General features: G+C 67.0%; 50 protein-coding genes (1 of these 50 running past the window's edge). 34 read left to right on the top strand and 16 right to left on the bottom strand.

Going from position 1 to position 57,671, the window contains the following annotated elements; genetic code table 11:
* Positions 1-1,345 carry the 3' end of an FG-GAP-like repeat-containing protein gene (locus AAF481_00250; GenBank protein MEM7479574.1) on the top strand. The gene continues 1,763 nt to the left of window position 1, outside the view, so the window shows 1,345 of its 3,108 coding nt (coding positions 1,764-3,108); its start codon lies off the left edge, out of view; it ends in the stop codon at positions 1,343-1,345.
* A 179-nt stretch (positions 1,346-1,524) separates the two neighbouring features.
* The gene (locus tag AAF481_00245) at positions 1,525-1,902 is read left to right on the top strand and encodes a hypothetical protein (GenBank protein MEM7479573.1); all 378 of its coding nucleotides are present in this window, start codon (positions 1,525-1,527) and stop codon (positions 1,900-1,902) included.
* 22 nt (positions 1,903-1,924) lie between these two features.
* On the opposite strand, the gene AAF481_00240 is transcribed toward AAF481_00245, so the two are convergent.
* From AAF481_00240 to AAF481_00230, 3 genes are all read right to left on the bottom strand, one after another.
* Positions 1,925-3,238, bottom strand: a complete 1,314-nt coding sequence (locus tag AAF481_00240) for a hypothetical protein (protein ID MEM7479572.1) — start codon at positions 3,236-3,238, stop codon at positions 1,925-1,927.
* 124 nt (positions 3,239-3,362) lie between these two features.
* Positions 3,363-4,259 (bottom strand): nitrilase-related carbon-nitrogen hydrolase, encoded by an 897-nt coding sequence (locus tag AAF481_00235; protein ID MEM7479571.1) that lies wholly within the window; start codon positions 4,257-4,259, stop codon positions 3,363-3,365.
* A gap of 22 nt (positions 4,260-4,281) precedes the next feature.
* A complete protein-coding gene (locus tag AAF481_00230; protein ID MEM7479570.1) occupies positions 4,282-5,214 on the bottom strand; it encodes a DNA cytosine methyltransferase in 933 nt (310 codons plus the stop codon).
* A 140-nt stretch (positions 5,215-5,354) separates the two neighbouring features.
* On the opposite strand from AAF481_00230, the gene dacB reads away from it, so the two are divergent.
* Positions 5,355-6,818 (top strand): D-alanyl-D-alanine carboxypeptidase/D-alanyl-D-alanine-endopeptidase, encoded by a 1,464-nt coding sequence (gene dacB, locus AAF481_00225; protein ID MEM7479569.1) that lies wholly within the window; start codon positions 5,355-5,357, stop codon positions 6,816-6,818.
* 38 nt (positions 6,819-6,856) lie between these two features.
* Positions 6,857-8,098, top strand: coding sequence for a PP2C family protein-serine/threonine phosphatase (locus AAF481_00220; protein ID MEM7479568.1), 1,242 nt, complete (start codon positions 6,857-6,859; stop codon positions 8,096-8,098).
* Positions 8,099-8,107: 9 nt separating this feature from the next.
* Here the strand turns inward: AAF481_00220 and AAF481_00215 are convergent, their stop codons facing one another.
* Positions 8,108-8,803: a hypothetical protein gene (locus AAF481_00215; protein ID MEM7479567.1), complete on the bottom strand. Its 696-nt coding sequence runs from the start codon at positions 8,801-8,803 to the stop codon at positions 8,108-8,110.
* Positions 8,804-8,858: 55 nt separating this feature from the next.
* Between AAF481_00215 and AAF481_00210 the strand changes: the two genes are divergently transcribed.
* A complete protein-coding gene (locus AAF481_00210) occupies positions 8,859-9,485 on the top strand; it encodes a DNA-3-methyladenine glycosylase (protein MEM7479566.1) in 627 nt (208 codons plus the stop codon).
* 139 nt (positions 9,486-9,624) lie between these two features.
* Here the strand turns inward: AAF481_00210 and AAF481_00205 are convergent, their stop codons facing one another.
* Complete coding sequence (locus AAF481_00205; protein MEM7479565.1) at positions 9,625-10,812, bottom strand: hypothetical protein; 1,188 nt, start codon at positions 10,810-10,812, stop codon at positions 9,625-9,627.
* Between the two features lie 434 nt (positions 10,813-11,246).
* Here AAF481_00205 and AAF481_00200 point away from each other — a divergent pair, with 434 nt between their 5' ends.
* On the top strand, positions 11,247-11,684 hold the full coding sequence (locus AAF481_00200) for an NfeD family protein (protein MEM7479564.1): 438 nt from the start codon (positions 11,247-11,249) through the stop codon (positions 11,682-11,684).
* A 1-nt stretch (position 11,685) separates the two neighbouring features.
* Positions 11,686-12,633 (top strand): stomatin-like protein, encoded by a 948-nt coding sequence (locus tag AAF481_00195; protein ID MEM7479563.1) that lies wholly within the window; start codon positions 11,686-11,688, stop codon positions 12,631-12,633.
* A gap of 111 nt (positions 12,634-12,744) precedes the next feature.
* On the opposite strand, the gene AAF481_00190 is transcribed toward AAF481_00195, so the two are convergent.
* The 4 genes from AAF481_00190 to AAF481_00175 all read right to left on the bottom strand — a co-directional run bounded on the left by AAF481_00190 (position 12,745) and on the right by AAF481_00175 (position 16,877).
* On the bottom strand, positions 12,745-13,863 hold the full coding sequence (locus tag AAF481_00190) for a DUF4388 domain-containing protein (GenBank protein ID MEM7479562.1): 1,119 nt from the start codon (positions 13,861-13,863) through the stop codon (positions 12,745-12,747).
* A 262-nt stretch (positions 13,864-14,125) separates the two neighbouring features.
* On the bottom strand, positions 14,126-14,614 hold the full coding sequence (gene dcd / locus AAF481_00185; protein ID MEM7479561.1) for a dCTP deaminase: 489 nt from the start codon (positions 14,612-14,614) through the stop codon (positions 14,126-14,128).
* Between the two features lie 59 nt (positions 14,615-14,673).
* Positions 14,674-15,657, bottom strand: coding sequence for a class II fructose-bisphosphatase (gene glpX / locus AAF481_00180; GenBank protein ID MEM7479560.1), 984 nt, complete (start codon positions 15,655-15,657; stop codon positions 14,674-14,676).
* Positions 15,657-16,877, bottom strand: coding sequence for an acyl-CoA dehydrogenase family protein (locus AAF481_00175; protein MEM7479559.1), 1,221 nt, complete (start codon positions 16,875-16,877; stop codon positions 15,657-15,659). Before AAF481_00175 ends, glpX begins: the two co-directional genes overlap by 1 nt.
* Positions 16,878-17,035: 158 nt before the next feature.
* Here AAF481_00175 and AAF481_00170 point away from each other — a divergent pair, with 158 nt between their 5' ends.
* The 11 genes from AAF481_00170 (at position 17,036) to AAF481_00120 (ending at position 29,974) form a co-directional block, all read left to right on the top strand.
* Positions 17,036-17,305, top strand: coding sequence for a hypothetical protein (locus AAF481_00170; protein MEM7479558.1), 270 nt, complete (start codon positions 17,036-17,038; stop codon positions 17,303-17,305).
* Positions 17,306-17,518: 213 nt separating this feature from the next.
* Entirely contained in the window at positions 17,519-18,343 is an 825-nt protein-coding gene (locus tag AAF481_00165; protein MEM7479557.1) for a type II CAAX endopeptidase family protein, read from the top strand.
* Between the two features lie 46 nt (positions 18,344-18,389).
* The gene (locus tag AAF481_00160; protein ID MEM7479556.1) at positions 18,390-18,884 is read left to right on the top strand and encodes an ATP-binding protein; all 495 of its coding nucleotides are present in this window, start codon (positions 18,390-18,392) and stop codon (positions 18,882-18,884) included.
* Positions 18,881-19,216, top strand: coding sequence for an STAS domain-containing protein (locus tag AAF481_00155; protein MEM7479555.1), 336 nt, complete (start codon positions 18,881-18,883; stop codon positions 19,214-19,216). Before AAF481_00160 ends, AAF481_00155 begins: the two co-directional genes overlap by 4 nt.
* A 254-nt stretch (positions 19,217-19,470) precedes the next feature.
* Positions 19,471-20,388, top strand: a complete 918-nt coding sequence (locus AAF481_00150) for a polyprenyl synthetase family protein (GenBank protein ID MEM7479554.1) — start codon at positions 19,471-19,473, stop codon at positions 20,386-20,388.
* A complete protein-coding gene (locus AAF481_00145) occupies positions 20,388-22,301 on the top strand; it encodes a hypothetical protein (protein MEM7479553.1) in 1,914 nt (637 codons plus the stop codon). The genes AAF481_00150 and AAF481_00145 overlap by 1 nt, the downstream gene beginning before the upstream one ends.
* Positions 22,302-22,659: 358 nt before the next feature.
* On the top strand, positions 22,660-24,813 hold the full coding sequence (locus tag AAF481_00140) for an alkaline phosphatase family protein (GenBank protein MEM7479552.1): 2,154 nt from the start codon (positions 22,660-22,662) through the stop codon (positions 24,811-24,813).
* A 119-nt stretch (positions 24,814-24,932) separates the two neighbouring features.
* On the top strand, positions 24,933-26,234 hold the full coding sequence (locus AAF481_00135) for an amidohydrolase (protein ID MEM7479551.1): 1,302 nt from the start codon (positions 24,933-24,935) through the stop codon (positions 26,232-26,234).
* Between the two features lie 60 nt (positions 26,235-26,294).
* Positions 26,295-27,443, top strand: a complete 1,149-nt coding sequence (locus tag AAF481_00130; GenBank protein MEM7479550.1) for a peptidoglycan DD-metalloendopeptidase family protein — start codon at positions 26,295-26,297, stop codon at positions 27,441-27,443.
* A 49-nt stretch (positions 27,444-27,492) separates the two neighbouring features.
* Complete coding sequence (locus tag AAF481_00125; protein ID MEM7479549.1) at positions 27,493-28,674, top strand: S41 family peptidase; 1,182 nt, start codon at positions 27,493-27,495, stop codon at positions 28,672-28,674.
* Positions 28,675-28,966: 292 nt separating this feature from the next.
* Positions 28,967-29,974 carry a divergent polysaccharide deacetylase family protein gene (locus AAF481_00120; protein MEM7479548.1) on the top strand — a complete coding sequence of 336 codons (1,008 nt, stop codon included), beginning with the start codon at positions 28,967-28,969 and terminating at the stop codon, positions 29,972-29,974.
* On the opposite strand, the gene AAF481_00115 is transcribed toward AAF481_00120, so the two are convergent.
* Together AAF481_00115 and AAF481_00110 are read right to left on the bottom strand one after the other, a co-directional pair.
* A complete protein-coding gene (locus tag AAF481_00115; GenBank protein ID MEM7479547.1) occupies positions 29,975-32,521 on the bottom strand; it encodes an FtsX-like permease family protein in 2,547 nt (848 codons plus the stop codon).
* Positions 32,511-33,287 carry an ABC transporter ATP-binding protein gene (locus tag AAF481_00110; GenBank protein ID MEM7479546.1) on the bottom strand — a complete coding sequence of 259 codons (777 nt, stop codon included), beginning with the start codon at positions 33,285-33,287 and terminating at the stop codon, positions 32,511-32,513. The genes AAF481_00115 and AAF481_00110 overlap by 11 nt, the downstream gene beginning before the upstream one ends.
* Positions 33,288-33,521: 234 nt before the next feature.
* Between AAF481_00110 and AAF481_00105 the strand changes: the two genes are divergently transcribed.
* Positions 33,522-34,121: an arylesterase gene (locus AAF481_00105; protein ID MEM7479545.1), complete on the top strand. Its 600-nt coding sequence runs from the start codon at positions 33,522-33,524 to the stop codon at positions 34,119-34,121.
* Here AAF481_00105 and mazG read toward each other — a convergent pair.
* Positions 34,118-34,915 (bottom strand): nucleoside triphosphate pyrophosphohydrolase, encoded by a 798-nt coding sequence (mazG, locus tag AAF481_00100; protein ID MEM7479544.1) that lies wholly within the window; start codon positions 34,913-34,915, stop codon positions 34,118-34,120. The two genes, AAF481_00105 and mazG, sit on opposite strands and share 4 nt — an antisense overlap.
* Before the next feature lie 216 nt (positions 34,916-35,131).
* Here mazG and AAF481_00095 point away from each other — a divergent pair, with 216 nt between their 5' ends.
* The 12 genes from AAF481_00095 to AAF481_00040 all read left to right on the top strand — a co-directional run bounded on the left by AAF481_00095 (position 35,132) and on the right by AAF481_00040 (position 49,000).
* Positions 35,132-35,563 carry a DUF1844 domain-containing protein gene (locus AAF481_00095; GenBank protein ID MEM7479543.1) on the top strand — a complete coding sequence of 144 codons (432 nt, stop codon included), beginning with the start codon at positions 35,132-35,134 and terminating at the stop codon, positions 35,561-35,563.
* Positions 35,564-35,748: 185 nt separating this feature from the next.
* Positions 35,749-37,500, top strand: coding sequence for a tetratricopeptide repeat protein (locus AAF481_00090; protein ID MEM7479542.1), 1,752 nt, complete (start codon positions 35,749-35,751; stop codon positions 37,498-37,500).
* 17 nt (positions 37,501-37,517) lie between these two features.
* Positions 37,518-39,086: a DUF4388 domain-containing protein gene (locus AAF481_00085; GenBank protein ID MEM7479541.1), complete on the top strand. Its 1,569-nt coding sequence runs from the start codon at positions 37,518-37,520 to the stop codon at positions 39,084-39,086.
* 400 nt (positions 39,087-39,486) lie between these two features.
* Complete coding sequence (dnaK, locus tag AAF481_00080) at positions 39,487-41,406, top strand: molecular chaperone DnaK (GenBank protein ID MEM7479540.1); 1,920 nt, start codon at positions 39,487-39,489, stop codon at positions 41,404-41,406.
* A gap of 116 nt (positions 41,407-41,522) precedes the next feature.
* A complete protein-coding gene (locus AAF481_00075; GenBank protein MEM7479539.1) occupies positions 41,523-41,927 on the top strand; it encodes a helix-turn-helix transcriptional regulator in 405 nt (134 codons plus the stop codon).
* Positions 41,928-41,965: 38 nt separating this feature from the next.
* Complete coding sequence (locus AAF481_00070; GenBank protein ID MEM7479538.1) at positions 41,966-42,748, top strand: ATP-binding protein; 783 nt, start codon at positions 41,966-41,968, stop codon at positions 42,746-42,748.
* 10 nt (positions 42,749-42,758) lie between these two features.
* Positions 42,759-43,730: a hypothetical protein gene (locus tag AAF481_00065; GenBank protein MEM7479537.1), complete on the top strand. Its 972-nt coding sequence runs from the start codon at positions 42,759-42,761 to the stop codon at positions 43,728-43,730.
* Positions 43,727-46,006, top strand: coding sequence for a SpoIID/LytB domain-containing protein (locus AAF481_00060; protein ID MEM7479536.1), 2,280 nt, complete (start codon positions 43,727-43,729; stop codon positions 46,004-46,006). The genes AAF481_00065 and AAF481_00060 overlap by 4 nt, the downstream gene beginning before the upstream one ends.
* A 69-nt stretch (positions 46,007-46,075) precedes the next feature.
* A complete protein-coding gene (locus AAF481_00055) occupies positions 46,076-47,254 on the top strand; it encodes an acyl-CoA dehydrogenase family protein (GenBank protein MEM7479535.1) in 1,179 nt (392 codons plus the stop codon).
* On the top strand, positions 47,254-48,261 hold the full coding sequence (meaB, locus tag AAF481_00050; GenBank protein MEM7479534.1) for a methylmalonyl Co-A mutase-associated GTPase MeaB: 1,008 nt from the start codon (positions 47,254-47,256) through the stop codon (positions 48,259-48,261). Before AAF481_00055 ends, meaB begins: the two co-directional genes overlap by 1 nt.
* The gene (gene mce / locus AAF481_00045) at positions 48,258-48,662 is read left to right on the top strand and encodes a methylmalonyl-CoA epimerase (GenBank protein MEM7479533.1); all 405 of its coding nucleotides are present in this window, start codon (positions 48,258-48,260) and stop codon (positions 48,660-48,662) included. Before meaB ends, mce begins: the two co-directional genes overlap by 4 nt.
* Positions 48,659-49,000, top strand: coding sequence for a hypothetical protein (locus tag AAF481_00040; protein MEM7479532.1), 342 nt, complete (start codon positions 48,659-48,661; stop codon positions 48,998-49,000). The genes mce and AAF481_00040 overlap by 4 nt, the downstream gene beginning before the upstream one ends.
* Before the next feature lie 71 nt (positions 49,001-49,071).
* Here AAF481_00040 and AAF481_00035 read toward each other — a convergent pair whose 3' ends face one another.
* Positions 49,072-49,410 (bottom strand): STAS domain-containing protein, encoded by a 339-nt coding sequence (locus AAF481_00035; GenBank protein ID MEM7479531.1) that lies wholly within the window; start codon positions 49,408-49,410, stop codon positions 49,072-49,074.
* A 301-nt stretch (positions 49,411-49,711) separates the two neighbouring features.
* Positions 49,712-50,860 carry a pyridoxal phosphate-dependent aminotransferase gene (locus AAF481_00030; GenBank protein MEM7479530.1) on the bottom strand — a complete coding sequence of 383 codons (1,149 nt, stop codon included), beginning with the start codon at positions 50,858-50,860 and terminating at the stop codon, positions 49,712-49,714.
* A gap of 161 nt (positions 50,861-51,021) precedes the next feature.
* Here AAF481_00030 and AAF481_00025 point away from each other — a divergent pair, with 161 nt between their 5' ends.
* On the top strand, positions 51,022-51,306 hold the full coding sequence (locus AAF481_00025) for a hypothetical protein (protein ID MEM7479529.1): 285 nt from the start codon (positions 51,022-51,024) through the stop codon (positions 51,304-51,306).
* A 204-nt stretch (positions 51,307-51,510) separates the two neighbouring features.
* Here AAF481_00025 and AAF481_00020 read toward each other — a convergent pair whose 3' ends face one another.
* Together AAF481_00020 and AAF481_00015 are read right to left on the bottom strand one after the other, a co-directional pair.
* Positions 51,511-52,833, bottom strand: a complete 1,323-nt coding sequence (locus tag AAF481_00020) for a hypothetical protein (protein MEM7479528.1) — start codon at positions 52,831-52,833, stop codon at positions 51,511-51,513.
* Between the two features lie 110 nt (positions 52,834-52,943).
* The gene (locus AAF481_00015; GenBank protein ID MEM7479527.1) at positions 52,944-53,327 is read right to left on the bottom strand and encodes a hypothetical protein; all 384 of its coding nucleotides are present in this window, start codon (positions 53,325-53,327) and stop codon (positions 52,944-52,946) included.
* Between the two features lie 143 nt (positions 53,328-53,470).
* Between AAF481_00015 and AAF481_00010 the strand changes: the two genes are divergently transcribed.
* Positions 53,471-54,442 carry a pyridoxal-phosphate dependent enzyme gene (locus AAF481_00010; GenBank protein ID MEM7479526.1) on the top strand — a complete coding sequence of 324 codons (972 nt, stop codon included), beginning with the start codon at positions 53,471-53,473 and terminating at the stop codon, positions 54,440-54,442.
* A gap of 105 nt (positions 54,443-54,547) precedes the next feature.
* The gene (locus AAF481_00005) at positions 54,548-57,502 is read left to right on the top strand and encodes a VWA domain-containing protein (GenBank protein ID MEM7479525.1); all 2,955 of its coding nucleotides are present in this window, start codon (positions 54,548-54,550) and stop codon (positions 57,500-57,502) included.
* Positions 57,503-57,671: the final 169 nt, after the last annotated feature.

Raw genomic sequence — 57,671 nt, 5'->3', positions numbered from 1 at the left:
CGAGGGCCGGGCCGACCTGGTGTTCATCGGCGATCCGGGGGTTCGGGAGGGCGACGGCCCGGCCCTCTGGCTGATGGCCGGGGACGGCGTGGGGGGGTTCGGGTGGAATCGCGTGGCACTCGGAGCCATCGCCGAGAAGCTCGGCCGAGGCCTCGCCGCCGCCGACTTCGATCAAGACGGCCGTCTCGACTTGGCGGTCATCAGCCTAGCGGCGCCCGGCGCGCCGCCGAACTTCACTCGCAGTTGGATTGAACTGCTGCGCGGTTCCGGCGACGGATCCTTCGAGCCGATGGCTCGCTACTGGGTGCCGGAAAGCTCCCAGGATGCCTTGGTCAGCGGCGACTTCGACGGCGACGGTCATGCCGACGTGGCGAGTGCCGGCGCCTTCTACGGTCCCGGCAGGCCCGGCGCGCGGCTTACCGTGGCCTACGGCGACGGTGCCGGGGGAATCCGCGGGCGGGAGGTGGTCAGCGGGCTGGCGGAATTCCCCGGGGCCACCCCTTCGGCGCTGGCGGCGGCGGATCTGGACGCCGACGGCCGCTTGGACCTGCTGTCGAGCTCCGGCGCCCTGCCCGGCCAGGCGGAGGACCACCGGCCGCGCTGGACCTCAGTGCTGCGCCGGCCGACCGGCTGTGAACCTTCGCCCCGTCATCTTTGCCTGAGCGACCGCTTTCGGGCGGAAGTGGTGTGGCAGGACTTCGAGGGTCGGCGGGGAGGGGGACGGGCGGTGCCGATCACCGCCGATACCGGTTCCTTCTGGTTTTTCGGCCAGAACCATCACGAACTGGCCGTCAAGGTGGTGGACGGTCGCTCGGACAACGGTTTCTACTGGGTGTTCTTCGGCTCCCTATCGAACGTCGCCTTCACCCTGACAGTGACCGATACCTTCACCGGAGCGGTTCGCAGCTATCACAATCCCGGCCGCACCTTTGCCAGCCGCGGCGACACCCGAGCCTTCAGGGGCGGCGGCGAAGTCGTCTCGCCGGCGACACCGGAACCCTCGACGGTGGCTCCCACCCCCTCCCTCGCCCTGTCCGGTGGGCGGTTCGACGTGCGGGTGGAGTGGACGGACTTCAGCGGGCGCCAGGGCCTTGGCCAGGCGGTACCGATGACCGACAAAACCGGCTACTTCTGGTTTTTCGACGACTCCAACGTCGAACTCCTGGTCAAGATTCTCGACGGCCGTTCCGACAATGGCCACTTCTGGGTGTTCTACGGTTCCCTCTCGAACGTCGCCTTCACCCTGCGCGTGCTCGACACCGAAACCGGCGTCGAGCGGGTGTACGAGAATCCTTCTCGCACCTTTGCCAGCCGCGGCGACACCGCGGCCCTTCCCGCACCCTAGTCAGTCCACACCGGAAGCTCCCGCAGGGCTCCGTTCCTCCGGGCGGCTGGGGAGCGGTGGGTTGATGCCGGTGAATCCGCACTGAAAGGAGGTTCCGCTGTACCTTTTGGGGTGCAAAGTTCGGCCACGCGTCCATAGGGGACGCCGGGGACCGTACTTTTTCCACTCTGGAGGATGAGATGAAGAAGTTGGCTTGCTGGATGATCGTTGCGTTGTTCTTTCTACCCGCCGGCGTCACCCTGGCCGAGAAACCGCGGCCTTCGATCGAAAACGCGACCGAGCGGCAGGGTGCCGTTTCGGTGGGCGAGCTTTGGGCCGATTGGCTGCGGCGGGGGTTGGCTCTGTTGGGACCGATGATCGGCCGCGGGCAACACGGCCCGTTGATCGATCCCAACGGGCGGGCGCTCACCGCGAGGGACAGAGGGTCCGATAGCGCCTCGCGAGATCGGCCGATTCGTCGCGGCGAGGTGGTCCCCGACTCCATCGGCGAGGCTGGTCAACACGGACCATTGATCGATCCGAACGGTGTGGTGCCCCGGAATCGTAGAGCTCTCTAGGAAAGGGCAGCCTGCGACCCGACTAGGTGCGGGAATGTTGGATCCGCAGAGCCTCGATCGCCGCCGCGATCTGGGAGGCGGCGCTGTAGATCTCCTCCGCCTCGGTGCGAGCGAGCAACTGTACGGCGGCGAGGCTTTCCGGCTCGAGGCCCAGGTTTGCCAGCAGCGCCGCCGTCTCCCGCACTAGCCGACGGAGCCGCTGGCGGCGGCCGAGGTGAGCCCAACTCACGGCGAGATCGAGGGAAACGAGGGCGACCTCGAAGGGTAGATCCTGCTCCAAGAAGATCTCACGCACCGCAAGAAGGGTCTCCGCGGCGGCGCGGTGGTCATCGACTTCCGCCTGGAGCCGACCGGCCAACCAGCGCAACCGGAGGCGGTGCCGAAGAGGGGCGCCCAGCTCGAATACCGGTGTCGCCCGGTCGAGAAGTCGCAAGGCTTCTTGCGGCCGGCCGGCCGCCGCGAGGAAGTGGATCAGGTGCTGCAGGGCGATCAGCTTGAGGCCGCGGTCCCCGGCCTCTTCGCTCAATTCCAGGGCCGCGACGGCGCTCCTCATGCCGCGGTCCGTATCGTCCAGTTGGTTGCCGTAGATCTGGCTGAGCTGAAGCAGGGTGTGAGCGGTGCCGGCAAGATCGGAAAACCGCGACTGGAGGCGAGCCGCCCGTTCGAGCAGGGCGGCGGCTCGGTCGGGACGTTGGTCCATCCCTTCGAGGGTCGCCTTGAGCGAGGCCACCTCGGCTTCCACCAGCGGGTCGGCGCATTCCTCGCGCAGGATGCGTTCCGCCTGCCCGAAGGCGCGTCGGGACTCGCGATGATCGCCGCGCAGGCGCAGGGCATTGCCGAACTCCGCCCACGCTCGGGCGCGGGTCTCGCCGCAGGTCTCCGGATCCAGCCGCTCCGCCACCACGGTGGCGAGGCGAGCGAAGCGCAGCGATTCCGCAGCGCTTTCGTGGCGCTCGCTCCGGGCGTGGTCGATCAGGGCCTCGCACACCCCTTGACGATGGGCCCGCCGCAGGTTGGTGACCTTGAGGGCCTGGTGGGCCGCCGGTAGCTCGAGCAGGGCGGCGACCGAGGCTTCGGCCTCTTCCCGTTCGCGCTGCACGTCGACGATCCACCGCGCCGCGTGGCCGAGGGCATGGTCGACGGACCGATCGATCGCCGTCGAGAGGGTCCGCCGCGAGGGCCTCGCCGGGAATAGATGCTCCTTGAGCTGGGCAGCACAGGTGGAACAGCCGGCCACCAGATGGCGCACGGCGTGCCGCTGCTGGTTACGGCTGGCCGAACCGTCGATCAAGTCCCGCAGGAAACGCGGATGGTCTGTCGTCGAAGGTGCGGTCATCCGAGACTCTGCGATGCGGATCGCGGCTGACCGTCCCGGCCATGGGCAGATTTGGGCGCTTGCTTGATCTCGATGGGTCGGAACACGCTGAAACTATATCGAAAGGGCGATCCCGGTTCAGGGCTCAACGGTCTGCCTCGGGATCGGCGGTTGCCGCCGCCGCTCGATCGGTCCCGCCGAACCACCGTCGATACAGCTCCGGCCGCCGGTCGCCCCAGAACAGCCGCCGGCCGGCGGAGCGGTGGCGGGAGGCGAGGTCCATCTCCACCAGCACGAGGTCTTCGGCGCCGGCGGCGCCGCGGGCGAGGACGGCGCCGTCCGCCGACACGGCGAAGGACTCGCCGGAGAAGGTCAACGTGTCCTCGGCGCCCACCCGGTTGGCGAGGGCGGCGAAGTAACCGTTCTGGAAAGCGGCGGTCCGCACCTCCGCTTCGTACAGACCGTCCGGCCATTCGCCGACGGTACCGGCTTGCGGAATGACCACCAGCTCGGCCCCGGCCAGGGCGAGGGCCCGCATGTACTCCGGAAAATGACGGTCGTAGCAAATGGCGACGCCGATGCGGCCGGCGCGGGTGTCGTAGACCGGCACGCTCGGGTCGCCGCCCTGGTCGCCCGGCGCGTAGTAGTCCTTTTCGTGGAAGCCCTCATAGTCGGTGATGTGGATCATGCGGGTGACCCCCAACAGGCTGCCGTCCGCATCGAACACCGGTGAGCTGTCGAAGGTGCGTCCGTCGTCGGCGATCTCGTAGAGGTTGAACACGGTCACCAGGGAGAGTTGCCGCGCCTGGGCGGCGATCGTCTCGCTGGTCGGACCTGGAATCGGTTCGGCCAGCTTGCGCGCCGCCGATCGCCGATCGCTGGTGTCGCCCGGCAAGGCGGGGAAGAAGCGGTCGAGCACCACCTCCGGAAAGACGATGGCGTCGGCGCCGCCTTGCCGGGCGCGTTCCATGGCGGTGAGGACCTTGGCGAGATTCTCGGCGCGGTCCGGAGTGGACGAGAGCTGGGCGAGGGCGAGGCGCATGGTGGACTCCGAAATGGGCGGTTCAGCGGGATGATCGTTTTCTACCACGATCCGCGAGATCGAAGATCGGCCGGAGGACGGCCTGTACCGCCGGCACCGACAGGCTGTTGCCCACCAGTCGCCACGCCTTGTCGCGGGGAAGATCCGGCGGCAGGCGGAAGGAAGCCGGAAAGCCGAGGAGGCGAAGGATCTCGCCGGGCGAGAACCGCCGCAGGCCGTCGCCTTGTTCGAGATATGAGCCAGAGCGAACCGGAGAGCGCCCGTAGGCGGAGGTGAAGCAGGCGGTGACGGCGCCGACATCGTCGGCGGAAACCCGGTCGAGGGCGTGGCGGTAGCGGTGCGCCGTGTCCGGTGCCAGGGAGAGCGCCGGATCCGGACGCGGATCGAGGCACGAGGCGAGGGGGGTGGAGACCGGTTCGTCCCGCCAGGGGCCGAATGGGGTGTGCCGGGCGGCGATCATGTAGTACCGCGGCCGCCGGCTCGGCATCCCCAGCTCCGAAGGGCAAAGCAACCGCTCCCGGAGGTGGTAGCCGGTTTCGCCCAGTACGCCGCGCAGTCGTTTTGCGGCGCGTGAGGTTTCGAAGCCGCCGACGTTCTCGAGGGCCAGGTACCGCGGGCGCAGGGCATCGAAGCGGTCGTCCGCCAGCAGGTCCAGGATCCGCAGGAGGCCGGCGCTCCGAGGGTCGTCGAGATCGCGCCCGAGTCCCCGGCGGGTGAAGGGTTGGCAGGGCGGCGACAGCCACCAGAGGTCGGCCTCGTAGGCCGCAAGATCGTCCCCCTGCAGGCTCTCGATGGTCCGGGTAAGGGTGCGGTGCGTCGGGAAGTTGTAGCGATAGGCGCGGAGCGCCGGCTCGCTGATGTCGACCGCCGCCGCCACCTCCGCTCGTTCTCCGAGGGCCACGGCACCGCCGCCGATGCCGCAGAACAGTTCGAGGACACGCAGGGGATGGGGCATTCGTGGGTCGGCCGGAGAGAGCTAATTTCGATGAGAAAAGGGATTTTCGAGTATAGCGGGGCTTCCTTCCGCCTCGCCGACGGGATAGCCTTCGGTGAACTTTGGAGCCGTTCCGCCATCGCGCGAAGAAAGACCCGATCATGCCGCCAGCGCCCCATCCCCTCCGTCCATTCGTCGCGCCAGTCGTCGTACTGCTGGCCGCTCTCCTGGCGCCGAGCGGGATGGATGCCGCTGAGGTATCCGACGCCGTCGAGCGGGCGGTGCGCGCCGGCCGCAAGGTGGCGCCACAGATCGGCGTGCATGTGGTGGAGATCGAGTCCGGCCGGGAGGTCTTCGGCCGCCGTCCCGACGATCTCCACATCGTCGCTTCGAACACCAAGCTGGTAACCACCGCCGTCGCCCTGGATCGCCTCGGCCCCGGCTACCTGTTCGAGACCCGCTTTCTGCTGCGGGGACGGATCGAGGGTTCTTCGCTCGACGGCGATCTGGCGGTGGTGGGTGGCGGCGACCCGAACATCTCGGGCCGCCACTACGACGGCGACTCCTTCGCCGTGTTTCGCCGCTGGGCGGCGGCCCTGCGAGAGCGCGGAGTCCGGCGGGTGGAAGGGGATTTGTTCCTTGACCACGGCCTGTTCGTCGGCGACGAAGTCCACCCGGACTGGCCCGCCCGCGGACAGGATCGCTGGTACCAGGCGCCGGTGTCGGCCCTTTCCTTCAGCGACAACTGCGTTTTGGTGCGGGTTAAGCCCGGCGAGCGCGCCGGTTCCCCGGCGGCGGTGGAGCTGGTGCCGGATCTCGACCTCTTCGAAGTGACCAATCGAGCGAAGACGGTGGCCGGGCGGTCCCGCCATGGCGCCCAGATCGGCCGCCGGGCGGGCGGCGACGAGCTGACCGTGCAGGGCACTTTGACGCCCCGCGGCGGCAAGGTCGAGCGCTGGGTTTCGGTGCCCAATCCGGTGCGCTACTTCGGCGCCGGTGTGCGCACCGCCCTGGCCCTGGAAGGCATTGAGCTGAGCGGTGACCTGCGCCCCGTGAGCCACCTGCCGGGACTGCAGTGGGAAGGCGTTGCGACCCACCGCACGGACCTGCTGACGGCCATTCACGTCACCAATAAGCGCAGCCAGAATTTCTACGCCGAGAGCCTGATCAAGCTAGTCGGCGCCGTCGGCTGCGGCCAGGGCTCGTGGCATGCCGGCATCCGAGCGGCGCGCGAACTGCTGGCGGATTTCGGCATTGCTCCGGGTACTTATGTCATGGCCGATGGCTCCGGTATGTCCCGGGGCAATCGCTTCACCCCGCGGCAGCTCACCACGCTTCTGCGCTCCATGTACTTTCATCGCTGGGGGCGGGAGTTCCTGCGGTCGTTGCCCTACTCCGGTGAGCAGGAACTCTCCTGGAACGAGCGCCTGGCGGAGCCGCCGTACCTGAACAATGTGTTTGCCAAGACCGGCACCCTCTCCGGCGTGTCCACCCTGTCGGGCTACGCCAAGGGGCGCTCCGGCCGCCTCTACGCCTTCTCGATCTTGTTGAACGGCAACTCCGGCCGGCGCGCCGCCCACGACCTCCAGGACCGCATCGTGCGGGCCTTGATCGACGCCGGCTGACCCGGCCCGAGCGTGCCGCAGCCCGAAAGGACCGAATCGTGACCTCCACCCTCGCCGAGTCCCCGAAGCCCGCCAGCACCATGGACTATCGGCGGCTGATGAAGAAAGTCGAGCAGGTGGTCGCCGTCATCGAGCAGGCGGAGGATGACTGCGTCACGGTGCAGTCGTTGATGGATACCCTGCTCGAAGGCTTCCACGACGAGCTGGGCCTCACCGGCGGCCGGCTCTATCACCGCACCGGTACCTCCTATCGGCTGGAGGCGGTGTTTGGAGAGGCGTTGCCGGTGGAGGAGGATCTGAAGGTTCCGCGCGACTATCCGCCGCTGGAGAGGGTGCTGATCGACGGCACCGTGGCGATGACGTCGGACGAACCGGGCCTCGACCCGGAACTGGAAAGGCGCCTCGGGGCGCAGGACTTTGTCGCCCTCGAAGTGCGCGACGGCGAATACGTCTTGGCCTTCGACATCGATCCATCCTTCGACTCCCGGGACGTTCTTTTCTCCCTCGGCATCCTGCGCCACGTGGTCAACCAGAAGCTGCGTCAGGAGCGCATCGCCGGCATCATGCGCGAGGCGAGCAAGATCCAGCGTTCGATCCGGCCGAAAAAGGACCCGGTCTACGATCCTTTTGACATCAGCGGTGCTTCGGAAGCCCTCGAAACGGTGGGTGGCGACTATTTCGACTACATTCCCATCTCCGACAAGATCCTCGGCCTGGCGATCGCCGACGTTTCCGGCCACGGCCTGCCGGCGGCCCTGCAGGTACGCGACATCTACATGGGACTGCGCATGGGGTTGGCGCGCGACTACAAGATCGTGCGCACCGTGGAGCGCCTGAACGGCATCATCCACCAGAGCACCCTGACCAGCCGGTTTGTCTCGATGTTCTACGGCGAGCTGGAGCTGAACGGCCTGTTCATCTACGTCAATGCCGGCCATCCGCGTCCCTTCCATCTATCGGCGAAAGGAGCGGTGCGCTTCCTTTCCGAGGGCGGGCCGGTGCTCGGGCCCCTGCCGAAACCGACCTACGAGCGCGGCTACGTGGCCATGGAGCCCGGCGATCTGCTGGTGTTCTTCACCGACGGCATCACCGAAACGGTGGGGAAGGCCGGCGGCGGAGCCGAGGAATTCGGTTCCGACCGGCTGGTGGAACTCTGCCGCGGCATTCAGCATCAGCCGGCAAAGGAGATCGCCCGCGCCATCCTCGATGAAGTCAAGTCCTTCAGCGGCGCCCGGCCGGTCAACGACGACCGGACGGTGATGGTGGTGCGTCGGACCTAGTTCTAGGCGTCAAGCGCCCGGCGACCGCTGCTCCGTCGGTACGATGTCGAGTTCTTGCCGCAGCTTGATGCGGTGATCCGCCGGATAGATCCCCGAGCGGAGCTGAACACCCGGGTAGATCTGGGTGCTTCGGCCCACCACCACCCCCGGGTGGAGCACGCTGTTGCAGCCGGTCAAAACGCCGTCGCCGAGGATCGCGCCGAGCTTGCGGCGGCCGGTAGCGAGGCGTTCGCCGTCTGCCGGTAGCGAGATCTCATCGCCGTCGTGGCGAAAGTTCGAGAGCACCGTGCCGGCGCCCAGGTTGACGCCGGCGCCGAGCACCGAATCGCCGACGTAGTTGAGGTGCGGCGCCCGGGCTCCCGAAAAGAAAATGCCGCGCTTGACCTCGGTGTTGGCGCCGACGATGGCGCCGTTGCCGATCCAGCAGCCGCCGCGCAGCAACGCGCCGGGGCGGAGCAGGACATCGCGGCCGATGTAGGCGGGTCCCTCGACCACCACCCCCGGATGGATGCGGGTGCCGCGCTCGATCACCACGCGGTCGCCGTACAGATGGGCGCCGGGCGCGGGGCGCACTTCCAGCCGTTCGGAGGGCAGAGCGGCGAGGATGCGGTCGAGTGCCTCTCCGAGCAGTGCCCAGGGCTCGTCCGGCCGGTAGTGGTCGCGGAAGGGCTCCGGTACGTCGTCGAAGAGCGGTGGTAGCGTCACGCATTCCAGCCTACTACGCCGCCGCCGTGCGCTACGCAGCTCAGAGACTCCGAAAATGCCCCGCTCGTCCGCCTTCCGTGCCCTGCCGGTGGCCTTCTACCGGCGGCCGGTGGAGCAGGTGGCGCGGGAACTCCTCGGGCGCTACCTGGTGCGGCGACTCCCGGACGGCCGCCGGCTGGTGGTGCGGCTGGTCGAGGTGGAGGCCTACCTCGGCGCGCTGGACCGGGCGAGCCACGCCTGGGGTGGCCGCCGGACGGCGCGGGTCGAAAGCCTGTACCTGCCGGGAGGCTATGCTTACGTCTACTTCATCTACGGCATGCACTTTTGCCTGAACGCGGTGGCCGGCGCGGCGAACGAAGGAGGCGCGGTGCTGCTGCGCGCCGGCGAGCCGTTGGCAGGAGACGAGACCATGGCCGATCTGCGTGCCTTGCGGCGACCGCCGCGGCCCGGCGACCTCGCCGGCGGACCGGGCAAGTTGTGCAAGGCCCTCGCGGTGGACCGCGCCTTCGACGGGGCGCCCCTCTATCGGGGAGATCTGCGGATCACCGCCGGGGAGCCGGCGGAGCCGGCGGCCGTGGCGAGCGGACCGCGGGTGGGCATCGACTACGCCGAGGAGGCGGTCGACTGGCCGTTGCGATTCGCCGTGCGGGGGAATCGCCATGTGTCCCGACCGAGGCTGTAGCCTAGCTCGTTTAGGGGCGGCACCGCCGACCTACCAAACGGCCAAAGGATTCGACGATGCTCGCCCACAGCGCGTCACCAACAAAGTCCCTGGACAAGTGACTTCAGCAGCCGGTGGTGCCTGGATCCGCCGGTTCCTGTCATGGAACCGCAGCGATGATGTTCCGCAGGGCGAAGAGGCTCCCTCCGAGGAAACTCGCCAGAATCACCCCTTTGCTGCTCAATCGAACCCAGCGCTCCGCGGTGGCTTCGAGGCTGTACAGGAGGAGGAGCATCAGCAACGGCAGGAGGACCCGAGCATAGGCCCAGGGCTCGACCCAGACTTGCAGGCTAAGGAAGGTCCCTAGCAGAGCAAAGAGTCCGATCGAAGCCGCCAGTCCGTGGACGGGCCAGCCGCGCATGGCACGGGCCAGTTGGCTCAGGCCGAGGGTCAGCCCGAGGAGGATCGCCACGGCGTGGAGGCCCAGAAAGGCGCAGTCTTTCGTGAGCCGCAGGAGGTCCGTGGACCGTTCGAGCACGAGATCCATCGCCGCGAACCAGCCTTGGCCTGGGTAGGAAAAGGGAATCGCGAGAGAGAAGTGGCCGTCCGTGGCGACGGCGCGGTCCACATAACCCCACCATCCCGCCACGGTGACGACCGGCACGGCCAACCATTTTACGGCATGGCCTTTATGCCGCTCGATCAGGGCAAGGCCGATCTGCGGCAGGGCCAGGATGGCCGTTTCTTTTTGAAGAACAGCGAGGGTGAAGCAAACCGTTGCGCCTAGATCGCCGCCTCGGGAGCGGCGGGCAAGGCAGACCACCATCGCCGCCAGGAAGGAAGCCATCAGCACATCGGGGAGCATCCGCTGGAGGCAGACCAGGCCGCCGAGACCGAGTGCCCCGGCGATTCCCCACCAGGGCGACTCCCCGTGGTTCGACGAAAGGCGAGCTATCCAATAGCCCAAAGCCGCGACTCCCGCCACCAGTAGCGCGTAGAGCATTGCGATTCGCAAGGGGGCGGACCCCAGCCCAAAGCTCCAGGCGGCCAGGGACCAGGTAATACGGTGGGCGCGGTACTCGGCGTCGTCTAGGGCCTCGACCATGCCGGTGGTCAGAAAGGGATCGAACGCTAGCGCGAGGAAGAACTGACCATCGTAGCCAGAGGAGACCTGAACGGCGACGGGGAGGGGCCAAGCCACCTCCCCGCCACGTTCGCCCACCAGAAACGGCCCCGTCCAATCTCCGTCGTGGGTTCGGAACACCCCTGCGCCGATCACCGCCAGCGCGACGAGCGCGACCACTGCGGCAACCACCGCCGGCCTGCGAGCACCCGATCCCTCAGGCATTGCACGGCCGGATTCTGAACGGCTTACTGCTAGGGCTGATAGCAGGCATTGTGGGGAATCGGGCTGTTCGGGAACTCATTGGTCTGCTGCCCCCAGTTCAGGATCGCTCCGGTCGGACTGCGGTGTTCCTATCGAAGGATTCCGCGGTTTCTCCCGAACCAGTACCGCTCTACATGCCCGTTGTCGTGCTTGATGATGGAGTCGATGACCCCGAGGGAACCGCCGTAGTTCCAGTTCGGGGCGAACTCTACCAGCGATTTGTAGGTGGCACAGTGGGGCGGGCTGGAGCCGGTGACGGCGTCGTTCCCGCCTCGGATCTGAGATGATCGGATAAAGGAATGTGCTGCAATCTCAGTCCGTAGGATGGGTTCTGAGGGGTGACCTCCGAGCGACTGGCAAAACCACGCTAGGACTTCGAGAAGGAGAGAGACCGCATGGAATGGTGGATTTGGATGGTCATCGGTTTGGCACTGCTGGCCGGCGAGATCATGGTGCCCGGTGGGGTGGTGATGATGTTCTTCGGCATCGCGGCGCTCTTGGTCGGGCTGCTCCAGGCGGTCGGTCTCGCCGACGCCCTGTGGCTGCAGATGCTCCTCTTCTCGGTGTTTTCGGTGGTTTCGCTGCTGACCCTACGGGGGCCCATCGTGCGGCGCATGAAGGCGGCGGTGCCGGAAGCGAGCACGATGGACAACCTGGTCGGCGACCCGGCGACGGCGCTGTCGGAAATGCCCCCGGGGGCCGTCGGCAAGGCCGAACTGCGGGGCTCCGTGTGGCGCGCCAAGAACGCCGGCGGCGGAACCTTGCGGGCCGGCGAGACCTACTTTGTCGAGAGGGTCGACGGACTCACCTTAATGCTTCGGGAAGGGAGCTGACATGACCGCTACTGCCATAGCCTTCGGGGTGCTGGCCCTGCTCGCCATCATCGTCATCGCCAAGACGGCGACGGTGGTACCGCAGCAGAACGCCTACGTCGTGGAGCGCCTGGGACGCTACCAGCGCACCCTCGATGCGGGGTTCCACATTCTGTTGCCGTTTTTGGACGTGGTGCGCTACAAGCACTCGCTCAAAGAGCACGCCATCGACATCACCGAGCAGATTTGCATCACCCGCGACAACGTGCAGGTGGGGGTGGACGGGGTTCTGTATTTGAAGGTGATGGATGCGCGGCGCGCCTCCTACGGCGTCAACAACTATCTCTTTGCCATCTCGCAGCTCGCCCAGACGACGCTAAGGAGCGAGATCGGCAAGATCGACCTCGACCGTACCTTCGAGGAGCGCACGACGATCAATGTGGCGGTGGTCACGGAGCTGGACAAGGCGTCGGATCCATGGGGCATCAAGGTGCTGCGCTACGAGATCAAGAACATCACCCCGCCGCAGGACGTGCTGGCGGCGATGGAGAAGCAGATGCGCGCCGAGCGCGAGAAGCGCGCCGTGGTGCTGACCTCCGAGGGTGAGCGCGACGCCGCCATCAACCGCGCCGAGGGCGCCAAGCAGCAGACCATCAAAGAGTCCGAAGCGGATCAGCAGAAGCAGATCAACGAGGCCAACGGTGAAGCGGAGGCGATTCTGTCGATCGCCCGGGCCACCGCCGAAGGCATCCGGGAGGTGGCCGCGGCGACCCAGGAGCCGGGCGGCTACGAGGCGGTCCAGCTGCGGGTGGCGGAGGACTACATTCAGCAGTTCGGCGAGCTGGCGAAGACCAACAACACCCTGGTGCTGCCGGCCTCGGTGTCCGACGTGGGGTCGATGATCGCCCTGGCGATGAACGTCATCAAGCAAGGCTCGCCGGGAAGCGAGATCCCGGAACCGCCGAGATAACTCTTGCCCCTGCGACCGAGCCCGAAGGGCGAGGGGGGCGCCTAGCCCCCCTGCAAGAAACAAGTAGCAGGCCTGCTGAAAAGATCCGCGAAGCGGTCCTTCAGCAGCCTGCTACTCGTCCAAGGTGATGTGGCCCTCGCGCGCCAGCTTCCAGAACACCAGCAGCGCGTCGAGGGCCGGCATCGGGCTGATCTTGACGATCGCCTTGATGTCGTAGTTGCCGTCGATGCGGCTCAACATGAAGCCTTCCTGCGGGCTGATCTTCGACGAGGTGAGTTCTTCCAGGCTGACCGCCAGCCGCGGTACCGCGGTGTCGTGGAACCCCTGGTCCGCCAAGGCGTCGCGGATCTCCCGCTCACCGGCCTCCGCCGCCTGCCGCACGCTGCGGCTTTCCGGCTCCAAGCTGCTGGCGGCGCGCAGGTGGCGCATGGCGTCCTCGTAGCGCTTGTGGGAGAGGTGGCTCTTGCCGGCGTCGAGCAATGCTTGAGCGCCGATCTCCAGATTCGCGCCGCCGCCGGAGGCCGTCCCCTTCCAGCGCGGCGAGATGATCTTGAGGGTCTTTTTGCGTACCTGGTCGAGCAGGGTCTTGCAGGTGTGAAACTCACTGGAGTGGGTCTGCAGGCAGATCTCCGCCACCGTCCGCTGGTCGTCGATCAGGTCGAGGATCTTCTGCACCGCCGGCTGGTCGGACTTCTGCATTGTGCCCACCGACACGGGGATCGCGTCGAGGGACGGGATGAAGTCCCGAATCCGCCGCCACTCGTCCACCCGCCGCACCCCTTCGAGGATGATCACCGTGACATCGAGGTCGATGGCGATCATCGGGTTCTTGGCCTGCTCCCCTTCGATGAACCGAAACTCCCCTTCGGGCCAGGTGAAGATGTCGAAGATCGACTCCTGGGCCTTGAGGCGGAGGAGTTTGTGCAGCGCTTCCTCCTCGATGGCTCCGATGGTCACCAGGATCTTGCCGAGGAGCATGCCGGTGCGCTCCTGCATTTCGATCGCCTTCGCCAGTTCCGTCTCGTCGATCAGGCCGCGGCTGACCAGGAAATGCCCGAGGTGTTCCTTTTCGTCCGTCGAGGCGGACGAGATGACCCGGCCGGCGCGGAAGTAGATCTTCTTGGTGACCCGCTGGCTGTCGATCACCAGGGTTCCGGTCTTGTTGCTCTGGGAGAGCCATTGCAGCAGCTCGGCGAGCTGCATCGTCTTGAGATTGCCGGTGATGCTCATCGCTAGGTCGCAGGGGCCATCGGATTATAGCCCCCGCGGTGGAGAGGTGCCGGGGTGTTGCGGCGGAGCGACCCTAGCCTGCCTTTCTCACCAGCGACCGTAGCGAGAGGCCGTAGGCCGTTGAAGCTGCAAGGCATCCGTGGGTTCTGCGAGGAAGGCGTACCTGCAGTACGTTGAGGAGCAGGTTCCGCGGATAACGCAGCAGATTCAGTGGCATACGGCCTCGCAGTAGGTTGCTGGTCAGAAAGGTAGGCGAGTGCTCTCAGCGGCGGGCCGGCGTAGTGCCCTGCTGCCCCTGGTAGTGGCTGGAAGAGCCGGGCTCTCCGTAGGCCACGTCGGGTTCGCTTTCCATGGTGATGAAGATGAGCTGGGCAATGCGGCGGCCGGCGTCGAGCACGAAGGGCTCCGGTCCAAGGTTCTGGAGCTCGAGGGTGATGTTGCCCTCGAAGCCGGGGTCACACCAGCCGGCCAGGGAATGGTTGATCCACAGCCGGCCGAGGGTGGACTTGAGCTTCAGGTCGCAGGCGACGAAGCGCGGAATGCGCACGTATTCGAGGGTCGACGCCAACACCACTTCGCCTGGGAACAGCTTGACGTGGGGCGACTGGAACTCCTCCGGATCGCGCGTCGGGCAGATCCAGTGGTCGCACAGCCGCACGTCGAAGCTGGCAGAGTTGACCTGCGCCGGCTCGTAGGGGTTCACGCCCCCTTCTTCGGCCCAGCGGCGGATCCAATGGTCCGGTTTGATCATCGAAGGTCCCTCGGCAGATCAGCAGTACGTCAGTTCAGGAAAACAGTCCGACCGATCCCTCAGTTCAGGCGGATCGGGGTGGCGCCGTCCGCACGATGGATGGTGTCCACGAAGCGGATCATGTGACGGGTTAGGGACATGAAGAGCGTCGAAGTGCGCGAGCCGCCGCCGAAAAATCGCACCCCGTCGAGCAGCTCACCGTCTGTCACGCCGGTGCAGGAGAACAGGATCTGTTGCCCCGGAGCGAGGTCTTCGGTTTGGTAGATGCGGTCTAGATCGGTAATGCCGTGGGCGTCCAGGCGTTCGTTCTGGTCCGGCGACAGGGCCCGCAGGCGGGCCTGGATCTCACCGCCGAGGCAGCGCAGGGCGGCCGCCGCCAGCACCCCTTCCGGCGCGCCGCCGATGCCCATCGCGGCGTGGACTCCGGTACCGCGCACCGCCGCCGCGATGCCGCCGGAGAGATCGCCGTCGCCGATCAGCCGGATGCGGGCGCCGGCGGAGCGGATGTCCTCGATCAACTGCTCGTGGCGGTCGCGGTCCAGCACCACGATGGTCAGGTCGCTCACCTCGCGCTCGAAGGCGCGGGCGATGTTGCGCAGATTCTCGGCCACCGGTGCGTCCAGATGGATCTGGCCGCGGGCCGTCGGGCCGACGACGATCTTGTCCATGTAGACATCCGGCGCGTTCAGCAGGCCGCCGGGCTCCGAGGCCGCCAGCACCGCCGTCGCGTCGTTGGTGCCGGTGGCGCATAGGTTGGTGCCCTCCAGCGGATCCACCGCGATGTCCACATGGACCGCCCCCTCGGTGCCGTGACCGCGCCCCAGCTCCTCACCGATGAAAAGCATCGGCGCTTCGTCCCGCTCGCCCTCGCCGATGACGATGCGGCTGGCGATCTCCAGAGCGTCGAGTTCCCGCCGCATGGCCTCCACGGCCACCTGGTCGGAGCGCTCCCGGTCGCCGAACCCCATGGTCTTGGCGGCTTCGATGGCCGCCTGTTCGGTCACCCGGACGAAGTCTTGCTCGAAGGCGCGGTCGAGGCTCATCAGCGAGCCTCGCCGGCCATCGCGGGCCGCCGCTTGACCGGCGCCTCGGGCGGATTGAAGGCGGGGATGCCGGTGATCGCCTCACCGAGAATCAGGCCGTGAATGTCGTGGGTACCCTCGTAGGTGAAGACCGACTCGATGTTGAGCATGTGGCGGATCACCGGGTAGTCGTCCACAATGCCGTTGGCGCCCAGGATGTCGCGCGCCAGGCGGGCCGACTCGCGCGCCACCCACACGTTGTTTCGCTTGCCCATGGAGATGTGGTGGTGCTTCACTCGGCCCTGGTCCTTCAAGCGGCCGATCTGGAGCGCCAGCAACTGTCCCTTGGTGATCTCCGACAGCATCCACACCAGTTTCTCCTGCACGAGCTGATGGCAGGCGATCGGCTGGCCGCCGAACTGGATACGCTCCTTCGAGTAGTCGAGGGCCGTGTGGTAGCAGTCCATGGCGGCGCCGAGGCCGCCCCAGGCGATGCCGTAGCGCGCCTGGTTCAGGCACATCAGGGCGTTCTTGACGCCTTCGGTCTTGGGCAGAATGGCGTCCCCCGGAATGCGGCAGTTGGTAAAACCCAGCTCCGAGGTGACCGAGGCGCGCAGCGAGAACTTGCCGTGCTGGTCCGTGGCGGTGAAGCCGGGAGTGCCCTTTTCCACCAGGAATCCGCGCACCCCGTCGTCCGTCTGCGCCCACACCACCGCGATGTCGGCCAAGGTGCCGCTGGTGATCCACTGCTTGGCGCCGTCCAAGATCCAGTCGCCGCCGTCGCGCCGGGCGCGGGTGCGCATGCCGCCGGGATTGGAACCGAAATCCGGTTCTGTCAGGCCGAAGCAGCCGATCGCTTCGCCGCTCGCCAGGGCCGGGATCCAGCGGTCTTTTTGCTCCTGGGATCCAAAGGTGTAGATCGGGTACATCACCAGGGCGCTCTGCACCGAGATGAAGCTGCGAAGCCCTGAGTCGCCGCGCTCCAGCTCCTGCATGATCAGGCCGTAGGCGACGTTGTTGAGGCCCGGCAGGCCGTACTCGTCGATGGTGGCGCCGAACAGGTTGAGGGCGGCCATTTCCGGCACCAGCTCGATGGGGAAGCGCGCGTCGCGATGGCACTCCTCGATGATCGGCATGATCTTGTCGTCGACGAAGGCCCGGACGGTGTCCCGGGCGAGACGCTCTTCTTCCGAGAGCAGGGCGTCGATCTCTATAAAATCCAGGCCGTTGAAACGACTCACAGGGGAACCTCCTTGAGGGTTCCGCGCGCCGGCATCGTAGGAGCGGCGGCGGATTTCGGAAAGCGGAATCTCTTTGAGTCCTCCGGCGCATGGGGGCGCAGAGGCGATGGATACGCTACCACGGGGCCGCTCACTCCGGTAGCGCTATCATCCGGCCTATGGGCAACTTTCCCGGAGGTAGCGCCTACGCCATGGTGCGGGAGATCGCTGAGGGCTATTTCTCGGTCACCGAGCGCACCTTCACCCGCATGACCCGGCCGGAATTGGACAAGCTGCGCTTCGAACTGGACCGGCTGCTGCGAGAGATCCGGGGCAACCAACCGGCCCTCGAAGATCTGGCGGAAGTGCAGAAGCGAAATCGCCGCATCCTGCGCATCAACACCGCCAACATGGTGCTCCGTAGCTACCGCATGAAACGGAAGATTTAGGGCTGAAAATTTTGTTTTTTCAGCCCTAAATCTTTCTGTCGTCGCTCGGGGGGCTAGAGGCGCCCCCCTTCGCGCCCTGACGGGCGCTCACCCCCGTCCTCGGCGGCTGACGCCGCCGACTTGCCCATTCGGGCTCGGGGCGTGCTCCCGTCGTTGTTGATGGGACGGCTCACTCGGATTCCCTTGCCGGGAAGTTTCTAGCATCGCCACTCGATGATTCTCTCCCTGTTTCGGATGCTGGCCCCCTTCGTCCTCACCGTCGGCGTGGTGGTTTTGGTGGAGGCGCATCTGCGCCGCTTGGCCTATGCGCTGCCGCCGGGCCTGGCGGTGCCCGGGCGGCGAGCGGTGGCCGTGGCGCTGCTGGCGATGTTTCTCTATGCCGTACAGTTTGCGCCGCTGGCGGTGCCGGCGGAGGAGATGGTGTTCGACGCGGAGCGGGTCGGCGCCGTCAGCCTTTTTCTGCTGCCGTCGTTGATCGGGGTATTTCTGATCGTCTGGGGCCTTCTTGCCTGGGCGGGGTTCGATGGCGGCTGGCGCGGGGCGCTCAGGGAATTGCGGCTCCTCGCCCGGCGGCCGCTGGCGGAGATCGGCTACGGTTTTCTTTGGGGGGTGGTGGGCTGGGGAGCGGTGCTGGCCAGTTCGCTCGCCCTCTATTCCATTCTGGGCGAATTCGGGGTGGAGCCCGGTGGCCCGCCGGATCTGGTGGTGATGTTGGCCGGCCAGTCGGTCGCGGTGCGCCTGGCCGTGAGCTTGTGTGCCGGGGTGTTCGAGGAAGCGTTCTTTCGGGGCTTTCTCCAGCCGCGGGTGGGGATCGTGCTGTCCACCGCTCTGTTCGTCGCCGCCCACGCCGCCTACGGCTCGCCGCCGCTGCTGCTGGGAGTGACCGTTCTTTCACTGATCTATGGATTTTTGGCTCGCCGCCGCCGGACGATCCTCGCCTCCATTACGGCCCACGCCCTGTTCGACGGCATCCAGCTCCTGGTGGTTCTGCCGGCGGCGCTAAAGGCGGCGGATCTGGTAGCATTCTCAGGTGGTTGAAGCAACACATTCGGTATCGGACGCGGGCAGTGCGTCGGCTGGGTCGATGGCTTTTCATCTCGCCATCGGTAGCCGCTTCGAGAATGTGGAGATCGTGCAGGTGGTGCTCAACGATGCCCTCGAGCGCCTGGGGGTCGGTGAAGATTCCCGGCACTGGATCGATCTCGCCGTTCGAGAGGCCGTCGCCAACGCCATCAAGCACGGCAACCAGTGCGATCCGGCCAAACGGGTCGAGGTGGAGGCGCGGCTCGAAGACCACACGGTGGTGGTGCGGGTCGAGGATGAAGGGCACGGCTTCGATCCGCGCTACGTGGAGGATCCGAGAGCACCGAAGAACCTTCTGCGGCCGAGTGGCCGGGGGATTTTCTACATCGAGAAATTCATGGATGGCGTCGACTGGGAAGTCGGGGCGAGCGGCGGAACGGTACTGGTCTTGCGCAAGCGGATCGAGCCGGACTCCGGCGACTCGGCTGCCGACGGACCGCTCGCCGCGACCATGCCACCGGCAGAGAACCGGCGGCCAAAGGGGAGAGAGCAATGAATATCACTGCACGGCATCGTGACCAGGTCACCATTCTCGACGTTCACGGCAAAGTCACCATCGGCGTGGGCGACGTGGCGATGCGCGAAGCGGTTCAAGAAGCGATCAACGCCGGCGCCAAGAACATCTTGATCAACCTGGGCGACGTTTCGACCATCGATTCGTCCGGCATCGGTGAGCTGGTGAGCATTTTCACCACCGTCACCAACCGTGGCGGCAAGCTCAAGCTGGAGAATCTGCCGCCGAAGATCGCCGATCTGATGCAGGTGACCCAGCTCATCACCGTCTTCGAGACTTTCGACAACGAAGACGAAGCCATTCGGTCCTTCTAGCAGGCCCGCTGAATAGGCTTCGCCCATGTTTTCAGCAGGCCTGCTAGATTCGTTTGCCAGGGGGGCTCGGCGCCCCCCTCGCCCTTCGGGCTCACCCCCATCCTCGGCGGCTCGCCGCCGCCTTGCCCTCCGGGCTCGGTCGCATGGTGCCAGCAACTCGCTCAACGCCCCGCCAGCAGAGTGCCGACGCACCGAACACCTTTCGTCAGAATCCCCTTAGAGTTCTTCGCATCTTGTCGAACGAGGTGCCGTAGGTGACGCAAGCCGCCGCGGCCCTCGGAGGTCGTCTCGCCGAACTCGGTGCGAAGGTCGAGGCGCGCCTGCCGGAACTGCTGCCGCCGCACCGAGAGGGGGCGCCGCCGGTGCGCGAGGCGATGCATTACGCCTTGACCGGCCGGGGCAAGCGCCTGCGACCGATCCTCACCCTGGTGGTGGCGGAGATCTGCGGTTCGCGGTTCTCGCAGGCGCCGCCGCCGGTGGTCGACCTCGGCTGCGCCGTGGAGATGGTCCACGCCTGCTCGCTGATCTTCGACGACCTGCCGGCCCAGGACGACGCGGAGATGCGCCGCGGCCGGCCGACGGTCCACAAGGTCTACGGCGAGGACATGGCGCAGCTCGCCGGCCTCGGCCTACTGAGCCGCGCCTACGCGGTGGTGGCGGAGTGCGGCCAGCGGTTGCCGTTGAAGCGCTACTCGAGCGAAGACATGGTCCACCACCTGGCGGCGGCCATCGGCACCGCGGGGCTGATCGCGGGGCAGGCCCTCGACCTGCGGAGCGATCCGGCGGAGCTCGATCTCGAGCGCCTGGAAACGATCCACAGCCAGAAGACCGGTGCCCTGTTCATCGCCGCCGGTGAACTGGGAGCGATGGCCGCCGATGCCCGCCGGCGGGATCTCGACGCGATCACCCGCTACGCCAAGAATCTCGGCTTGGCCTTCCAGATCACCGACGATCTGCTCGATGTCACCGCGACTTCGGATCAAATCGGCAAGGACGCCGACCAGGATCGCGACAAGGTGACCTTCGTCAAGCTGCTCGGTGTCGAAGGCGCTCGCACCCTGGCGGAGGAACTGCTCGACTTCGCCATCGTCTCCCTCGATCGAGCCTCCTTTGCCCGCCGCGCCGAACCGCTCCGGCAGATCGCGCGCTTCGTCCGGCGGCGGAGCACCTGATGGGGGAGAAGTCCGAAGGTTCGCCCGTCGCGGCAGGCAGCCCGCGGGAGAGTCTCGGGCAGGTGCGGTCGGAGCTCCGTCGCCTCGGCTACCTGAGCGACCGCTTCGACCGCTTCCTGCTGCAGGACGCCATGCGGCCGCACGGTGCCGGCCGCGCCCTGCTCGAACTTACCGTTCGCATCGGCTGCGCCATCGGGGTGTTGGTCGCCCTGGTCGGCGCCTTTGCGCTGGCCATCCTCAACGGCAATCTGGACCGCACCCCGCTCGATCTGGTACTGCTCTTCCTTCATCTCTTGGTGCCGTCGGTTCTCCTGTCGATGCTGCTGTTCGGCGCCCTCGGCGGGGCTCTGCTCCTGATGCTGCGCATTTATCCGGTGCGGCGTATCGAAGCCCTCAGCCTGACGGTGGCCTTGATCGCCGGCGCGGCGGCCCTCGGTGTTTCCCTGTGGAAACTGCGCGATCTGCTGGCCGAGCGCCCGCCCTGGTGGGTGGCGGTGGCGGCTCTGGCCCTGCTCCCCGCCCTCTATGCGGTGATCAAGGTGGTCTCCGACGGCCTGCTGGCCCTCGCCATCCGCTGGACCCATCGCGTACCCCGCGGCCGCTTCCTCTCCCGCCGCCGGGCGGCGCTGGTGATCCTGGTGGCGGCCTTCCTGCCCATCCTGCCGGCGCTCTTGGCGGTCAACCGTGCGCCGGAGCCGCCGCCCGCGTCGCTGCCGTCGGCACCGGGCGACCGGGTGGTGTTGATCGGGGTCGACGGGGTGCTGGCGGAGGAGATCGAATACCTGCTCGAGCGCGGAGATCTGCCGGTTCTGGATGCTTTGCTCGGTCGTGCGCCGACGCAGTCGGCCGGAGACTCGGAAAGGTACGGCGAGTTCGCCGGGGACGCTTCGCCGTCCCCCCTATCGGCCGGCACCTGGCTCTCCTACCGGCGGCCAGTGGTGCCGCCGGCGGACTTCTGGACCACCGTCGCTACGGGGATTCCTTCGCCGCACCACGGCGTCACCTCCCTCGACAGCTTCCGCCCCCTCGGAGTGGCGACGCCGCTGGCCCGCTCCGGCTGGTTGCGCCACTACTGGCAGCGCGTCGAGGTGCCCCTCGGCCTGGCCGACTATCGCCCGGTACTGTCCAACCGCCGGCGGTCCCACGCCTTTTGGGAATTGGTGGCCCGCGGCGGCGATCCGGTGCTGGTGGTGGACTGGTGGACGACCTTCCCGGCCGAAGAGCTGCCGGGCCTGACGGTGGCCCACGGGGCAAACCAGCTGATGGGCGAGGGAGTGGCCGGTGTGGTGGCGCCGGCGGACGAGGTGACGCGGATCCAGACCTTCTGGGGAGCGGTGAACTCAACTAACGAACTCAGCCTCGATCCGGCCCTGCGGGAGCGCGCCCTGGCGCCGGACGAGTTCTACCGTAGGGTCTTCGTGCAGGCCTTCGATCGCCTCCAGCCGCGCGCCTCGGCCCTTTACCTGCCGGCGCTGGACGTTGCGGCCGATGGCTGGCAAGGGGGTGCCTTGGCGTTTGCGGACCTGGTGCGCGGGGAGGTCCAGGCGGCGATGGCGGTGCTCGCCGGCACCTTGGCCTCCCTCGAGGGTGCGGGCTACACCGTCATCGTGGTCTTCGATCCGGGGCGCCGCGCCGAAGGGGGGGAAGGCCGTGTGCTGCTGGCGCGCTCGCAGCCGTGTGCTGCGAGCCGCGGCCCAGAGCCAATCGAACCGCCGGCCGTCGCCTCGGCCCTCTTCCGGGCTCTCGGACTACCGCAAAGTGCCGAACTGCCACCCCCGGCGGCGGACTGCTCCTGGCCGTCGCCGCCGGCCCAGGTGGCGACCTACGGCGAGCGACGGCCGGACCCGGCCGCCGACGCCACCCCCGGCGATGCCGAGTACCTCGAGAGCCTGCGCGCCCTCGGCTACCTCTGAGACGCAGGCCTGCATTTCTCACCAGCCTTCTGCTGCGAGGTCGTATGCACCCGCATCTGCGGCGTCTTTTGGCTTCTCCGCTCCTCGACGTACTTCGAGTACGGCTGTGTCGCGCCGAAAGCCAAAGTTCTTGCAGCTACGGGCCCAGAAAACAACTCTTGGCGGCCTCTCGCTACGAAGATGGTGAGAAATGCAGGCTCCCTTCCTCTGGTATCATTCGCCGTTGAGCGAAAACCCCGCTAGGGGTCGCCGCAAAACGAGCATCGGCGCGTACTCCACGCCCAACCGCTGACAACCAGCGCGCCGGGCTGCCCTTGACCTGAGGTCTCCACCCAAGAAAACACGAGAGTTGGCTGCTATGAAACAGGTGAATGCGGGACATGTGATGGTTTGGATCGGGATCGTCGTTTCCCTACTGCTCGCCCTGCCGGCGATGGCCGAAGAACCGCGGGTAGTGATTCTCGGCTTCGACGGTGCCGACGCCGCCCTGGCGGAGCAGTGGATGGACGAGGGCGAACTGCCCCATCTGGCGGCGCTCCGGGAGCAGGGCACCTTCTCGCCGCTGCGCTCCACTATCCCTTCGCAGACGCCGGTGTCTTGGTCCACCTTCGCCACCGGTCTGAATCCCGGCCGGCACTCGATCTTCGACTTCCTGAAGCGCGACACGGAGACCTATCGGCCGAGTTTCGCCGCCTTCGACGAGACCCGAGAAGACTTCCTGTGGGGTGAGAACAACGGTCTGATGGTGGGCTTGATCGGCTTTCTGGCGGTCACCCTGCTGGTCTTCCTGCTGCTGTTCGTGATTCGCCGCAAAGGCGCTTTGCGCTTGGCGATGATCGCGGCGGTGCTGGGCATTTTGGGCGGCGTGGGGGCCGGTATGGCCGCCGCCAAACTGCTGCCCAAGGAGCGCCCGGTGGCGATCAACCGGCAACAGGGAGAGACCTTCTGGCAGGTGCTCGGAGCCGCCGGCAAGCGGGTGCGGGTGATGCGCGTGCCGGTCACCTTCCCGCCGGAGCCCTTCCCCCACGGCGAATTGCTGACCGGCCTCGGTACGCCGGACCTGTCGTTCCGCATCGGCAAGCCCTTTTACTTCACCTCGGAACTCTTCTTCCAGCCCAAGGGCGGGGGCGATTTCTCCATTGAGATCGTCGAGCTGGTCGATAACCAGGGCGAAATCCAGACGGAGGTCAAGGGGCCGCCGAACAAGTTCTTCCCGGAGGACTCTCCCTACATCACCATCCCGATGACCTTGACCGTGTCGGACGATCGGACCCGCGTGAAGGTGGAGGTTTCCGGCCAGGAGCTGGACCTCAAAGCCGGCGAATGGAGCCCATGGGTGCGCTTTGAGTTCCCCTTCAACGCCGCCATCGTGATGCCGGGGATGGGCCGCTTTCGGCTGATGTCCGTCGAGCCGGAGGTGCGCCTGTACCTGTCGCCCATTCAGTTCGACCCAACGGATCTGCCGCCGATGTTCGACATCACCGCTCCGGGCGACTTCGTCGACGATCTGACGGACCGCTTCGACCGCTTCAAGACCATTGGCTGGGCCATCGACACCTGGTCGATCACCGACGGCACCATCGACGAAGAGGTGTTTTTGGAAGACGTCGCCTTCACCGAGGGAAAGTACAGCGAGATGCTCTACGAGATGCTCGGCGACGATGACTGGGACGTCATGGTGAGCTACTTCGAATTCACCGACCGGGTGCAGCACGTCATGTACCGGCACTTCGATCCGGAGCACCCGCTCCACACCGAAGAGGACGCCGCCAAGTGGGGTGACTCGATCTTGAACGCCTACCGGCGGATGGACGCGATCGTCGGCGAAACCGTGAAGCGGCTGCCGGAAGGGGCCACCCTGATGGTGGTTTCGGATCACGGCTTTGCTCCCTGGCGCCGGACCATGAACTACAACACCTGGCTGGCCAAGGAGGGCTACATGGTGCTGGAGGGCGAAGGTCCCGAGCGGGCCAATCTGGAAGACCTCTTCGACCAGGGCGAGTTCTTCGTCAACGTCGACTGGAGCCGCACCCGCGCCTACGCCATGGGCCTGGGCAACATCTACATCAATTTGGCCGGCCGTGAGAAGAACGGAATCGTGCAGCCGGGTGACGAATACCAGCAGCTCATCGCCGAGATCAAGGAGAAGCTCGAAGCCTTCGTCGACGAGGAGACCGGCGACAACCCGGTGGCCCACGTCTTCACCCGCGACGAGGCCTACGGCACCTACGACCCGGCGCTGATCCCGGACCTCTTCCCGTCGAACAGCAGCGGCTACCGGGTGGGCTGGCAGGACAGCCTGGGCATCGTCGGCAAGTTCGTCGTCGAACCCAACCTGGACATCTGGAGCGGCGACCACTGCTCCGTCTACCCGCCGCTGGTCAACGGCATCCTGTTCAGCAACCGCAGGCTGTCCCTGGACGATCCCTACATGGCCGACGTCATGCCGACGCTGCTGGAGATCTACGGCGTCGAGCCGCCCACGGAGCTAGACGGGAAGAGCTTGCTCTGAGCCGCCAGCGCTCGTCGCGGCTTCTTTGAGAACGGCTCGCTTTCGGCGGGCCGTTTTGTTTTTGGGTGGCGAGCTATCATCCGAAGGGATATTCACCGACTGCCGAGGAGTTTTTCGTCATGCGCCGATCTGCCGCCCTTTGCCTCGTCCTTCTTGCCTCCTTCGCGCTGGGAAGCGCCGGCGCCCAAGGCCAGGCCTCCGACGCTGTCGAGGCCGCCGTCGAGCGCCTCACCCCCGAGATCCTCGAGTTGCGCCACCGGATCCACCAGTACCCGGAACTGGGCAACCGCGAGTTCGAGACCGCGAAGCTGGTGGTGGCCCATCTCGAGAAGCTGGGATTCGAGAACATCCGCAGTGAGGTGGCGCACACCGGGGTGGTGGCGGTGCTCGAAGGTGGGAAGCCCGGACCGACCATCGCCGTGCGGGCGGACATGGACGCCCTGCCGGTGACCGAGGACACGGATTTGCCCTTCAAATCCGAGGTCCGCACCGAGTACCTGGGGCAGGAGACCGGGGTGAGCCATGCCTGCGGCCACGACGTGCACACGGCGGTGCAGCTCGGCGTGGCGTCGGTGCTCGCCGGCATGAAGGACGAGCTGCCGGGCACGGTGGTCTTCCTCTTCCAGCCGGCGGAGGAGGGGCCGCCGCCGGGGGAGGAGGGCGGCGCGAAGATGATGATGGCGGAAGACGCCTTCGCCGTGCGGCCGGAGGTGGTCTTCGGTCTCCACACCTACTCGGCGATGGATGTCGGCACCGTCGGTTACACCTCCGGCCCGGCCTTTGCCTCGGTGGATCACTTCCGCATCGATTTGGAAGGCGCCCAGAGCCATGGCGCGGCGCCGCACATGGGGGTGGATACGGTGGTGATGGCGGCGCAGGTGATCACCGCCCTCCAGACCATCCGCTCGCGCACCCTCGATCCGCTCCAGCCGAGCGTCGTCACGGTCGGCATCGTGCGCGGCGGTACCCGCTTCAATATCATCCCCGGTTCGGTGCATCTCGAAGGCACCGTCCGCACCTACGACGAGGGCGTGCGCAATCGGGTCGAAGAGCGCATCGACGAGATCCTGGCCGGCATCACCGCCGCCGCCGGCGGCAGCTACGTTCTCGACTACGAGCGCATCACCCCGGCGACGATCAACAACCCGGCGTTGACCGAGCACACGGCGCCCACCCTCGCCCGGGTAGTGGGAGAACAGAACGTCGAGGTGCTGCCGCCGACCATGGGCGGAGAGGACTTCGCCATCTTCGCCAACGAAGTCCCCGGCTTCTACTATCGCCTCGGCGTCTCCCATCCGGACCATCCCTCCGGCGGCCACCACACCCCCGAATTCCGCGCCGACGACGCCTCCGTGCCGGTGGGCATGCGGGTGATGAGTCAGGTGCTGTTGGATTACCTGGAAAGCACGCCGGGATCGTGACTCGGAGGGCGCTAGACTCTGATCGTGGTCCAGGACCTTCAGTATCACTTTGAGCGAGCGGTGAGCCCCATTCGGCATCTTTCGGCCAGCACTATCGCTGTTCTTGTCGTCCTGTCGCTGCCGCTCGCCGCCCAGAACCCCACCCCCACCCGCGAGCAAGAACTCGCCCGCGTCCGCCAGCAGATCCAGCAGCTCCGTAGCGAGGTTGCCAACGCCCAGCAGCGCGAGTCGAGCGCCGAAGGGCGCCTGGCGCTGGTCGAGGCGGAGTTGCGGCTGCAGTTGGAGCAGGTGGCGGAGGCGCGGGCGGCGCAGGCGGTGGCCGAGGATCGGGTGGTGAAGGCGGAGTCTGCCGTCGCCGCTCTGGAAGATCGGCTGGCGGCGGTACGGAAGGATCTGCAGGGCCGGCTGGCCTCCCTTTACCGGCTCGGGGGACACGGCTACGTGCGGCTGTTTCTTTCCCTGCGGCCCGGCGATGGCGGCTCCGACGGCATGTTGGAGTCGGTGCGGATGTTGCGCTATCTGGTGCGCCGGGATTCGCGCTCGTTTCGCGAGTATCAGGAGATCCACGACGGCCTGGCGAAGCAGCGCGAGACCCTCGTCGCCCAGCAACAGGAAGTGGAGGGATGGCTGGCCGAGGAGGAGACCCGGCGGCAGCGGCTGGCCACCATGCGTTCCCGCCAGGAAGCCTTGTTGGCGGAACTGGGCGGGCGCCGACGGGACCTCCAGGCGCAGGCTTCGGCATTGGCGGATCGTGAGAGCAAGCTGGCGACCTTTCTCGATTCTCTTTACGGCCGCAGCGGTCGGGATCTCACCGGTCGGCCGATACAGGACTTCCGCGGCATCCTCGATCGGCCGGTGGCCGGCTCGGTGACGGAGCGCTTCGGTCCGCGGCGCGATCCGCGCTACCAGACGCAGGTGCCTCACAACGGCGTGTCCTTCGCCACCCGCGCCGGCGACGAGGTCCAGGCCGTTTACCCCGGCACGGTGCTCTTCGCGGCTCCCTTTGGGGGCTACGGGCCGACGGTGATCGTGCACCACGCGGGGCGGGTATTCACTTTGTATGCAGGGCTTTCCAGCCTCCGGGTGGGGCGCGACGATGTGCTATCTTTGGGCGATGTCGTGGGCCGATCTTCCGACTCCCTGTACTTCGAGATTCGCGTGGAAAATCGCCCGGAAGACCCTCTTCAGTGGTTTCGCTCCGGCCTCTAGGCGCGAAGCCCAGTTCTCGGCCCGCTAAGGAGTCCGAAGGAGTTTCCCGATGAGCCGTGGTCGCTTCACCTTTTTTCTGATCTCCGCCGTCTTGGTGCTGACCTTGCTCACCGGAAGCCTGCTGGGCACCGTGCGTGCGGATACCCCGGATGGCGACGATTCCCTGTACAAGTACCTTTCGGTGTTCACGGAGGTCTTGAGTCTGATCCGTCAGGCCTACGTCGACAGCCCCGAGATCGGCGATCTGATGACCGGTGCCCTCGACGGCACGACGGACGCTCTCGACCCCTTCTCCTTATACGTGCCGCCGGGCCAGGTGGAAGGCTACGTGGCGGCGGCCGAGAGCGGTGAACGGTTGACCGGGCTGACCCTCCTGAAGGAGCGTGGGGTGGCCTACGTGGTGGCCGTGACCCCCGGCGGCCCGGCGGCCGAAGCCGACCTCCGGCTGGGCGACCTGGTGGCACGCATCGACGGCGAATTGACCCGCGAGATGCCCCTTTGGGAGGTGCAGCAAGGTCTCGGTGGCGAAGTGGGAAAGCAGGTGAGGCTGGAGGTCATCCGCCAGGGAGAGACTCTTGAAAAGACCATCGAGCTGGGCGCCTTCGAGGCTTCCGGCATTGCCTTCGAGGAGGCCGATGGACTGCCCGTGGCGCGGTTGAGTGCACTCGATGCGGCGAGCGTCGAAGCGCTGCGTTCCTATCTGCGGGAGCTGGAATCGGACCGGCTGCTGCTCGACCTGCGGCGCTCATCGGCGGGCGACCCGGAGGTGGCCTTTGCCCTGGCGGATCTCTTTGCCGAGGGCGATCTGGGAACGCTCCAGGAGCGCAGTGAGGCGGTGGCGACCTTCACGTCGAGCGGCGAGCCTTTGTGGAGCGGCCGGTTGGTGTTGCTGGTCGGTCGTGGCACCTTCGGTCCTGGCGAGATCCTCGCCACGGTGCTGCGCCAGAAGACCGACGCGGAGTTGGTCGGTGAGCGCACTTTCGGGTGGGCCGGCGAGCGCGCCTCGGCGGATCTCGCTTCCGGCGGGCGTTTGTTCTACACCTCCGCCTTTTACACCGGACCGGACGGCGAACCCCTCTCCAGCAGCCTCAGTCCGGATACCCGGGTGCGCCGCATCGACGCAGGCTTCGGCGATGGCGAGGTGTCGATGGAGGAACTGATCTTCCGTCGCGGCCTGGAGCGCCTCAAGGCCGAGGACGAAGCCGAACCCCTAGAGCAGCAAGCGGCCTAGGGAGCCCGTGGTGAAAGTCCTGTGGGCCGCGTTGGAAACGCCTTGCCTTGATTGGCAAGGCGTCGAAGCGCAAGCGATGCGGTGTTCATCGTTGAGCTTCGACAACGTAGCCAAGGAAGGCAAGCCGTCCCAACCCGAAGGGCGCATGGGGGTTATGGCGCTGCGGCGGCGTTGCTCCTCGTCAACGATGGCTCGGCATCGTTTCCTCGTCGCGCCTTGCCGGAGCGCCATAAGACCCATGCGCGCGACCCGCAGGTCTTTCTCCACGGGCTCCTGACCTACTCTTCCTCCGATGGTGAAAAGAACCCGCCGCCGGCGGAAGAAGCAGGTGGGCATGGGGGGAGTGCTCGCCTTTCTGCTCATCGCCATCGCCGGCGTGGCGGCGATGTACGGTGCCTATCGCTGGTTCTACGGTGTCGATCCGGATTCCCGGACGTCCGGTCAGGGCACGCCGAGTGAGGCTGACGAGACGCCAAACCCGGCAGCCTCCACTCATTCACCCGCCAGTCCCTACGCACCGCCCCCCGCTTTGCCCTCGGTACCCGAGCCGGGGGCGCCGCTGCCGGCGGACGAATCGCCTGCTCCGACCGAGGTTCTGCCGGAGGAACCGCCGCCGGCCGGTGGTGAGGTGCGCCTCGCCCTGGTGATCGACGACCTCGGCCGTAGCCTGGAAGACGTGCGCTCCTTCGAGGAACTCGGGGTGCCGGTGACCTATGCGGTGTTGCCCTTCGAAAGCCGGACCCCGGACGTGGTGGAGGCGCTGCAGAGCCGCGGGGCGGAGATCTTGCTCCACCTGCCGATGGAAGGCCGCGGCGGGGCGAATCCGGGGCCTGGCGCGCTGCTTGCCGGTATGTCTCCGGACGAGCTGGTGGCGGCGACCCGCGCCGCCCTGGCGGCGGTGCCGCCGGCCCGCGGGGTCAACAACCACATGGGGTCCGTGCTGACCGCCGACGGTCCCTCGATGGCGTTGATCCTGGAGGTCGTCGCGGCGGACGAGCTCTTCTTCCTCGACTCCCGGACGAGTCCCGAGAGCGTCGGCTACCGCATGGCGGTGGAGAGGGGCCTGCCGGCCGCCGAGCGGGACGTGTTTCTCGATCCCGACCCGGCCGATGAGGCGGTGCGCTTTCAGTTCCGCCGGATGCTCGAAGTGGGCCGCCGCCAGGGCGCCGCCATCGCCATCGGGCATCCCCTGCCCGGTACCTTGCGGGTGCTGCGCGAGGAGGTCCCCAAGGCCGTCGCCCAAGGCTACCGTTTCGTGCCGGTTTCCTACCTACTCGACCGCACCGGCCTGCCGGAGTAGTCAACCCTCCCGCAGCACCGCCAGTGGCCGCACCGTCAACGCCCGGACGCTGGCGGCCAGGCCGGCGAGGGTGCTCAACGCCACGGTGATGCCGAAGGCGACGATCAGCAGGGCTGGCTGCAAGGCGGCGTCGATCTCGAAGCCCTGTTCGAGCACGCCCCAGGCGAGAAGCGCCGAGGCGGTGACTCCCACCAGGCCCGCAACGGCGCCGATCAGGGAGTACTCCACCGCAAATCGGGCGACCACTCCCAGGCGGGTCACCCCCAGGGTTTTGAGCAAGGCCACTTCGCCGCCGCGGCGGGCGGCCCCAGCTCCGATCGCCCCGGCCAGAATGGCGAGGCCCGTGAGCACCGTGAATCCGCCCAGCAGGCGCACCGCCAATCCGATGCGCCTGAGCAGGCCGGCGACCTTGCCGAGGATTTCGCCGAGGCGCAGAACGGTGATGTTCGGAAAGGTCGCGGCCAGGCGGTCCTGCACGGCGCCCTCGCGCTCCTCCGGCAGGCGCACCGTGGCGACTCGCTGCTGCGGCGCGTCGGCCAGGGCGCCGGGCTCCGCCACCAGGAAGAAGTTGAGGCCGAAGGTTTCCCACTGGACGGTGCGCAGGCTGGTGACGGTGAGGTCCAGGGGCACGCCCTGGATGTCGAAGGTCAGGCGGCTACCGACGGTGACTCCGAGGCTGTCGGCGAACTCCTTCTCGACGCTCAGCTCGTCGAGATTCGGATCGCTCCATAAGGCGCCTTCAACGATGCGGTTGTCCTCCGGCAATTCGTCGAGGTAGGTGAGCCTCTGCTCACGGGTCAAGGCCCAGCGGCGGGAGCTTTCCTGCTCGGTCTCGTCTTCCGGACGGATGTCTTCCTCGAGGCGGATGCCCTCACCGTCGATGGCGGTCAACCGACCCATCACCACCGGCACCGAATCGAGGCGGCGGGCCTCCGCGTCGGAGAGCACCGTCTGCACCTCTTGCCACTGATCCGGCTGGATGTCGACCAGGAATACCGTCGGCGCGTCGTCCGGGATCTGGGTGGTGAGTCGGTTGCCGAGCTGGCGTTCGACCTGTGCCATGGTGGTGACCACCAGCACGCCGAGACCGAGGGCGACCATGGCGCCGCGGGTGCCGGCGCCGGGGCGGCCGAGGGCCGCCAGCCCATGCCGTAGCCAGGGATTGCCGCCGGCACCCCGCGCTCGCGATGGGCGGGTGACCAGAGCGGTGACCAGCCGGGCGGCGCCGGCGAGGAGCGCCGCGGCGGCCAGCAGAATGCCGGTGAAGGCCGCCCCCAAAGTCAGAGAGCGGGCCTGGAGGGCGGCGAAGGCGGTGATGCCGGCGATCAGAGTGAGGGCGGTGAGGGCATTCGCCCAGCGGCTCGGCGGCGGCGGCTCGGCGCTCCGCCGGAAGGCCCGGGCCGGCGGCAGCCGCAGGACCGTGGTCAAGGGCGCGATGCTGAACAGCAGCGCCACGCCGAGGCCCAGTCCCAGTCCCCGCACTAGCGCCGCCGGCTGCCACGGCACGATCAGCTCCGCCGGGATGAGATCCGGGAACAAGGCCGGCAGGATGCGCTGCAGGACGGTGCCGGCGACCAAGCCCACCAGGCTGCCGGCGAGGGCCAGCAGGCCGGTCTGCAGCAGGTACAGCCGAAAGGCCTCGCGCGGCCGCAGACCCAGGCATTTGAAGATCGCCAGCGCGTCGTAGCGGCTGGCGAGCCAGGCGCGAATGGTCTGGCCGATGCCGAGGCCGCCGACCAGCAGGGACAAGAGCGCAGTGAGGCCGAGAAAGCGGTCCACCCGGCTGACTCCCTGGCGCAGCGAAGGTTGCGCCTGGCGCGCCGTCTCTACCCGAAAGTAGGGCGGCAGGACTTCGTCGAGGGTCTCCGCCAGGGGCGCGGGATCCGCCACCGAATCGGCCAGCCGCAGCAGCGTGCGGTGGGAGACGCGGCTACCCTTCTGCACCAGGGAGGTGCGCGCCAGGCCGTCGAGGGACACGAACACCCGTGGCCCGAGGGCGAGGCCCACCTGGAGGCGATCCGGCTCCGCCAGCAGCCGTCCGGCGATGCGGAAGTCTTCGCCGCCGATGCGCAGCGGGTCTCCAACGTCGAGGCCGAGGCGCGACAGCAGTTCCGGCGCCACCACCGCGGCGTCTGGAGTGAGCAGTTCCGTCAGCGGCCGGGGCGGATCCGTTCGCAGATCGCCGTAGAAGGGGTAGCCGTCGCCGACGGCCTTGAGTTCCACGAGTTGACTGCCGCCGACGGTGTTCCCTTCCGGGGTCACTACCAGGGTCGCCAGTTCCTTGACCTCGACCCGCTCGGCGATGCGCGGGTCGCTCAGCGCCTGAGCGGCCTCCGGCGGTAGGGGACGGCGACCGCTCAGGGCGAGATCCGCCGCCAGCAGGCTGCGGGATTGGGTACGAATACCGGCTTCCAATCCCGCCGACAGGCCGGCCACCGACACCACCGCCGTCACTCCCACCGCCAGGCAGGCGATGAAGAACAGAAGCTGGCGCCGGGTGCCGCGGGACTCGCGCTTGAGCAGTTGCCAATACGTCCTAGCCTTCAACGGCGACCCCCTGGGGCGCGGCGACGGCGACCTCGCCCGCCTGGCCGGTGGCGGTTTCTTGGCGCTCGATGCGCCCGTCGCGCAAGTGGATCATGCGGTCGGCGCGGGCCGCCACGCCGCGGTCGTGGGTGACCACCACCAGGGTCGTGCCCTGCTTTCGCCGCAGGTCGCCGAGGAGGGTGAGCACGCCCTCGCCGGTGGCGCTGTCGAGGTTGCCGGTGGGTTCGTCCGCCAGCAGGATGTCCGGTTGGGCGGCGAAGGCCCGCGCCAAGGCGACTCGTTGCTGCTCGCCGCCGGAAAGCTGCGCCGGATAGTGGTGGCCGCGCTCGCTCAAGCCCACCGCCGCGAGGAGGTCTGCGGCACGCTCCGCCGCATCGCCGGCGCCGAGTAGCTCCAGCGGCAGGGAGACGTTCTCCTGGGCGGTGAGATTGGACAGTAGCTGGAACGACTGAAATACGAAGCCGATGCGGTGGCGCCGCAGCAGGGCGAGGCGGTCTTCGGACCAGTCATGGATGACCTCGCCGTCGATCCGCACTTCCCCGGAGGTGGGTCGATCGAGACCGGCGATCATCGCCAGCAGGGTGGATTTGCCGCTGCCCGACGGCCCCAGGACCGCCACCGATTCGCCGGCGGCAATGGTCAGGTCAAGGTCGTCGAGGAGGGTGATCATCCGCTCGCCGGAAGGCAGGCGGTGGGTCAAGGAGCGCAGCTCGATGCGCGGAACGGTCGGTTCTTTGCCGGTCGGTTCTTTGGTAGAGACGGTCATGCCGAAGGTTGTGACTCGCTATGCAGTGGAGGGTGAGGCGATCGGACGGCGGGCCGGCGACGAGACTCGTCAATCGGTCGCCGACCTTCGTACAATAGGCCGATGACCTGCACCGGCCTCTGTGTAACGCGTGAAACGTGCCGTTTCTTTCCGTTCGTCGCCCTTTTGTTGCTGATCGCGGCCGCTGCGGCCTGCGGCGGCGCTGCCACGGTGCCTCCAGCGGCGTCGGAGGACTTGCCCCCGATCGGAGCCGAGCCGGTCGCCGACCCATCGGACGCCGGTGTGCTAGTGGTCTTCCTCGGCGATAGCCTCACCGCCGGCTACGGCCTGGCCGAGGAGGAGGCCTTTCCGGCCCTGGTTGGGGACCGCCTGACGGCGGACGGCCTGCCCGTCCGGGTGGTCAACGCCGGGGTGAGTGGCGATACCAGCGCCGGCGGCCTGTCCCGCATCGACTGGATCCTGCGTCAGCGGCCGGATGTGGTGGTGGTGGAACTCGGCCCCAACGACGGCCTGCGCGGCCAACCCCTCGCCGCCATCGAGGACAATCTGCGCCAGATCATTCAGCGTAGCCGGCGAGCCGGCGCGCGGGTTCTTCTGGTGGGGATGCAACTCCCGCCGAGTCTCGGTCCGGAGTACACGGCGGGTTTTCGGGATCTCTACGGCCGTCTGGCGGAGGAGCTCGACGTGCCGCTGGTGCCTTTCCTGCTCGCAGGGGTGGCCGGCGAGGCGGACCTGAACCTGGCGGACGGCATCCACCCGAACGCCCGCGGCCATCGGCGCATCGCCGAGACCGTGGCGCCGTATCTGCGAGAGGTGATCGAAGGGGGGGCTTAGCCCCTCCGTTCCAAGGCCTTGGCTTCGTCCCACAGGGCGTCCATCTCTGCGAGGGTCGCCGTTTCGAGCTGCCGGCCGGTGGCTTCCAGGCGCTCTTCGATGTGCCGGAAGCGGCGCCGGAACTTGCCGTTGGCGCCGGCTAGGGCGGCTTCCGGATCGATCTCCAGCTTGCGCGCTAGATTGGCGACGGCGAACAGCAGATCGCCAATCTCTTCGCTTTGGCGCGGTCCGTCCTGGGCCTCGATCTCGCCTCGCAGCTCGCCGATCTCCTCTTCGATCTTGTCGAGCACGTCCCCGGCCCGGTGCCAATCGAAGCCCACGCCGGCCGCTTTCTGGGTCAGCCGGTAGGCACCGGCCAAGGCCGGCAGGGAACGCGGGGCTCCGGCCAGCAGGCCGCCGTCGGTTGCTTTCTTGCGGGCGAGCTTGCGCCGCTCCCAGGCCTGCTCGACGGCGGCACGGTCTTTGAGGGCGCGGTCGTCGCCATCGCCGAAGACGTGGGGGTGACGCTCGATCATCTTGCGGTACACCCCTTCGATGGCGTCAGCTGCGGTCAAGGCGCCGGCCTCCTCTCCCAGCCGGGCGATGAAGGCCGTCTGAAACAGCAGATCACCGAGTTCTTCAGCCACTTGGTCCCAGTCCTGTTGGTCGATCGCATCGGCCAGCTCGTGCGCCTCTTCGAGCAGGTAAGCGCGGACGCTCGCCAGAGTTTGTTCGCGATCCCACGGGCAGCCGTCCGGTGCCCGCAGACGGGCGACCAGCTCGACGAGGCGGTGGAGATCGGGCGAAGCGGTCACGGCGGAGGGATGAGCTGGGCGATGGAATCCGGGTCGACGACCGCAGGCTGGTGAGAAATGCAAGCTGGCTTGCTACGATATCCCACCGTCCAGGGAGAGAAGTGCTTTCTCATGCGATCCGGCAATGGGTTCGACTGCAACGGGTTTCAACCCAACAACGACAGGGATGGAGCGATCACGGTGAGCGACGGCGAGATTAAGGTTACGGATAAGCGGATGTTCACCCCAGATGGGGAATTGCGCGAGGAATACCGATCCCTGGAGCGGGCCGAGCCGGCGCCGGCTCGGCCCGACGAGAGCGCGGCGTCCGAGGTGAGCGCGCCTCCCGCGGAGCCGGTCGAGGCGGCGGCACCGGTCGCGGGCGAGGCGGAGTCCGGCAGCCCCGAGATCGAGCGCACCGACCCGGCGGAGACGCAGGCCTTCATGGAGCTGGTGGCGATGCTCGCCGAGCCGGCGGCGATGTTTCTCGGCGATATGCCGCTGCCGGACGGGCGGGTGACCCAGAACCTCGAAATGGCCCGCATGCACATCGATCTTCTCGAAGTGCTCGCCAAGAAGACCCGCGGCAACCTCAATTTGCAGGAAAAGTCCGCGTTGGAAGATGTGCAGTACCGCCTGCGCTCACGCTTCGTCGAGAAACAGGGGTAGCTAGCCTGCCTTTCTCACCCAGCCACCTACTGCGAGGTCGTATGCCACTGAATCTGCTGCGTTATCCGCGGAACCTGCTCTTCGACGTACTGCGAGTACTCCTTCATCGCAGAACCCGCGGATGCCTTGCATCTCCAGCGACCTACGGCCTCTCGCTACGGTCGCTGGTGAGAAAGGCAGGCTAGTTGCGTCCTGCTCTTCGGATCGCCATGGCGGCGGTCGTGCTGGCAGGAATCGCCTCGGCCGGAGCCGTTCCGGCGGCCGAGGCCCAGGATCAGGTGCGCCGGGTGGGAGGCATCGAACTGCCGCTGGGGGCGCAGGACAATCTCATTCAGCTTCGAGAACGCTGGAGTCGCTGGGAGGCCGCCTTCGACCAGGGGCAGGGCCACGTTGCCGAACAGTCTGTCGAGGTGCTCCTGGAGACCGCCCGCAACCTCGGTTTCGAGCGTTTGCCGGATCTTTCCATCGCCGCCTCCGCACGGGCCGTCGAGGCGGCGCATCGAGGGCAGTTCGAGCGCGCCGAACTGGCCTTGAATTCCGCCGAGAAGTTCGATCCCGGTCGCCCGGAGACAGCTTTTGCCAGCGCCGTCGTTCACCGCGCGGCGGGACGTTCCTGGGCGGCCTTGACCGCGTCCTTCGGCGGCTACCTGCGCGCTTGGCGCCTGCCGACGGAGCGGCGGGTGATGTGGCTGAACGTCGAATTCGTGGTACTCGCCTCGCTGCTCCTCGCTGGTGCGCTGTTTCTAGCCTTGCAAATGGCCACCAAGGGGGGGTCGCTGTTTGCCGATGTGGTCAAACGGTGGGTACGCTGGTTGCCGTCGGCGCTGGCCTATCCGTTGGCCGCTCTGTGTTTGCTGTGGCCCCTCGCTTTGCCCCAGGGCCTGCTCTGGTTGGCGGTCTACTGGTCGGTGCTGCTGTGGGGATACGGTTCCGCCAGCGAACGGGTGGTGCTGGTGATCCTCTGGCTGCTCCTGGGCGTTTCGCCGCTGCTGCTGGAAGGGCAGCGCGCCCGCCTCGGGGTGGCCCTTTCGCCGCCCGCTCGGGCCCTCGATCAACTCACTGCCGGCCGCCTCTACGGTGAGCTTTTCAGCGACCTGGGGGGCCTCCCCTCGCTATTCCCGGAGGAGCCGGCGGTGGAGCATTTGCTGGGCGACCTGCACCGTCGCCTCGGCTACTGGCCGGCCGCCCGCAGCCTGTACGAACAGCTCGACGAGGGCGACTCGGGGTTCCCCGCGGTGCAGATCAACCTCGGCGTATTCCACTTCCAGCAGGAGAAATACTCCGATGCGGTGCGCTACTTCCAGCGTGCCTCGCAGGCCGATCCACAGAACGCCAAGGCTTTCTTCAACCTCAGCCAGGCCTATTCCGAGGAGTACCACTTCAGTGAGTCGAGCGCTGCCCTGTCGCGGGCACAGGATCTCGACCGGCGGCAGGTCGGGCGGTGGCTGGCGGAGGCCGAGCAGGGGCAGGTTCGCTCGACCGACGAGGGCATCGGCCGGGCGCCGGAAATCCGGGACCAACTGGTCGCTTTGCAGCGTAGCGACACCCTGGCCTCGCGCCTCAGCGCGGCCCGCCGGTGGCTGACCCTGGCGCTGGCCGGCGGGGTGTTCCTCGCCGCCCTGGCGCTTCACCTGCTGCGCCGCCGCTTCGGCTACGCCAGCCCGTCGCTGTCGGACGTCGGCGGCGGCTGGGCGGACCGGGTGGTGCGCTTCCTCGTGCCGGGCTTCTTCTCGGCGGAGGTCGGCTACGGGCTGCGCGCCTACCTCACTCTCCTCGTACCGACGACGCTGGTGATGATCCCGCTGTCGCGTTACTTCGCCTATCCGGTGCCCTTCGGGGTAGATCCCGGGCGGCAACTGGTGTGGACCCTGTGTGTCGCCGGTTGGGTCGTGTTCTACGGCCTGCGCCTGGCGATGGAGGTCCGAAACCCCGCCTGAGGGCGGAGGAAGAGGCCATGACCGTCGAAGGCACCCTCGATGTTTTCAACCTGCCGGAGATCCTCCAGTTGGTGGCTCAGCAGCGCAAGACCGGCATTTTGACGGTCCAGGGCGAGAGCAACATCGTGGCGATCTCCTTTCTGCAGGGGGATGTGGTGGCGGCGGACGCCCTTGACCGGACCGTCGAGGCCGGCCTGCGGGAGGTGCTGGTGCGGGACGGCATCGCGACCGCCGAGGCGCTCGAGAGCGTGGAACTGGGCGAAGGTGAGATGCGGCCGATGGATCGCTGGGTGGAGCACGGGGTGGTGACCCGGGAGCAGGTGCTGGCCGGCTTGCGCAAGCAGACCTTCAGCGTGCTGCAAGGACTGCTCGGTTGGACCCGCGGCGACTTCAAGTTCTACTCCGGCGACGAAGTCTCCTTCGAAGAGGGACTGCGGCCGATCTCCATCGAGGAACTCTTGGTGCGCTCGATCGCCGACGAAGAGCCGGCGGATGTACCCGACAAAATGTTCGAGTACGAGGGCTCCTACCGGCAGGTGCCACGCCTCGGCCTGGAGGTTCGGGAGCGGGTGCCGCGGGTGCCCTCGCCGGAAGAGATCCCCGGCGTCCTCTACCTGTTGCCGGACGAGCGCGAGGTACTCGAGCACCTGGATCGGCCGCGCAGCGTGGCGGCGCTCAGCGCCGCCACCGGCCGTGACGAAAACAGTGTCCGGCTGGCGCTCTTCCGGGTGCTCGAGATGGAGGTGGTGGAAACCCACGAGGAGCCCGACGAGGTAGCCTCGCTGTTCGATGTGCCGGCGGCCGAGGCTAGCGATTCCTTGGGCGAGGACGGTTCCCTCGCCGAGCCGCCGGATCCGCGCGAGGCGACCGCCGCTGACCCCGGCGAGGACACCTTGCCCCATCTGCTGCCGGTGGCCGACGCTGAGGATTCGGTGGCCGAGGCGACCGCTGCAGAGGGGCGGCTCGACGTCTCTTCCGAGGTCGAGGAGCTAGGCGGCGAGGCACTGGACGATACGGATCTGGAGTTCGACCTTCCGCTACCCGGGGACCTGGATGCGACCGGCGTCAAGGCGGATCTGCCGGAAGCGGACCTCGACCTCACCCTCACCGGCGTCAAAGCGCCGCCGCGCCGCCGGTTTCGCGGTCTGGAAGGATGGGTGGGCCGTAGCCTGGGGCTGCTGCTGGCGGTGCTCTTCCTGCTCGCTCTGGCGGACTCCCCGCTGCGCCTCTTCGCTCCCCTCGACGATCAGCGGGAAGAGCGCGCCGTGCAGGCGAATGCCCGTCTCGGAGCGGCCGCCGTCAAGCTGGACCGCGCTTTGAAGACCTCCTATCTGCTCTCCGGGGCGTTCCCGGCCAACGCCGCGATTCCCATCGCCGGCGGCCTCGTCCACCCGGCGGACCTCGAATCCGGAGGCGGCCTGCGGGTGTTGTGGCAGGTCACCGACAGCGGCTACGACCTGACCCTCGCCGGCACCGCCGGTGGCCCCGCCTCTACCGAATCGGTGGTCGAAAACTTCTATCTCGATCCGGCCTTCGTGGCGCTATCGGACAACGGCGCCACTGTCCCGCTGGTACTCCTCGATTAGCAGGGGGGCTGCGCCCCTTCACCGCCAAGAAGTGCCATTCTTTGCGGCATTTCCCCATCTTCGGCGGCTGATGTCGCCGCCTCGCCTGTCGGATTGGAAGCGATCTGCTCTGGTCGCAGACCGCTTTCATGCACCGTCGATCTCAATTCCTGAACGCGGAAACCTTCGGGTCATGACGACCGTCAGAAACGCTTCTCCGGTCGCCTCTCCCCGCGGCCTGGAATAAATCTAAGTCTATTTTTGTCATATTGAGTGAAACGTGCGCTTGACAGTCGCACACTAAGGTCTTATCGTTGGATCCACGGCGGGCTTCGGTCTTTCCTCGATGCAGGCTAGGGGGCGAGTTCGAGATTCCGCGGTTTCGTTGAAGAATTCAGCAGGAAACAGGAGCAAGCAACCTATGAGCAAGATCATTGGCATTGACCTCGGCACCACCAACAGCGTGGTGGCCGTGATGGAAGGCACCGAAGCCAAGGTGATCCCCAACGCCGAAGGCAACCGCACCACCCCTTCGGTGGTGGCCTTCGCCAAGGACGGTGAGCGACTGGTGGGCCAGGTGGCGAAGCGCCAGGCGGTGACCAACCCCACCAAAACGATTTTCTCCATCAAGCGCTTCATGGGCCGCCGGTTCGAGGAGGTCAACGAAGAGCAGAAGATGGTTCCCTACGCAGTCGAGGCGTCGGAGAACGGCGGCGTTCGGGTGATCGTGGACGACAAGCGTTTCTCGCCGCCGGAGATCTCGGCGATGACCCTCGGCAAGCTCAAGCAGGCGGCTGAGGATTATTTGGGCGAGAAGGTCGAGAAAGCGGTGATCACCGTGCCGGCCTACTTCAATGACTCGCAGCGGCAGGCCACCAAGGACGCCGGCAAGATCGCCGGCCTGCAGGTGGAGCGGTTGGTCAACGAGCCGACCGCCGCGGCGCTCGCCTACGGCCTCGACAAGAAGACCGACCAGACCATTGCCGTCTATGACTTCGGCGGCGGTACCTTCGACATCTCGATCCTCGAGGTGGGCGAGGGTGTGGTCGAGGTGAAGTCGACCAACGGCGACACCCATCTGGGCGGCGACAACATCGACCAACGGATCATCGAGTGGCTGCTGGAGGAGTTCAAGAAGGACCAGGGCGTCGACTTGGCGCAGGACGCGATGGCCCTGCAGCGCCTCAAGGAGGCGGCGGAGAAGGCGAAGATCGAGCTGTCGAGCGCTCAGTCGACGGAGATCAATCTGCCGTTCATCACCGCCGATGCGTCCGGTCCGAAGCACATGAACCTGACCCTCTCCCGCCCCAAGCTGGAGCAGCTCGTCGAGCCGATCATCCAGCGTTCGGCGGATCCCTGCCGCCAGGCCTTGAAGGACGCCGGCTTGAAGGCGGATGAGATCGACGAGGTGGTGCTGGTCGGTGGCCAGACCCGCATGCCGGCGATTCAGCAGTTGGTCACCGAGGTGTTCGGCAAAGAGCCCAACAAGGGCGTCAACCCGGACGAGGTGGTCTCGATCGGTGCCGCTATCCAGGGCGGCGTGCTGCGCGGCGACGTGACGGACGTGCTGCTCTTGGACGTGACCCCGCTGTCGTTGGGCATCGAAACCCTGGGCGGCGTGTTCACCAAGCTGATCGAGCGCAACACGACCATTCCGTCGCGCAAGAGCGAGACCTTCTCGACGGCGGCGGACAACCAGACCTCCGTCGAGGTCCACGTTCTGCAGGGCGAGCGCGAGATGGCGGCGGACAACCGCACCCTCGGGCGCTTCCACCTGGTGGGCATTCCGGCGGCTCCGCGGGGCATGCCGCAGATCGAGGTGACCTTCGACATCGACGCCAACGGCATCGTCAACGTGTCGGCGAAGGATCTCGGCACCGGCAAGGAGCAGAAGATCACCATCACCGCGTCGAGCGGCCTCGACGACAAGGAAATCGAGAAGATGGTGGGCGAGGCGGAGTCGCACCGCGACGAAGACCAGGCCCGGCGCCAGCAGATCGAAGCCCGTAACCGGTTGGACAGCTTGGTCTACGCCACGCAGAAGACCTACGACGAGAACAAAGAGAAGCTCGGCGCCGAAGAAAAGGGCGTGATCGAGTCGGCCCTGGAAGAGGGCAAGAAAGCCCTCGACGGCGAGGACGCGGCGGCCATCGAAGCGGCCGCGACCAACCTCGAGCAGGCCAGCCACAAGATCGCCGAGGCGATGTACAAACAGCAGGCCGAAGCGGCCGGTGCCCCGGAGGGCGCCGAGGCCGGTGCTGACGGCGCGGACGGTGCCGCCGAAGCGGACGACGACGTGGTCGATGCGGAGTTCGTCGACGTCGACGAGAAGGCCGGCTGAGGCGGGACCCGGAGCCGGCGGCGCGGAGCTAGCTTTTCGCGCCGCCGGACTTCTTTTTCTCGACACCGTTTTTCATCGAGGCTCCCGCTGGGGGCCTCTCCATCGAAGGAAGAACCATGGCCCGTCCAGGCAAGTCCGGCTACGTGATGATCAGCGTCGTGGCGGAGCGCTTCGGCATCCACCCGCAGACCCTGCGTCTCTACGAGCGGGAAGGGTTGATCACTCCTCACCGCAGCTCCGGCAATACCCGCCTCTATGACGAGCGCTCGCTCGATCGCCTGGAGACGATTCTGAATCTCACCCGGGAGATGGGAGTGAACCTCGCCGGCGTCGAGGTGATCCTCCACATGAAGGAGCAGCTCGAACGCCTGCAAAGCAAGCTCGAGCAGCTCGGTGCCCAGGTGCAGCAGGAAAACAGCGATCGCCGCGCTGGAATCCATCGCACCCATGCCCTGGTGCGAATCCGCAGCGGTCCGCCGGCCACCGTCGAGCGCAAGGCGAAGGACGGCTCGGACGAGTAGAGACGGAAGGGCTGAACATCTCTGCTACGATCGCCGCCATGGTCGCCAGCGGAACCACAGCGGATCCGTGTGCCGAATGCGGCGGCCGGGGCTGGCTCTTTACCACCGAAGGCGGGGTTCGCAAGGCCCGCCCGTGCCCGTGCCGGGAGCGTGATCTGGCCGAGCGCCGGCTAGCGTCGGCACACATTCCGGACCGCTATCGCGGCTGCAACCTCGACAACTTCCAGGTTCAATTGGCGGGCGAAGGCCCGGAACTCCAGGGCGCCCTTTCCCTCTGTCGGCAGTACCGCGATAGCTTCCTCACCCTCGACGGCAAGCTGCGCGAGTCCGGTCTGCTGTTCGTCGGTCCGCCGGGGGTGGGCAAGACCCACCTGGCGACAGCTCTCCTGCGCGATCTGATCCAGCGCTTCCGGGTCACCGGCCGGTTCGTCGATTTCACCTCTCTGATTCACCAGATCCAGTCCACCTTCGACCCCGGTTCGCCGGAGTCGAAACGGCAGGTGCTGGATCCGGTGGTCGGCGCGGAGTTGCTGGTGCTCGATGAGCTCGGAGCCCAGAAGCCCACCCCTTGGGTGACGGATATCCTGTACCTGATCATCAACACCCGCTACACCGAACGGCGGCCGACGCTCTTTACTACCAACTACCGGATCGACGAAGGCGGTGCGGGGGAAGGGGCGTCGTCCTTCGGCCAGCTCTCCTCACGCATTCCGCCGATGCTGGTGAGCCGTCTGTACGAGATGGCGCAGCCGGTGGTGCTGTCGGCGGTGGGCGACTTTCGTCGCGAGTTCAAGGTCCACCAGCACCGCCTCGATCCATGAGCTGCGCATCGTGAGTCCGGGGCACCCTCTTGGTGCCTGCGCCGCCCGGGGTGCCTGGGCGCTGCGGGCGAATCCGCGGCTGGTGGCGGTGACGGTGCTCGAGTCGCTGCTGGTCGGCGGGCTGACGGTGATGGGCGCCCTGCTTCCGATCTTCGCTTTGCTCGGCACTCACTCCCTGAGCGACCTGGCCGCCCTCGGCCAGATCCGCGATGTCGAGATGGCGGCGGATTTCTACCTGGCCATCGGCAGTCACTTCTCCGCCGAGCGCGTCCTCAAGGGGAGTCTCGGGGCGATCGCCTTGTGGAGTGTGGCGACTCTCCTGTGGGTCTATCTAGAGGGTGTTCGCTGGGGAGGCGTGGCCGCCGCCGACGCCCGGGGCCAGCACCGCTGTCGGGGGTCCTTCGAAGTGGCTTCCTGGACCGCCCTCCTCGGCTGGGGGCGCCGTTATTTCGGCCGCTTTTTTCTCTTTCTGAACGGCTACGCCGTGGTGATCTCCCTTGTCGTACTGGCGGCCGTGCTGTGTCTCGCCTGGGCGGTGCGCGGCGGCGCGGTGGGCAAGGTGCTGGGCGCGGCGGGCATCTTGCTGATGATTCTGCTGTCCTTCCTCTTACACCTCGGCTTCGGTGTTGGGAGGGCCCTCCTCGCACGTCCCGGCGGCACTATGACGAACGCCTCTCGCGGCGCTGTGCAGGTGCTCCGCCATCGACCTCTGGCGGTCGCGGGATTGGCCGTGGTGGCGGTGGGGGCCAGCTTGACGGTCAGCGCTCTGGTGAGCGCCGGGACCGAGATCGTCAGGCTCTTCGGGGCGGAATTTGGGATGGCCGGGTGGATTCTTCAGATGCTCGCTCAGATCGTCCTCGGTTCCTGCATCGCCGTCTGGCACGGCGGTGCTTTGGCGGCGCTGTCGGCGTGGGCCGCTTCGGGGGCGATGCCGGCGGCCAAGATCAGCCGGGCAGGAGTCGCCGTGGGGGAGGCCTCTTGACGCCTCGCTTACGCTGCCTTTTGCCGTGGGCGTTCCTCGCCGGGGTTCTGGTGGTGTTCTTGTCCTGTGCCCGCACCGTCCCGGAACCTCTGACGCCGGTGGCTCCTCAGCCGGCCGAGGCGGTGAGGGAAGAAGCCGCCAGGTCGGTGGATCGGCGCACCGAACCGTCGCCGCCGCTGCCGCCGACCTCCCTCCCGGCCCCCGGTCCGACCGCCGGTCCTCTCGCCGGCCTCGAAGCGCCGCTGACCCTACGCGTCGGACTGGCGAGCGATCTCGATCGGCTGGCCTTGCCCTGCTGTGAGGCCGGTTGGCGGATCGCCGGTGGCGGCGAACGCCTGGCGCTGGACCGGTCGCTCGAGGTGCGTCCGGCGGCGGATGCTTCGGCGCCGCCGGTTTTCCGCCTCCAGGTGGCGGCGCTGCGCGACGAGGGGCAAGCGGCGGAACTCGCCGGCGACCTGGCACAGCGCATCGGCGCGCCGGCGGATCATGCCTTCGACGCCAACACCGGTCTCTACCGGGTGCGGTTGGGGCGCTTTGCGGAGCGGGCCGAGGCGGACGGGGCGCGCCGCCGTTGGGCTGCGCGGGCGGATCTCACCGGAGCCTGGGTGGTGAGCGAGGGCGGGGTCCTGCGGCAACCGGCCCTCAGGGTGACGGCCGGGAATGAGGATCGATTGCGAGTCCCCGGCCGCTGGCTGGTGATCGAACCGTCCGAAGAGGCCGCCGGGAGTGCTGGAATCGCCTTTGACGGCGGGCGCTACCGCGGCCGCTTGGCGGTGTACCTGAACGATCGCGGCAGCCTCAACGTGGTCAACGAGCTCGAGCTCGAGGACTACCTGCGCGGCGTGGTGCCCGGGGAGATGGGGCCGGAACTCTACAACCGCCTGGAAGCCCTCAAGGCGCAGACGGTGGCCGCTCGCACCTACGCTCTGCGCAACCTTGGCGAGTTCGAGCGCGAGGGCTACGACATCTGCTCCACGCCGCGCTGCCAGGTGTACCGGGGCATGACCGTCGAGCACCCATTGTCCGATCGGGCGATCGCCGAGACCGCCGGTCAGGTGTTGATTTCCGATGGCGACCTGGTGGACGCCCGCTACAGTTCCACCTGTGGTGGTCACACGGAAGACGTCGACAAGGTCTTTCCCCTCGAAAGCTATCGATACCTTCGCGGGGTTCCCTGCGTCGAAGCCGGCGGCCGGGAACTGAACGGTGCTCTGCCGTCCGGGCAGGTCTACCCGGACGCCTTGAGCCGGCAACTGATCGCCGCGCCCGCCGGCTCCCGCGCCCTGGAGCGTCGCCTGGAGGCGCTAGCGCGGCAGGCGAAGATCGCCATCCCGCGCGCTCGGCTGGATTCACTACAGCGCGCCGAAGTGCGGCGTTTCGTCCTCGCCCTGCTCGATCTCCTGCTCGATCCCCGCACCGAGATGGCGCTACCGGATCTGGTGGCGCGGCCGCCGGCCGAGTGGAGCGCCGTGGAGCGGCGGCGGGCGGCGGCGCTGCTGGCGAGCGGTCTGTGGAATGGAGAGGACGGCGAGAGCCTTTCTCCTTCCGAGGTCGAGACGGTGGTCTGGTCGGTCGCTAGGGTCACCGGTCTAGTGGAGATCGTGAGCGGTATCCACCACACCCTGGAGGGCCGCCGCTGGACGGTGCGGACGGCCACCGGCGAATCCGTACTCGAGTTGCCGCGCGACGTCGCCACCTTCAGACGCCGTGGTTCGGAACTCCGCTCCGGCGGCGTTTCCCTGTGGCCTGGAGATCCGGTCCAGTGGGTGCGTTTTGGCGGCCGCCCGGTGGCGGTGCTCCAGGCCGTCGACGGGAGGACCTTTCGACTGCCCGCCAACCGCTGGCGCTCCTGGACGCGCTTTCGTTCGGATCACCGGTTGGCGAAACGGGTGGAGGAGCGCTATCCAGGCCTCGGATTCAGCGGCTTCGAGGTGTTGGAGACCGGGGTGTCCGGCCGGGTGTCGCGCCTCCGGCTGCGCGGCACCGAGAACCGTCAGGAAGAGGTCACCGGTCTCGCCGTGCGCTGGACCCTCGATCTGCCGGATACGCTGTTCACCGTCCGGCGCACCCGCTCCAGGAACGGCGAGCCCGGGTACTTGTTCTCCGGCGGCGGGCTGGGGCACGGCGTGGGCATGTGCCAGAACGGGGCCTTCGCCATGGCGCTGCGCGACCTGACCTACCGGCAGATCCTCGATCACTACTACACCGGTGTGAGCCTAGCGAAGGCGCGCGGCAGGCGGTCTTCGCCGTTGCGGGACTCGGCTCCCGCGCGATAGCATTCTGCCAGCCATTAACCTGCCGCGCGGCTCCGCGCGCACTGTCCACCCTCCCATTCCCGAGGTGCTATGAACGCCGTGGCCGAAGACTCTCCGACGATCGATTTTTCTCTCACCTCCGAGCAGCGGGCGATTCGTGACGCGGCGCGGGATTTTGCCCGCAAGGAAATCGATCCGCTGGTCGAGGAGATCGACGAGGCGCAGAAATTTCCGAGGGAACTCTTCGCCAAGGCCGGTGAACTGGGCTTTCTGGGAATCCTGTTCCCGGAGGAGTTGGGAGGGGCGGACCTCGGCTACGTCGAGTATGTCCTGATCCTCAATGAGATCGGCAAGGTGGATCCCTCCGTCGCCCTGAGCGTGGCGGCTCACAATTCGCTCTGCACCAATCACATCTTCAAGTACGGCACCGAAGAGCAGCGCCGGCGCTGGGTGACGCCGCTCGCCTCCGGCGAGAAAATCGGCGCCTGGAGCCTGACCGAACCGGACGCCGGATCCGATGCCGCCGGAACCCGCACCAAGGCCGAGCGGGTAGACGGCGGCTGGGTCTTGAACGGCGCCAAGACCTTCACCACCCACGGTTCCGTCGGCGATGTGTGCGTGGTCTTTGCGGTGACCGACCCGGACGCCGGTCGCCATCGCAATGTCTCGGCCTTTGTAGTGGAGCACGCGATGGAGGGCTTCCGCCCCGGCAAGAAGGAGAACAAGCTCGGTTGCCGCGCCTCGGACACCGCCGAGGTGGTGATGGAGAACTGCTTCGTGCCGGACGACTACCTGCTCGGCGAGGAGGGCACCGGTTTCCAGCAGGCCCTGGGCATTCTCGACGGTGGGCGCATCTCGATCGCCGCCCTCGGCCTGTCGATCGCCAATGGCTCCTTCGAGGCGGCGCGGGAGTATGCCAAGGAGCGTGAGCAGTTCGGCAAGGCGATCAGCCAGTTCCAGGCGATCCGCTTCTACTTCGCCGAGATGGCGACTCGCATCGCCGCCGCCGAGGCGCTGACCCTGCGGGCGGCAGTAGCGATGGATCGCGGCGAGCGGGTGACCAAGTTGTCTGCCGAGGCCAAGCTCTACACCAGCGAAACGGCGGTTTTTTGCTCCGAACGCGGGGTACAGATTCACGGCGGTTACGGCTTCATCAAAGACTATCGGGCGGAGAAGTACTTCCGCGACTCGAAGATCTGCACCATCGGCGAGGGTACCAGCGAGATCCAGCGTTTGGTGATCGCTCGCCAGCTTCTCAAAGGCGCTTGATGTCGGAGCCCTCCGCCGGGGTGGCCCCACGGCGCCGCGAACTACCCCTCGAAGATCTGCTGGCCGGCCTGCGCGAGCGGAGAACGCGTTTCGTCGCCCGGGCCGTCTCGCGGGTGGAGAACGGCGGTGCCGGCCAGCGTGAACTGGTCGAACGCATTGCCCCGCTCACCGGTCGCGCTCGAGTGGTCGGTTTCACTGGCCCGCCGGGGGCCGGCAAGTCCACCTTGGTGGATCGCTTCGCTCGGCTGTGTCGGGAACGCGACGAGACCGTCGGTGTGCTGGCGGTCGATCCATCGAGCCCATACACCGGCGGCGCGATCTTGGGCGATCGCATCCGCATGCAGTCCCTTTACCTAGACTCCGGTGCCTACATTCGGTCGATGGCGACCCGCGGCGCGATGGGCGGGCTGGCGCGTGCGACCCACGACGCCATCGACGTGCTCGATGCCGCCGGTTTCGACTGGGTGCTGGTGGAGACCGTCGGCGTCGGCCAGGACGAGGTGGACATTGTTCGTAGCGTCGATACGGTGGTGGTGATCACGCTGCCGGGGCTGGGAGACGATATCCAGGCGATCAAGGCCGGCATCATGGAGATTGCCGATGTCTTCGTGATCAACAAGGCGGACCGCGACGGCGTTCACCGCACCGCTCGCGACCTCGAGTCGATGCTCGGCCTGGCGGAGCATCATCCAGACTGGCCGCCGCCGATCTTGAAGACGATCGCTTCCCTCGGCGAGGGGGTGCCGAAGGTGCTCGAAGAAATCGAGCGCCATCGCGCCTGGCTGCACGACAGCGGCCGCCTCGAGGAGCGGCGGGAAGCGCGCCTCCGCCTGCGGGTGGAGGCCATCCTGAAACACCGCATCCTGCAGGCGGCGGACCGCCAGGTGGGTCTAACCCGTGAGGTGCATCGTGGAATGGAAGAAGGAAGCGACCCCTACCGGGTGGCGGATCGCTTGTTCGAAGGCGTGATCGATGGCGGGGTGATTCCCGGCGAGGAGGCGTCATGATTCACGGGGTCGACCACATCGGTATTGCGGTGCACTCCATCGACGAGGCGAAGGGGTTCTACCGCACCCTCGGCCTGGAGATCGAGGCGATCGAAGAGGTGCCCCAGGAGGGCGTGCGGGTGGCGATGATCGATTGCGGCAACACCCACATCGAACTCTTGGAAGCGACCTCCCCGGATTCGCCGGTAGCGAAGTTTCTGGACAGCCGCGGCCCGGGGATCCACCACCTGTGTTTGGCGTCGAGCGATGTCAAGGCCGACGATGCGGCCCTCCGTGAGCAGGGCTACCGGGTGCTGCGGCCGGAACCGACCCGCGGCGCCGGTGGCTGCTGGGTGCAGTTCGTGCACCCCAAGAGCGCCGGCGGGGTGCTGCTCGAACTGTCCGAAAAGGCATCCCCTTGATCGCGCCGGGCGACGTCATCCTGGCGCACCTGGTCAATCCCACGGAGAAATTGTGGGGTGTGCTCGGCGAACTCGGGGTGGCCGGCGTGACCCTGCGCGGCATCAACGTGTCGTCTTTCGACGATTGGGTGGTGCAGGCCGCCCGGGACGATGATCCGAGCCTGGGCTTGTCGACCATGTTCGTGCCGCTCTTCCGCATCGAGCGCATCTTCCTCGACGAGCCGGTCGGGCAGGTGGAGTCTTACTGCCAGCGCTTCGAGCGACGGGTGGGAGTGTCCGTTCTCCAGTACGTCGAAGCCGGTGGTCTGGCAACCCCGCCGGACCAGCAGCCGTCCTAGAATCTCGCTGATAGCAGGACCGAGGTGAAGGGGCGGGGCGCCCCCGGCGAGGCGGCGCCCTCAGCCGCTACTTAATTCGGGGAGAGCCGGCCGATCGCGAGCTCCTCGGAATCGAAGACCTCTAGTACACGATTCAACTGAGTGAGATGCAGGATCGAACGCACTGTGGGAGTGGGGCAGGCGAGGGCAACGTCCCCGTCTTCGGCGCGGCAGTGCTGGACGAGCACGACGAACAGCCGCAGGGCGCTTGAGTCGACGATGCGCACCTTCGAGAGATTCAGAATCAGCAGCAGCTTTCCCGAATCCACCAGCGCCGCCAGTTCGCTACGTAGCGAAGGAGTCGAAGCCGCGTCGATGTCGCCGGTGAGGGCAACGATTTCAATCGGTCCTGCAGAGCGGGTGGAAAGCATCTTTCCTCCAGGAATGCACTCGTGTCCAAACTCCCGTGGGTGACTCTTTGACCGCCGCCGGCGATCGCTTCGATCGGCTTGGGAGAACGACAGTTTTCAGCGCGCAAAGCCCATCCAGCGAAAACGACCGGTTGGCGCTGAACGTCGAGTCAGGCAACTCCGAAGAGCGAGAAACGTAGGAACGAAAGACGGCGGAGAGGAAAAAGATATATACAGCAGGCCATCATTTTATCACAAGTTCTTATTTTCGGCTCGTTCGGAGCGTTTGGGTAGTAGCCCGTCGCTCCGTCGGTCCGCGGTACTACGAGAGCATCTCTCGTAGTACCGAAACTCCCCGCTCCACGATGTCCGGTGGGGCTGAGGTGAAACACAGCCGCAGGTGTGTGGGGTACGGGCCGCAGGACGGACCCGGCGCGAGGAACAAGCCGCGGTCTGCGCAATCCTCCAGGAAGCCGAGCAGGCCTCGCTCGTCGAGGTGCTCCGCGACATCCAGAAACAGGAAGGTACCGCCAGCCGGTGGGCGCTGGCCGAGCCGTTCGGCGACACGTTGGCCGGTCGCGGCATAGCGTTCCTTCGCCTTCCGCAGCCACTCCTGGCCGCTTTCCCCGAGGGCCGCCAAGGCCGCGAGTTGCCCCGCCGTGGGACTGCTGTAGAAGGTGTGGGTCGAAATCTTTCGAACTTCGCCCATGCCGTCGGGAGGTCCCACCAGATAGCCACAGCGGTTGCCGGCCATGCCGTAGGCCTTGGAGAAGGAGTAGGCCGAGAACGTGCGCTCCGGCGCCAGGGTTCGGCAGTACACTTGCTCTCCCTGGAAGAGCAGGTCTTCATAGACTTCGTCGGACCACAGCCACCATCCACGCTGCCGGGCGAGGGCAACGATCGCTTCCATCAACTGCTTCGGGATCACCTGCCCGGTAGGGTTGTTGGGGGTGTTGAGATAGAGAGCGACGGTGCGGTCGCTCGCCGCCCCGGCGAGACGTTCCAGGACGTCGCCCGCCGGTTCAGCCGATTCGAAGAACGGCACCGCCACCGGACGACCGTGGAAGGCCCGCACGATGCCGGGAATCAGGGGCCAGTACGGGGCGAGGATCAACACTTCATCGCCGGGCTCCAAGAGGGCGCCGGCCACGGCGCCGAGAGCACCGGTCGCACCGGTGGTCAACAGCACCGACTCGCCAACCGTCGCCATCCCGGTGCGGTCCGCGACTCGTTGGGCGAGGCGGTCGACGAGCGCCGGGAGGCCATGGGGGGAAGCGTAGCGGTGCATTCCCGGATGCGCCGCCACGGTCAAGTCCTCCATGCGGGCTCCGACGGCTGGCTCCAGCCAGGTGTCTCCCACATGGAGCGGATAGGTCTCACCTTGGAAGGCAGAGATGCGGGCCGCCAGCGCTGAGAAGACCGAACTATCGAGGTCTTCCAGCACCGGGGCGTAATGGGGGTGTCTAGGCATAGGCCGAACGATAGCGCGCTTGAGGGGCGAGAGCTTTCGAAATGAAGCAGGAAACGACCGGGTCGCTACAGCTTGCCCTCTTTTCGAGCCGGCGCTCACCTTGACTTACACAGGAGCGTGGCATTTCGTCGCGGTCTGAATATTCTGCCTAGGAGGTAGTCATGCGCAAAGGTTGGTCAGTGTTCGCCGCAATCGCCTTGGTCGTCTCGTTCTCGATGGTCACCACCGTGCAGGCCCTACCGGAAACGGTGGATCGAGTTACCGCTGTGGAGCGCTCGGTCGAGCCGGCTCTGCTCGAAGGCTTGTGGAATTGGGTGAAGTCGCTCTTCGGAGCAGCCGATGCTCGACCCGCCGAAGATGCGCCCGGAGTGGCCGAAGAGCCCGGGACACAGGATCGAGGGGAGGTCGGTTCTAAGATCGATCCCTCCGGTGCGTCTGACCGCTAGGAAACTCGGTGGCAGGTGTACCTTATTAGGAGCCGTGGCTTGTTTGGCTCGTGCAGGTACGTCATCCCTGTACGAGCCGCCGCGTCGGCAGGCCCTCGACCCTTTCTTCAAAGGCCAAGCTTCAAAGGCCAGGCAAAGTGCTGCCTGTAGGCTCGACGAACTCACCGAGGAGGGGAGGCCGCGCCAGGGGAACGGCGCCGGGCCTCAGTTCGCCCGACGGAGACTGTCCACCTGATCCGCCAGTTGCCGAATGCGGCTCAGGGTTTGTGCATCGCGGGCGACGGCCTGTTGGAGCATGGCCAGGCTGGCGAGAGTTTCCGGCACCACGTCCAAGCTTTGAAAGACGATCGCCATTTCGGCCGCTAGCTCCTGCAGGTCGGAGGTCCGCCCTTGGTGGGCGTAGATCTCGGCCAGATCCAAAGAAACGAGTGCAACGTCGTGCGGCAAGTCGCGGTCCGCGAAGCGTTCCTGCAATGAGAGGAACAACTGCTCGCTCGCCTCCAGGTTGCCGAGTTGCCGTTCGATGCGTGCTTCGTTCCACTCCAGGCGGAAGAGATCCAGTTCTCTACCGCCCACTCGATAAACGGGAAGAGCCGTGCGGATCATCCGTTGAGCGGCTTCGCAGTTGCCGCTCTGCACCACCGAGTCGATCAAATTGTGAATTCCCGGTAGGAGATCTTCGAAAGCCGCTTCGGGCCCGAGCAGCCGAAGGCCTTCCCAAGCGGCGGCCAACGAGACCTCGACTTCGTCCGAGCAGATGATCGACCTCTTGAACAGGCACTGGGCCGCTGCCGGTTGGTCACCGAGCCGGCGGAACAGGCGCTCGGCTTCCGCAAGGAGTTCCAAGGCTTCCTGTTTGCGTTGCTGTTGGCTGCGCAGAGAAGCGAGGAGGTAGGCGAACTGTGCTCCAAGTCGTGGATCGGCCACTTCCAGTTCGATGAGCTGAGAAGCCAGGCCGAATGCTTTCTCGGCGGATCGCATGTCGTTCGAGATCCGGTGGGCATTGGCGACCTCCAGGAGGGCTCGCGCCTTGAGGTCCGCAAAGTCCAGGTCGTCAAGTTCGTAGGCAACGATCAAGGCCAACTCCGCCAACTGCAGGGTGGTGGCGGCATCTTGCCGACGCATCTCGACACTGCGCTCCAGGAGAAGCTGGTAAACGGCTCGGTTGTGGTAGCGCGGGGAACTGCGGATCACCATCGTCCGGCGTCCCGCCGGTAGGGAGTCGAGGTCGTCGAGCAAACGATGAGCGGCGCGCACTTCCTGCTCGACGCGCTCCACCATTCCGCTGGAACCCTTCACCAGGCGATCGAAGAGCGAATCCAGATCTTGCTCCGTCGGCGGCTCTTGGCTGGCGACCCTCAGCGCGTTGGCGGTGCGCGAGGCGCATTGCGGGCAGCCGCGGAGAAGATGCCGCACGGCGAGGCGGCGCTGCTCGCCGGTCGAGTCCCCGGCAATCATCTGGTCGATGGCCTCGGTGGGATGATCTTGCGTCGAACGCCGTTCCGGAGTCTGAGTTCGCTGGCCCATGACAGTCTTGCTCCCCTTTAGTCTTCTCGACGAAAAGTACTGAATATCCTTCAAAAAGCCGCCGGGCGGATCACCGTCGGCCAGAAAAGACTCTCACCCAAGAAAGTGACTCAGTGGGTCGAGTTGCCGTCCAAATCCGGTCCATTCGATTCCTCGACCCGCAGGGCTCGACGGGCGACTAGCTCGAAGAACCGGTTGACCGCTTCCTCGTAAACGCCCGGAGCCAACTCGCGCCCGAGGGCTTCCCTTTGGATCGGATCGGCTTTCATCAGGCCGTACACCTCGGCCGAGAAGTCCGCCGGCTCGATCCCCAGGGTCTCAAGGCACCCGAAGAGGTCTTCCAGGGTGAGGGCGATGTCGCCTGCGATCACCTCCTCCCACCAACCATCGGCCTTGGCCAGTCGCTCTTCCAGGTCGACACCGGAAAGCTCTTTTTCGGCGAGGTGGCGGCGGATCTGGTCGACCACCGACTTCGCCTCGCTTCGAACACCCATAGAGGGTTGGATGATATCGGCCCTCGCGTTGATAAGCAAGGCGTATTATTCGGGAATATTGAATTCTTCGCGAGAAACGCCTGTGCCGGGGGGCCGGATTCTCTCGCGAGCCGGTTCGGTCGTTCTCGTGTTAGAAACGGCCTATGAAGCCGGCGTCCTTTGCCTCCGAGTCCCTTCCCGATCTGGCGGACATGCGGGCGGCGGCGGTTCGAATTGCCCCCTGGGCTCACCGCACACCGGTGCTGACCTCTCGTTCTCTCAACCGTCGCTTCGGGGCGACCCTCTTTTTCAAGGCCGAGAATCTTCAGCGCGCCGGAGCCTTCAAATTTCGCGGTGCCTGTAACTCGGTGTTCTCGCTGACCGAGGGTCAAGCCGCCCGCGGAGTGCTCACCCATTCGTCCGGCAATCACGGCGCGGCTCTGGCGTTGGCGGCGCGAGAGCGCGGGATTCCTTCCTGGGTGGTGATGCCCGACGGGGCGCCTGAGGTCAAGGTGGCGGCGGTGCGCGGTTATGGCGCGACGGTGGTGGAGTGTGGCGCGACCCAAGGGGCCCGGGAAGAGGCCGCCGCCCGCCTGCAGGTAGAGACTGGAGCCTCCTTTATACATCCTTACGACGATCCCCGGGTGATCGCCGGCCAGGGAACCGCTGCCCTGGAACTGCTGGACCAGACGGCGGAACTGGACCGCATCATCGTGCCGGTGGGCGGCGGCGGTTTGCTGTCGGGCACCGCCATCGCCGTGGGGGAGTCCGCACCGGGGGTGAAGGTGTGGGCCGCAGAGCCGGCGACAGTGGACGACGCCTACCGCTCCTTCCGGGCGGGCCGGCGTGAGGCGGCCGGGCCGGGGCCTACCGTGGCCGACGGCCTCCGCACGACCCTTTCTCCTCGTACCTTTCGGGCTCTGAAGGAGCGGGTGAGCGATGTGATCCGCGTCGAGGAGCGCGACATCATCGAGGCCATGCGCTGGGCCTGGGAACGCCTGAAGACGGTCATCGAGCCCTCGGCGGCGGTTCCCTTGGCGGCGCTGCTGGCCAAGGCGCCGACCTCCGAGGAGCGGATCGGCATCGTGCTCACCGGCGGCAACGTCGACCTTCAACGGTTGCCCTGGTCCGTCTAGCTCTTGTTTCGGTCTTGTCTCCCGGCCGCGCTGCGGCCCGGCCTTTGCATGATGTTTCCCACCGATGAACTCCCCCTGTGTCAACCGACGAGGAAGCGAATTCTCATGAAGCGATGGACAGCCCGGGTGGCGATTTTGGCGTGTTTCGGATGCAGTGGGGTGGCCGCCTGGGCGATCGCCGCCAGCCGGCCGGCGGAACCGGAAACCGGCGATCTGCGGCTGGCCGTGGAGGCCTTCATGGTGGATGTCCGCGATGCCAAAGGCCGGGTGCCGGAGGCCGTAGCGCCGCGGGATCTGGCCGTTTCCGAGGACGATGAGTCCCGCGCGGTGGTTGCCGTGGAGCAGCCCGGCGAGCCGGGCTTCGAGCCCTGGCGCGTGACGGTGCTGTTCGACCTGACCACGTCCGGTGAGGGCTCCATGGCGCGTTCCGCCCGTTTGCTCGAAGAGCGCGCCCAGACGCTGACGGACCTCGGTTGGGTTGAGGTGGTGGTGGCGGATCCGGAGCCGCGGCTGATCATGCCGGCGACGCGCGATGCCCTGGATCTCGCCGGGGCCCTCGGCCGGGTTTCTTTGCTCGAGCGCGGCGCCGACCGGTTGGTGGAGCAGCGGCGGGAAGCCCTGGGCCTTTTGGAGCGGGTGACCGGCGCAGAGCGGCAACAGGTGATCGCCGAGGCGGTGCGCGAAGAAGTGAGTTTGGTCGAAGACCGGCAACGCGCCTGGTTGGGCTGGTTGTCCGCCGGCCGGCCGCGTGGTCCGCAGGCGGTGGTGTTGGTGACCGACGGCTTCGACCTGTCGCCGGAGGCAGCTTTGCGGCGACTCGCCGGTGAGGAAGTACCCGCCGGGACCGGCGAGTCCTTGTCGGTGGATGCTCTCGGCAAAGCGCTCACCGCCTATCGGTGGGTCGTCTTCCCCCTCGCCCTGCGCGGCAGTCGGGTGGAGGAGCCTTCGCGCTTCGGGGTGGTGGAGAACCCCGACAATCCGAGCGTGCCGGTGCTGGGCACCTTCCGGATCCCCGGTCGTAAGAGTCCCGCCGAACGGGCCGGTTTGGCCGAGGCGCCGGCGCCGGTGCCGCAGCGGCCGGAGGAGGCCCTCGAACGCCTGGCCTTCTTGAGCGGCGGCGAGGCGGTGATGGAGGCGGACCAGCTCGACGGTGCGCTGGAGGGTCTCGCCGGCCGGTGGCGGGTGCGCTACTCCTCGGCCCGGGAGCCGGCCAGTACCGGGAGTTCCCTGGCTGTCACCTCGACCCGTGAGGGTTGGAGCGTGCGGGCTCCGCAGTGGTCCGGCGGAGCCACGCCGGAAGCCGTGGCCGCCCTGCGCGCCGAACGTTTGCTGCTGGGCGAAGAGGTACCGGGCGATCTCGAAGTGGTAGCGGTGATCGAAACGGACGGCGCGGTGCCGCGGCTGGAAGCGCGGGTGGCGGTGGGATCGGGCGTCGATCCAGCGGCACGAGTGACCCTGGTGGCGGTGGGCGAGGCGGGCCGCCAGGTGAGCCACCGTCGCGCCGTCCCTTCCCGGTTGGAGGATCCGTCGCAGGTTCGCCTGTCGCTGCCGCTCGATCTCGAGACGACCGGCATCGACCGGGTGGCGGTGATGGTCGAGGATCTGGTGACCGGCCGCTGGGGAGGCACCCTGGCCGGCCTGGTGGTGCGCGGAGAAGAAGCCGACGAAGCGCGCGAAGCCTTTTTCGATGTCGATCTCGGGCTCCTGCCCGCTCCGCGACCGCTTCATCTGCTGCGGCCCGACGGGGGATACCTGCGCGGCCCGGTTAGCTTCGAGACGGTGGTTTCGGACCCGACCATCGAGCGGGTCGACTTTCTCCTCGACGGCAGGCGCGTGGAGCAGTCCGAGAGCGCTCCCTTCCGGGCGGTTCTGAACCTCGGCCGGCTGCCCCTGCGGCGCCTGGTCGAGGCGGTGGCCTACGATGCGGCCGGCGCTTTGGTGGCGCGGGACGAGGTCACCATCAACGCCGGTGGGGACCAGTTCGCCGTGCGGTTCACGGAACCGCTCGATCCCGATGCCCTCGGCGCGGTTTTCGATGTCGCCGCCGAGGTCGAAGTGCCCGCCGGTCAGCGCATCGAGCGGGTTGAGTTCTTCCGCGATGAAGAGAAAGTTGCAACGCTCTTTCGTCCGCCGTTCCGGCATCGCATGGCCGGCGGCGCGGCGACCCCGGGATTCGTGCGGGTCAAGGCTCGCCTCGAGAGCGGTACTGAGGTGGAGGACCTGCTGGTCCTCGGACCGGGCACGGCGGATCGGGTGGAAGTCAACCTAGTGGAGCTCTACGTGGTCGTTTCGGACCGCGCCGGCCGGCCGGTGCGGGATTTGCCGCAAGAGGTCTTCGAGGTGCGAGAAGAAGGGGCGCCGCAGGAACTGGCGGGCTTCAACAGCGCCGGCGATCTGCCGGTGACGGTGGGGCTGGCGATCGACGCTTCGGCCAGCATGTTTGCCAAGCTGCCTTCCGTGCAGGAGGCGGCGCGACAGTTTCTCGGCGGTCTCGAGGACGGTCGCGACCGGGCGTTTCTGGTGGAGTTCGACAGTCGCCCATCGCTAGCCGCCGAGCCCACCGGCGACCTCGACCGGGTGGTGACCGCCGTGGACCGCCTGGAATCCGGCGGCCAAACCTCCTTGTGGGAGTCGATTGTCTTCTCGCTGGTGCAGCTCCAGGGGGCGGGCGGCCGCAAGGCGCTGGTGGTCTACTCCGACGGTGCCGATCAGGACAAAGGCTTCGACTACCGCACCTGCCTGCGCTTCGCCCGCAAGGTGGGCATCCCGGTGTACGTCATCGTCTCCAACAACGAAGCGGTGCGAACCGATGGGATCGGCCTGCGCACCTTCGGCGACCGTCTCGATCGTCTCACCCGTTCCGTCGGCGGCAAGACCTACCTGGTGCGCTCCGGCCAGGATCTGACCGAGGTCTATCGCGAAATCGAGCGTGAACTCGCCAGCCAGTACCTCCTCACCTACTACTCCGGCGCCGGCCGCGAAGGCGGCTGGCGGGGGGTGGAGGTCGAGGTCAAGGGAAGGGGTCTATCGGCCCGGACGGTGGCCGGGTATGAACGGTGACTAGACCGCCACCTCAATCCCCAGGTGTGTGCGGAAAACCTTGGCCTGAAATCTGGCATGAGCCTCTTCTTCGCGTAGACGCAATGCTCTGAAAAGTTCTATCAATTCGAGCTCGAGGTAGAAAGAGAGGCGGGCAGACGGAGGCGGCTCGCACTGTCTCAGGGCCAGT

This window comes from Acidobacteriota bacterium, assembly GCA_039030395.1.
Lineage (GTDB): Bacteria > Acidobacteriota > Thermoanaerobaculia > Multivoradales > JBCCEF01 > JBCCEF01.
This window is presented reverse-complemented; position numbering and strand designations above follow the sequence as displayed.

Bases quoted from the DNA above. Each gene is read 5' to 3' on its own strand.
- AAF481_00235 (MEM7479571.1), bottom strand. From the start codon at position 4,259: ATGCGCCTCGCCCTCGCCCAGCTCTCGTCCACTCCGGACCGCGCCGAG.
- AAF481_00010 (MEM7479526.1), top strand. From the start codon at position 53,471: ATGAAGCCGGCGTCCTTTGCCTCCGAGTCCCTTCCCGATCTGGCGGAC.
- AAF481_00160 (MEM7479556.1), top strand. From the start codon at position 18,390: ATGGCTTTTCATCTCGCCATCGGTAGCCGCTTCGAGAATGTGGAGATC.
- AAF481_00200 (MEM7479564.1), top strand. From the start codon at position 11,247: ATGGAATGGTGGATTTGGATGGTCATCGGTTTGGCACTGCTGGCCGGC.
- AAF481_00035 (MEM7479531.1), bottom strand. From the start codon at position 49,410: ATGCTTTCCACCCGCTCTGCAGGACCGATTGAAATCGTTGCCCTCACC.
- AAF481_00110 (MEM7479546.1), bottom strand. From the start codon at position 33,287: ATGACCGTCTCTACCAAAGAACCGACCGGCAAAGAACCGACCGTTCCG.
- AAF481_00240 (MEM7479572.1), bottom strand. From the start codon at position 3,238: ATGACCGCACCTTCGACGACAGACCATCCGCGTTTCCTGCGGGACTTG.
- dacB (MEM7479569.1), top strand. From the start codon at position 5,355: ATGCCGCCAGCGCCCCATCCCCTCCGTCCATTCGTCGCGCCAGTCGTC.
- AAF481_00070 (MEM7479538.1), top strand. From the start codon at position 41,966: ATGGTCGCCAGCGGAACCACAGCGGATCCGTGTGCCGAATGCGGCGGC.
- glpX (MEM7479560.1), bottom strand. From the start codon at position 15,657: ATGAGCCTCGACCGCGCCTTCGAGCAAGACTTCGTCCGGGTGACCGAA.
- AAF481_00155 (MEM7479555.1), top strand. From the start codon at position 18,881: ATGAATATCACTGCACGGCATCGTGACCAGGTCACCATTCTCGACGTT.
- AAF481_00125 (MEM7479549.1), top strand. From the start codon at position 27,493: ATGAGCCGTGGTCGCTTCACCTTTTTTCTGATCTCCGCCGTCTTGGTG.
- AAF481_00030 (MEM7479530.1), bottom strand. From the start codon at position 50,860: ATGCCTAGACACCCCCATTACGCCCCGGTGCTGGAAGACCTCGATAGT.
- AAF481_00140 (MEM7479552.1), top strand. From the start codon at position 22,660: ATGAAACAGGTGAATGCGGGACATGTGATGGTTTGGATCGGGATCGTC.
- AAF481_00005 (MEM7479525.1), top strand. From the start codon at position 54,548: ATGAAGCGATGGACAGCCCGGGTGGCGATTTTGGCGTGTTTCGGATGC.
- AAF481_00135 (MEM7479551.1), top strand. From the start codon at position 24,933: ATGCGCCGATCTGCCGCCCTTTGCCTCGTCCTTCTTGCCTCCTTCGCG.
- AAF481_00205 (MEM7479565.1), bottom strand. From the start codon at position 10,812: ATGCCTGAGGGATCGGGTGCTCGCAGGCCGGCGGTGGTTGCCGCAGTG.
- AAF481_00210 (MEM7479566.1), top strand. From the start codon at position 8,859: ATGCCCCGCTCGTCCGCCTTCCGTGCCCTGCCGGTGGCCTTCTACCGG.
- AAF481_00025 (MEM7479529.1), top strand. From the start codon at position 51,022: ATGCGCAAAGGTTGGTCAGTGTTCGCCGCAATCGCCTTGGTCGTCTCG.
- AAF481_00245 (MEM7479573.1), top strand. From the start codon at position 1,525: ATGAAGAAGTTGGCTTGCTGGATGATCGTTGCGTTGTTCTTTCTACCC.
- dcd (MEM7479561.1), bottom strand. From the start codon at position 14,614: ATGATCAAACCGGACCATTGGATCCGCCGCTGGGCCGAAGAAGGGGGC.
- AAF481_00165 (MEM7479557.1), top strand. From the start codon at position 17,519: ATGATTCTCTCCCTGTTTCGGATGCTGGCCCCCTTCGTCCTCACCGTC.
- AAF481_00085 (MEM7479541.1), top strand. From the start codon at position 37,518: ATGACCGTCGAAGGCACCCTCGATGTTTTCAACCTGCCGGAGATCCTC.
- AAF481_00190 (MEM7479562.1), bottom strand. From the start codon at position 13,863: ATGAGCATCACCGGCAATCTCAAGACGATGCAGCTCGCCGAGCTGCTG.
- meaB (MEM7479534.1), top strand. From the start codon at position 47,254: ATGTCGGAGCCCTCCGCCGGGGTGGCCCCACGGCGCCGCGAACTACCC.
- AAF481_00075 (MEM7479539.1), top strand. From the start codon at position 41,523: ATGGCCCGTCCAGGCAAGTCCGGCTACGTGATGATCAGCGTCGTGGCG.
- AAF481_00055 (MEM7479535.1), top strand. From the start codon at position 46,076: ATGAACGCCGTGGCCGAAGACTCTCCGACGATCGATTTTTCTCTCACC.
- AAF481_00145 (MEM7479553.1), top strand. From the start codon at position 20,388: ATGGGGGAGAAGTCCGAAGGTTCGCCCGTCGCGGCAGGCAGCCCGCGG.
- mce (MEM7479533.1), top strand. From the start codon at position 48,258: ATGATTCACGGGGTCGACCACATCGGTATTGCGGTGCACTCCATCGAC.
- AAF481_00095 (MEM7479543.1), top strand. From the start codon at position 35,132: ATGTTCACCCCAGATGGGGAATTGCGCGAGGAATACCGATCCCTGGAG.
- AAF481_00015 (MEM7479527.1), bottom strand. From the start codon at position 53,327: ATGGGTGTTCGAAGCGAGGCGAAGTCGGTGGTCGACCAGATCCGCCGC.
- AAF481_00170 (MEM7479558.1), top strand. From the start codon at position 17,036: ATGGGCAACTTTCCCGGAGGTAGCGCCTACGCCATGGTGCGGGAGATC.
- AAF481_00120 (MEM7479548.1), top strand. From the start codon at position 28,967: ATGGTGAAAAGAACCCGCCGCCGGCGGAAGAAGCAGGTGGGCATGGGG.
- AAF481_00230 (MEM7479570.1), bottom strand. From the start codon at position 5,214: ATGCCCCATCCCCTGCGTGTCCTCGAACTGTTCTGCGGCATCGGCGGC.
- AAF481_00195 (MEM7479563.1), top strand. From the start codon at position 11,686: ATGACCGCTACTGCCATAGCCTTCGGGGTGCTGGCCCTGCTCGCCATC.
- dnaK (MEM7479540.1), top strand. From the start codon at position 39,487: ATGAGCAAGATCATTGGCATTGACCTCGGCACCACCAACAGCGTGGTG.
- AAF481_00020 (MEM7479528.1), bottom strand. From the start codon at position 52,833: ATGGGCCAGCGAACTCAGACTCCGGAACGGCGTTCGACGCAAGATCAT.